This window comes from Kitasatospora cinereorecta (assembly GCF_024172095.1).
In the GTDB taxonomy this organism is placed as follows: Bacteria; Actinomycetota; Actinomycetes; order Streptomycetales; family Streptomycetaceae; genus Kitasatospora; species Kitasatospora cinereorecta.
The window spans coordinates 169,973-226,158 of record NZ_JAMZDX010000009.1; the positions used below are offsets into that span (position 1 = coordinate 169,973).

The window sequence follows — 56,186 nt, forward strand, 5'->3', positions numbered from 1 at the left end:
CGTTGCTCACCGAGCTGTTCCAGATCTGGGCGCTCTGCGCGATGACGTTCTTGAACGTCGGAGCGCTGCTGGCGTCATAGGTGACGACGACGGCCTTCAGGTACGGGTGGGCGGCCTGCTTGGCCAGCGCCGACGTCATCACGGCCTGGTAGAACGCCTGGCTGTCGGCGTCCTCGGCGGCGGAACCGGCGAAGCCCGCGGTGGCGGTGTAGCCCTGGGTGCTCTGCTGGACGGGCGCCGCGGTGGCGGGCACCGCAGCGGCGCCGGCCGCCAGGACCAGTCCGAGGGCAGCGGCGAGCACGGTCATGGAGCGGTTCATGTGGGGGACTCCATTCGCGGGTCCCGGGGGCCGTGGGGAGGCCGGGCCGGGACACGGTGACGGGTTGATGCACCGAGCTTGGGGCAGCCCGGGCGGGCCGCGCAGATGGCAACCGGCGATAGCACCGGCCAATATCCCCTGCTGAACAGCTCTTTGACGTCTCGTTGGGCAGTCTTGACATGCACTTGGCATATGGGGAATGCCCGGTTATGCTCCCGATGTGGAGCTCGACGTACGACACCTCCGGGTGCTGTGCGCGGTCGCGGACACCGGCAGCGTCCGCAAGGCCGCCCGCCGCCTCGGCATGACCCAGCCCTCCCTCACCACCCAACTGCACCGCATCGAACGGACCATCGGCGGCAAGCTGTTCACCCGCGACCGGACCGGCAGCCGCCCCACCGCCCTCGGCCACTCCGTCCTCTCCCGGGCCAGACCCGTCATCGGCGAGATGGACGCCCTCATCGCCGCCGCCCGCGAAGAAGCCGCCACCCGACCCGGCCGGCGACGACTGCGGATCGGCAGCGTCGGCAGCCGCGCCGTCGCCGCCTGGCTGCGCCGCGTCCACGACCGGCTCCCCGACACCGACACCACCATCCACATCGACATCTCCGCCATCGCCCTGCTCCAGCTCGTCGCCGCCGAACAACTCGACATCGCCTTCGTCCACGAGAGCGAGGGCTTCCCCCTGCAAGTGCCGCCCGGCACCGAGCAGCGCGTCCTGATGGCCCGCGAACCCCAGTTCGTCGCCCTCGCCGAGGACCATCCGGCCGCCGCCCGCCCGGTCGTCACCCTCGCCGACCTGGCGCACGACACCTGGATGGTCGACCCCACCGCCGACCACGAGTACGCCGCCCTGCGCCGCGTCTTCGCCGAAGCCGGCCTCGACCCGCGGGTCGTCCAGGTCCGCGACAACGCCACCGCCGCCGAACTCGTCGCCTCCGGCGAAGCCGTCCGCCCCTTCCAGCCCACCTCGCCACCCGGCCCCGGCACCGTGCTCCGCCCCGTCGACGGCGACCCGTTCGCCCACCGGCTCCTGCTCACCTGGCGCCCGACAGCCATCGGCGGCCCCGCCCTCGACGGACTCTGGACCGACCTGCGCCGCGCCTACCTCGACCTCGCCGGCGTCAACCCCGCCTACCGCGCCTGGCTGCGCCGCCACAACCGCTCCCTGCGCACCCTGCTCGCGCCCGCCGGACCGATCGCCGAGCGTTGAGCGGACACGCCGGTGGTGTCGGTACCGGCCCCGCGGTGCCGGTCGGCCGATCATGGGTTCCGCGTGGACGGTGTGCCCCCGCCCGCCGCGCCCGTCCTGGTCGGATCGAAAGGGACCTCTCGATGGTCGTCGCCTCCTGGAAACGTCCCGTCACCCGCCGCGGCCCGGGCGCGTGCCGGCTGTCGGCCGCCGCTGCGCTCGGCCTCGCCCTCGCGGTCACCGGTGCCGTCCCCGCGTACGGCGCGACCGCCGACGACGGACCCTTCCCCGTCCCGGTGGCGGCCGGCCCGGCAACCGAGCAGGTGATCACGGTCAAGGGCGACGGCACCCACGCCACCGTCACCCTGTGGGACCGCCGGGACGGCCGATGGCAGCCGCTCGCCACCACCGCCGACGCGCGGATCGGATCCGGCGGCCTGCACAGCGGCCTCACCCGCGTCCAGGGCACCGGAACCACCCCCACCGGCACCTACACCATCACCCGGTCCTTCGGCCTCGCCCCCGACCCCGGCACCCGCATGCCCTACCACCACGTCACCCCGCACGACTGGTGGGTCCAGGACCCCTCCTCCGCCCACTACAACCAGCTGCGCACCGACACCCAGGGCGGCTTCCACCTCACCGAGGACGGCCCCCTCGGCAGCGAACACCTCGTCAACTACCCCGTCCAGTACGAGAACGTCCTGGTCATCGACTTCAACACCGCCCCCGTCGTCAAGGGCCGCGGCGCCGGCATCTTCCTCCACGACCTCGGCCCGAAGGCCGGCGACACCGGCGGCTGCGTCGCCGTCCCCGCCGCCTTCATGACCCGCACCATGCACTGGATCGACCCCGCCGACCACCCCGTCATCGCGATCGGCCAGTGAGATCCCCGCTCTGCTGCCGGGTGGTTGCGGAGGGCAATCCCTGCGATACGCCGCCGGTGTTCGGGTTGATCGGTTGATGACGCCTGGGCCGGGCGGAAGACTGTCGCGGTGCTGTACCTGTAGGTGACACCGCCGCCCTGGGAGTGATCTCCGTTGCCAGATCTCATGCCAGGGCTGCCGTCCGGATACCGGGCGCGACCGGCCACCGCTGACGACACCGGTGACATCCATCGCCTGGTCGCGACCTGCGAGCGCGCGCTCTTCGGGCGGGTGCAGACCGATCTCGGCCGCATCGCCGCCGACCTCGCACGACCCGGCCTGGTCCCGGAGCCGGACACCCGGTTGATCCATGACCGGGCGGGGTAGTTGGTCGCTCGGGCCTGGGTGAACCGGCGCTGTGCGGTGGACGTCCACCCCGAGCACCGGTGCCGTTACCTGGGCAGTGCGCTCCTGGCCTGCGCCGAGGCCCGGGCGAGGCGAACGGCCGCAGACCTACGTCAGGAAGCACCACCCCAAGCCATCGGAGGCCCGGAACGCCGCCCACCTCGCCCCGACGGACAAGTTCTATGAGATTGTCCGGAGGTACATGAACATCCGTGGGTGGAACGGGAGCGGGAAGAGGAAATGATCTACCGCGCACTCGACTACCAGCTGACCTGCAGCAAGTGCGGTCATGACGTGACGGGCTCGCGGGGCCAGCAGATCGTGATGGAGAAGTTCGGCTGGTTCGACGAATGGCAGTGCGAGAACTGTGGTCTGGTCAGTGACGACTACGGCGACGGGCCCGGGCCGGAGGACGTCAGGGAAGGACTGCTGGCGCAGTTCGGAGGATTCCGGGTCCGGCTCGTGGAAGGCCGGGACGGGACCGTCGCGGCGGCCCGCCACCTGCGGGAGATCCTCGACTACAGCCCGGCCGAGGCGATCGGCAGGCTGAGGGCGGCGAAGGCCGGGGAACCCCTCGGAACCGCTGTCGAAGTCGAAGCCCTCGTGCAGGCACTTCGCCGGGACGGATACGCCTACGAGACGGTCGCCGCCGGATCGGAGGACTGAGCAGCCGGATCCGCCGCGCGGCGCATGTGCTTGTGGCGCTCCGGTCACACGCACCAGCCGTCCCGTGGTGACGGTGCGGGCGGCCGGGCCGGCCCCACCTTCCGCTGGGAGTACTCCGTCGGCTGGGCGGGCCACCGGGCGCGAGCAGTCCGTCATCGAGATCGTGGACCGCCTGGGCCTGTGGCAGCCGGCCACCGGCGAGCACCGCAAGCACGCCCGCGTCGAGCCGAAGATCCGCGACCAGAAGGCCTCGGGCATGGGCCTGCTGCCCTCCCGCGAGATGACCGTGAACACCGCCTGGCCGACGGCCACCGCCATCGCCTCCGACCTGCGAGCCTGGCTCCAACTCCTCGCCCTGGACGGCGAGGAGGCCAAGGCCACCCCCAAGACCCCGCGCCACCGCATCCTCCACGTTCCCGCCCTCCTGGTCCGTGGCCGGCGCAAACGCCGACTCAAGGTTCCCACGAGCACCGAGAGGAGGGCCCCGGAGTCTCCGGGACCGTGGAACCCCGGCGTTGCCCGGCACGACAGCCGACGCGCAGCCCTCACCGGCCCCGTCCATGGACAGGGATCTACGCGACATCACGGACACAAGATCAACCGACCATCGCGATGAATCAGCGAGGCCTGCGCGTAGGGATGGAGGTCCGGCACAGCTCAACGGTCTTTCGAAAGGGTCTGTGAGACGGGGCGTCACTCTGTCGCCTCCATCTCCAAGCATTCGCAAAGGAATAGTAGCGAATTCAGCTTGAAGACCGTTCAACAGAAGAGTCGAGTTCAATACTGTTGATGCCCTGAAGGGGGTGTTGGGGAAAGCTTTCCACGGCCTCCACCTGCGGATACGGCATTCCTGAATGTTTCCTTATGCGGATCCATTGACTGCCTGTCGGCGCCTCTGCTTTGCTTCAGCCCGCAGACGGACGGCCAGCCCCACATGACGAGTCATCAGCTCGCCAGGCCATGCGCGGAATTTCCGGATCGGGTCCCGTTGCGCGGGTGTTGAAGCGCGCGGGATTCCCTTTCCGGCCGTGCCCCCACCGTCGGCTTCTGTCCGGATTCGACCGTCCGACGCCCACCGGCGTGCGGACGGTCGGCATGAGAGAGGCTCCCCCCATCGATGGGTAGTTCCCCCACCACCAGGCGTACCAGGCTGGCGGCGTTCACCGGCGCCGCTTCGCTGGCGCTCGCCGCCGCCGGACTCGCCGTCACCGCGGCTCCGGCGCAGGCCACCACCGCTCCCGAGCAGGCCTCGGCGGCGGTCTCGGGCCAGGCCCACCACAGCGGTCTCGCGGCCGACTCCAGTGGCATCTCCAACGAGTTCAACCCGTTCAGCCCGGCGCTCACGCAGAGCAACATCCCGGGGATGAAGCAGTACGCGGCGCAGAAGCGGGAGCGCATCGCGCACCAGCTCCAGGCGGCGGCCACCGGCCAGCAGACGCTGTCGTACGGCGGCGGTGTCGACGGCATCGGCGTGCAGAGCGGCCACTCCAAGGTGTACCTGGTGTTCTACGGCAACCAGTGGGGCACCCAGACCACCGACGCCAACGGGAACGCCAAGTTCTCCGGCGACTCGGCGGGCGCCGCGCAGGCCACGCAGAACATGTTCAAGGGCATCGGCACCAACGGCGAGACCTGGTCGGCCGACCTGACCCAGTGGTGCGACGGCGCGAGCGTCGCCGCCGGCGCCACCAGCTGCCCGGCCAACGCCAACTTCGTGCCGTACCAGAGCGGCGGCGTGCTGTCCGGTGTCTGGTACGACAACGCGGCAGCCTCCCCGGCGTCCGCGACCGGCCACCAGCTGGGCGTGGAGGCCGTCAACGCGGCCGCCCACTTCGGCAACACCACGGCCGCGTCCAACCGCGACGCGTACTACGTGATCCTGTCGCCGCACGGCACCAACCCGGACAACTACCAGAGCCCGACCCAGGGTTACTGCGCCTGGCACGACTGGAACGGCGACACCACGCTGACCGGTGGCGCGGCCAGCTCGCCGTACGGCGACATCGCGTTCTCCAACCAGCCGTACAACATCGACATGGGCGCGTCCTGCGGTGTCGGCTTCGTCAACTCGCCCGGCACCCTCGATGGTTGGACGATGACCCTCGGCCACGAGTGGCACGAGATGATGTCCGACCAGAACCCGGCCGGCGGCTGGACCAACCACGTGTCGGGCAGCAGCTACAACGGCCAGGAGAACTCGGACGAGTGCGCCTGGATCAAGCCCGGCCAGGCCGGCGGCGCCGCCAACGTCAGCTTCGGCCCGTTCGGCACCTTTGCCGAGCAGGCCAGCTGGTCGAATGACACCAACTCCTGCGCGATCACCCACGCGATCCTCACCCACGGCACCACCAACACCGTGACGGTGACCAACCCGGGCAGCCAGTCCGGCACCGTCGGCACCGCGGCGAGCCTGCAGATCCAGGCCTCCGACTCCGCGTCGGGCCAGACCCTGACCTACGCGGCCACCGGCCTGCCGGCCGGCCTCGCGATCAACTCCGCCACCGGCCTGATCTCCGGCACCCCGACCGCCGCCAGCACCTCCTCGGTGACGGTCACCGCCACCGACACCACGGGCGCCGCCGGCTCCACGAGCTTCACCTGGACCGAGGCCCCCACCGGCGGTGGCACCTGCACCGCGGCGCAGCTGATCGGTAACGCGGGCTTCGAGACCGGCTCCGCGGCCCCGTGGACCGCCTCCTCGGGCGTGGTCGACAACTCCGCCTCCGAGGCCGCCCACGGCGGCTCCTGGAAGGCCTGGATGGACGGCTACGGCTCCGCCCACAGCGACAGCGTCTCGCAGACCGTCTCGATCCCGGCCGGCTGCAAGGCGACGTTCAGCTTCTGGATGCACATCGACACCGCCGAGACCGGCTCGACCGCGTACGACAAGCTGACCGTCCAGGCCGGCTCCACCACGCTGGCGACCTACTCCAACGTGAACGCGGCCACCGGCTACGTCCAGAAGTCCTTCGACCTGTCGGCCTTCGCCGGCCAGAGCGTCACCCTGAAGTTCACCGGCACCGAGGACTCCTCGCTGCAGACCAGCTTCGTGATCGACGACACCGCGCTCAACGTCTCCTGACCGGGACCTGACGCGACACCGGGGCGGGCCGTCTGCGGTCCGCCCCGGTGTCGTCGTGTCCCCGTCGGTGGATCCGATCGGGGTGTCACCGCGTCTCACCCACGCGCAAAGAACCAGCACAGAGAACCCGCACAGCGAACGGAGTCCCCGCCATGAAGACGGTGCCCCTGAAGGCGATCCTCACGCTCGGCCTCGCCGTGCTCGGACCGGTGGCGCTCACCGGGTGCGGGCCGTCCGGCGCGAGCGGCCCCGTCACCGCGGCCGGGGCGGCCCCCGTCGCCCTGGACGAGGGCGCCAACCACACCCGGGTCACGGTCGCCGTCGGCGCGACCGTCCGCACCGACCTGCACAGCACCTACTGGTCGCCGGTCACCAGCTCCGATCCGAACCTGCTCGCCCCCACGGGAACCCCCTCGACCTCCGCCGTGCCGTCCTGCCGTCCCGGCGCCGGCTGCGGGACGGTCACCACCGGGTTCGTCGCCCGTGCCACCGGATCGGTCCGGCTGACCGCCCGGCGCACCAGCTGCGGCGAGGCCAAGCCCTGCCCGCCCGACCAGCAGGACTACACCGTCGACGTGGACGTCACTCCCTGAGTGGGTACGCCACCCAGCGGAACCGTCCCCACGGGATGCCGGGCGCCGGGATCCGTCGCTAGATGGAGAGGGGACCTCGGGCCGACGGAACGAGTCGACGGAACGACGAGAGCAAGGGCTGGGACGTCACATGCAACAACGCACTCTGCGGGATCTCCGGGTGTCCGCCATCGGCCTCGGCTGCATGGGTATGTCCGCCTTCTACGGCACCGCCGACCAGGACGAGGGCGCCGCGACCATCCGGCGCGCCCTGGAACTCGGCATCACCTTCCTCGACACCGCCCAGGTCTACGGTCCGCTCACCAACGAGTCCCTGGTCGGCGAGGCGATCCGGGGACACCGCGACGAGTACGTCATCGCCACCAAGTTCAACCACCGGATGGACCACGCCGTGCCGGGCGACATGTCGACGGTGGGACGGCAGGACGGCTCCGCCGAGCACGTCCGCAGCTCCGTCCACGGCTCGCTCGAACGGCTCGGCACCGACCGCATCGACCTGTACTACCAGCACCGCGTCGACCCGAACGTGCCCATCGAGGAGACCGTCGGCGCCCTCGGCGAACTGGTCGCCGAGGGCAAGGTGCGGCACATCGGGCTGAGCGAGGCGAGCGCCGCGACCATCCGCCGCGCCCACGCCGTCCACCCGGTGACCGCCGTCCAGAGCGAGTACTCGCTGTGGACCCGGGACGTCGAGGCCGAGGTGCTGCCCACCTGCCGCGAACTCGGCATCGGCTTCGTCCCGTACTCCCCGCTCGGCCGCGGCTTCCTCGCCGGCCGCTTCAGCTCCCCGGACGAACTGGAGGAGAACGACTTCCGCCGCGGAAACCCGCGCTTCACCGAGGCCAACCTGCGCGCCAACCTCCGGCTCGCGGAGAAGGTCAAGGAGATCGCCGCGGAGAAGGACGTCACCCCGGCTCAGCTGGCGATCGCCTGGGTCCTGGCCCGGGGCGAGCACCTGGTGCCGATCCCGGGCACCAAGCGCCGCACCTACCTGGAGCAGAACGCGGGCGCCGTGGACGTCGAGCTGACCGCCGACGACCTGGCCCGCATCGACGCCGAACTGCCCGCGGTGGCGGGCGAGCGCTACGACGAGGCGGGCATGCGGGCCGTGAACCGCTGACGGTCCGTCGGAGGTACCGGACGGCGCTGATCGGATGACGATCGGACCGCGGGACGGAGTGTCCGGCGGCTCCCCGCGGATGCCCGGATAGCTTGGCGGGGCGGCCCCAGGTTCGTCCGGGAGGGCGGTCGGCCGCACGGTTCAGGCAGCGGGTGACGGCCGGCGCAATCCGGGTGTCTCCCGCCCGTAGCAGTGAGGGGAACGCCGGTGGGGCTCGACGCCGCGACCGCTGTCTCGTCCACTTCGTCCACCTCATCCACCGACTCGACCCGCCGGACGCTGCTCAAGGGGCTGGCGGCGGCCGGGCTGGGCGCCGGGCTGGGCGTCCGGTCACCGTCCCCGGCGTGGGCGGCGGAACCGGCTGATGGACCGGCCCCGGTGGACCCGACGGACGAGTGGGACGCCTTCGCCGCCCGGGTACGCGAGGAGTTCACCGCGATGGGCCTGGCCGGCGCGGCCGTGGCCGTGGTCAGCGCGGACCGGGTCCTGCTCACCCTCCCACTCGGCGTACGTGACGTGGAGAGCCGTGCGCCGGTCACCTCCTCGACCCGCTTCCTGGTCGCCTCGACCACCAAGTCGATGACCTCGCTGCTCGCCGCCACCCACGTCGACCAGCGACGCCTGGCGTGGGACCAGCCGGCCGTCGACGCCTGGCCCGGCTTCCGGGCACCCACCGACCGGCTGACCCGCTCGCTGCGGGTCCGCGACCTGCTGGGCATGGCCACCGGCATCGACGAGCCGCCCGCCCTCTCCGGCCTGCACGAGGGCGACCCTGCCGCCCCGCAGCTGCTCCGCTCCCTGGTCACCCTGCCGGTGGTGGCGCCGCCGAACACGACGTTCCGCTACAACAACACGGTGTACTCCGCCGGCGGCTACCTGCCGCTGCTCGCCGACGGCGTGTCCGCCGACGCCCTCACCGGCACGTTCGCCGACGAGATGCAGCGCCGGGTGTACGGGCCCACCGGCATGGCCGGCGCCCGGATCGCGGACGACCCCCGCGGACTGGTCACCGACTTCATGCGCGGCTACGCACCCGACCTCACCGGCGCCAACCGACCGCTCGCCTACGGGCCGGTCGGCAGCTACGCCCCGGCCGGCGGCACCCTCGCCTCCCTCGACGACATGGCCGCCTACGTCCGCCTCCAGCTGCGCCACGGCATCTCCGTCGACGGCCACCAAGTGGTGTCGGCGCAGAACCTCGCCGAGTGCTGGAAGCCGCACATCCCGGTCCCCGTCTCGCCCGACTTCGACCCGGACGTCACCGAATCCGGCTACGGGATGGGCTGGATCCGCCACCGGTTCTGCGACGGCACCTCGCTGATCTGGCACAACGGCGGGATCGACGGCTTCACCTCGTACATCGGCTTCCTGCCCGAGCACGACCTCGGGCTGGTCGTGCTCAACGGAACGAACCCGTCCCCGACCGGGCAGCACTTCTACCTCTACGTCCTCAACCTGCTGCTCAGCGAGCGGTTCGGCCTCAACAAGGGTGTCCCCGCCAAGGTCCACACCGCCCACCTGGCCGCCCTGGAGGAGTTGCGCGCCCTCGGACGCCGCACCTTCCCGACCGACCCCGGCGCCACCGCGCCGTACCTGGGCCACTACGAGGGCGGCTACCGCCTCACCCGCAGCGGCCTCGACCTGTTCCTCCGCCTCGGGCCGCGGACCATGCCGCTCGGGGTCATGGACGACGGCAGCTACGTGATGACCGGCGGGCTGCTGGTCGGCAACGCGGTCCACCTCACCCGGGACGTCGACAACACTCCCCGGATCGAGGTGGTCGGCTTCGAGACCGTCCGCCGCACCACCGGGCTGGAGACCCCGGCCGGGTAGCCGCCCGACGTCCGGGTGACAGGTGCGCGAGCGCGTGGAGCCGGACGCCCGCACCGGGTGTCAGGGGCGGCCGAGGAGGGCTGCGCCGGCGACGGCGTCCGTCCGGGCGGTGAAGAAGTCGGCGAACGCGGTGACGAACTCCTCCTCGCTGATCCGGCCGTCGCCGTCGGTGTCCAACTGGCGGAAACCGTCGTTGAGTTCGGCCGGGTGGACCCGTGATCCGCCGAAGAGGACGCGGTACTCGTCCGCGCACAGGTGGCCGCCGCCGTCGGCGTCCGCGGCCCGGAACAGCGCACGAACCGCCGGCACCAGACCGTGCTCCAGGTAGGCCGGGTCCCGGTCGACCCCGGCGAGCATCGCCGAGACGAACTCCTCGCAGTCCACGGTGCCGTCGCCGTCGGCGTCCATGGCCGTGCGGAGCTGCTGCCACCAGGTCTCGAACGCGGCGTAGAGCACGTCCTCCCGCTCGACGGGGAGTTCCAGCTGCCAGCAGACGTTGTGGACCATCGCCTGGAGGTCGGCCGAGTCGACCCGTCCGTCGCCGGTCTGGTCCAGCACCTGGTGGAAGAACGCCTCCAGTCGGGCCCGGCGCGAGTCGACGGTACGCGGCCGGCTCGCCGGACGGGCCGGCGTACGCCGCGGGGCCGGTCGGCCGTCGGCGGTGGGGGAGGGGCGGTGGCGGTAGCGCAGGTGCTCGGGAAGGCGGGTCATGACGTGCCGCACACCGCGGTGCACCGCCCACGACAACGCCGCGGCGGGCCGCGTCCGCCGCGTCCCGAACCGCTCGTGCCACGCCGGCGGCAGGTCGGCCACCGTCAGGCTGCTCAGCGTGCGGGCCGCGGCGACCCGCAGCAGCGGCCACGCGGGCGCCAGCCGTCCGATCCGCCGAGGGGCCGGCGCCTCGCGGAGGATCCCGAACAGCAGATGACGTACCACGTCCCCGTACTCGAGCACTTCGCGGACATGGCGCTCCAGGTAGGGCGGCACGTCCGCCGCCGTCGCCGGCAGCACCTCGTCGGGGATCTCCAGCGCCGCGCAGACGTCCCTGAACTCGTCGTACAGATCGTCGAGTTCGGCCGGTCGCAGGCGCTTGCCGGACAGTTCGTGCATCGCCGTGATCGCCTCGTACAGCGTCACCATCACCCAGGCGCGCACCTCCGGATCCTCGGCGGTGTACGGTCGCCCCGCGTCGTCGGTGCCGTGGATCCGGCGATGGGTACGGGCCAACCGGGCCACCTCCAACCGGCGCTCCTCCGGACCCGCGGAGAACAGCCGCGCCCCGGAGTCCACCGTGTGCTGGATGCGGCGCCATGGGTGTGCGCGGTACGTCGAGTACCGGTCCATGCCGGCCGCGACGGCGGGATGCGCCGCCTGGAGGACGATCAACCGCCAGGCCACCAGCCCGATCCGCCACTCGCCGAGGCTCCGGCGCAGCGCGCTGCGGCTGTCGGGCGGGGACGCGGCCGGCACGGACGACGTGGACGTCATGGGGGCTCCGAGGGGCGAGGAGACGGGCAGGTGACACCACGTACAACGGGCCCGAGGGCCGCGCGGCACGTCGGATCACTCCTGCGTGCCGCGCGGTCGAACTCCGCTGCGGGTCGTTCCTGTCGTCGTGTGCCCCGCCGGAGGGCTCAGCCGGCCGGCGTGAGCGGGTGGCGCACGCCGAACCACTGCTCGGCGCCGAACTCCTCGAACCGCTCCACCTCGGTGAACCCCAGCTTCGCCGCGACGCGCATCGAGGGGTCGTTGGCGGTCTGGGTGGTGAGCACCACCGGCTCGCCGGGAAGCACCTCGGAGAACCAGTCCAGCGCCGCCGCGCACGCCTCGCCGGCGTACCCGCGACCCCACGCCTGCGGCAGGAACATGTAGCCGAGCTCGGTCTCTCCGGCCTCCGGACGGACGTGACCCGGCCGCTCCGCGGCGCGCGGGTCCAGCGTCACGATGCCGATCATCGCCTCGTCGAGAGCGACCACGAGAAGTCCGGGACGCCGCCTCGGCACCTCGGGAACCGCCCGCTCCATCTCCTCGCGCGCCCGGGGACCGCCGATGTAGGTGCCCACCTCCGGCGAGGTGAACAGCTCGATGACCGCCGCTCGGTCCCGGGCCTCGGGCTCGCGCAGCACCAGGCGTTCGGTCCGTATCGGGGCGGGAGGCCAGACGCGTTCGATGTCAGTCATGACCGGCAACCTATCGCACACGATCCGAGCAACCCCTCGCCCGGCCGTCCCGGTGGGCGCTGCGGGGAAGTCGCCCGGGTTCCGGTCGGGTTGGGGGCGGGGCGCGCAACGGCTTCCCGTCGAGGTCCGGTGCGGGTGGTGTGCGCGTGGTGTGGCGGGAGGCGGGTTCCGGTTCGGGTGGTGCGGCGGGCGCCGGGCGTTCGGGTGGCGAGCGGGCGGTATTCAGCGGGAGTACACGCGGTTTCAAGGTGCCGCCGTCAGAGTTCGGCGTCGTGCCTACCACTCACATGCGTGTCGGCGTCGCCTCCGTGAGCGCCGCTGCCTTGACGTTCTCAGGTCTGGTGCTCACCGGGATGGTCGCTGCGCAGCCCGCGGCGGCCGCCGACCCGGCCGGCTACCAGAACGTTCGGATCAACGAGGTCACCTCGTCGAACAACGACACGGTCGAGCTGTACAACAGCGGCTCGACCACCGTGAGCATCAGCGGCTGGAAGATGTCCGACGACAGCTTCTCGCCGCAGTCGTTCAGCCCGTCGTCGAGCTCGATCCCGGCCGGTGGCTTCGTCACCTTCAACTCGCCCAAGGGGCTGGGTGACTCGGACAAGGTGGTGATCTACACGGCCGACGGTACGGTGGTCGACCGGGTCGAGTGGGCCACCAACGGCGCGAAGCCGGCGATGGCGCGCTGCGGCGGCGACGGCACCGGGGCGTGGGTGACCACGACCGCGGCGACCACGTTCGGCGCCGCCAACGCCTCCGGCTGTCCGGCGTCGATCCCGGCGGCGAGCAAGGTGCGGATCAACGAGGTCACCTCGGACGGCGCTGACACCGTGGAGCTGTACAACGGCGGCACGAGCGCGGTCGGCATCGGCTCGTGGAAGTACGTCGACAACGACACCACCCACTCGCCGGTCACCGTCTCGTCGTCCTCGCCGAGCGCGACCAGCATCCCGGCGGGAGGCTACGTCACGTTCACCTCCGGCATCGGTCTTGGCGGAAACGACTCGCTGTTCCTGATCGACGGCAGCGGCAACACCATCGACTCGGTGACCTGGGCGCCCAGTGGTGCCTCGCCGTCGGACGAGCGGTGTGCCGGCGTGTTCCAGACCTCCGCGAGCGCGACGTTCGGCAGCGCGAACTCCTGCTCGGGCAGCGGCGGTGGCGGCGGCGGTCAGACCGGCCATCTGCTGGGCGGTGGCGGCGCGCTGACCAGCGGCTGCACCCCGGAGGCGCCGTCCGGTACGGGCTCCACCCCGGCGGGCACCCTGGCGTGGCCGGGCGGGCTGGACGTGACGATCGCCGACAACGTCTGCGCGTTCACCACGTCCACCGGCCCGGAGGGCCGCGACGTGAGCGGGCTGGCGTTCGACCCGGCGAACCCGTCGGTGCTGTGGGCGGCCAAGAACAAGAACTGGCTGTACAAGCTGGTGAAGAGCAACGGCAAGTGGATCCCGGACGCGTCGTGGAGCGCGACCGGCAAGCAGATCCGCTTCGCGGGCGGCACCGGCCAGCCGGACTCCGAGGGTCTGACGGTCGGCAGCAACGGCCACATCTACGTGACCTCCGAGCGCGACAACGCCAACAACACGGTCCCCAAGGACACGGTCATGGAGTTCGACCCGGCCGCGACCGGTTCGACGCTGACGCCAATTCACCAGTGGGACATGACCGCGCAGTTCCCGCAGCTCAACACGGGCAACAAGGACGACGCCAACCTGGGCTTCGAGGGCGTCGGCTACGTGCCGGACAGCTGGCTGACCGGCAACGGCTGGGTCGACCCGCTGACCGGTGCCGCCTACAACCCGGCGAACTACCCGCTGCACGGCTCGGGCCTGTTCTTCGCCGGCCTGGAGTGGGACGGCACGCTGCACGTCTACGGTCTGAACTCGGACGGCACGTTCACCACGTTCGGCACGATCGCGACCGGCAAGGTCTCGGTGATGGACGTGACGTTCGACGCGGGCACCCAGCGCATCGTCGCGACCTGCGACAACACCTGCGGTGAGACGCACACCCTGATGAAGGTCGACGCCAGTGGCGCGATCGTGCCGGACGTGACGTACACCAACCCGGCCGTCATGCCGGTCGACAACCTGGAGGGCTTCGCGATCGCGCCGACCTCCACCTGCGTAAACGGCTTCCGCGAGGCGGTCTGGTCCGACGACGGCATCTACGGCTTCGGCACCGGGACCTCGTCCAACGGCCACGCCCTGTACAGCGGCACCTTCCCCTGCTGATCCCCCCGACCGGAGGACTCCGGCGCCCGGCTCCGCCGCCGAAAGCGTGGCGGAGCCGGGCGCCGTTGCGTTCCCGCAGGTCAGGGCGTACCAGCGGGGTGGGAGCCGATTCCGGTCCGCGCGAAGGTGTCGGGGATCGGCAGGGTCCTCCAGCTGCCGACCGGCCAGGCGACCACCATCGCACGGCCGATCACCTTGTCGACCGGCACGCTCCCCCCGCCGGGCTCGTCCATGTGGTAGCGGGAGTCCCGGGAGTCGTTGCGGTGGTCGCCCATCACCCAGATCGAGCCGGCGGGCACCGCCAGCGGGCCGAAGTTCCGGTCGCCGCAGGGCGTCGCACCCGGGTAGAGGTACGGCTCGTCCAGGGGCTTGCCGTTGACGTAGACCGGCCCGGTGCCCTGGCAGCTGACGGTGTCTCCGCCCACCGCGATCACGCGCTTGATCAGGTCCTTCTCGTCCGGTGACGGCAACAGGCCGATCCAACCCAGCGCGGACCGGACGCCGCGCACGGCGGGGTTGCCGCTCGGTTTCTGCGCCGGCTCGTCGCCCAGCCAGTCGGACGGGTCGTGGAAGACCACGACCTCGCCCCGGGACGGTCCGGATCCCAGGTGCGGGGTGAGCTTGTCGACCACCACGCGGTTGCCGATCCCGAGGGTGTTCATCATCGACCCGGACGGGATGACGAACGCCTGCACCAGGAACGTCTTGATCAGCAGCGCGAGCGCCAGCGCGACGACGACCAGGACCGGCGCCTCCTGCCAGAACGGCATCCGGCGCTTCGTCTTCGCCTTCCCCGGTGTGGTCGCGGCGGCCGGGTCGGACGCCTCCGCACTCCCGAGGCCCGGTCCGGCTCCTCCGGTCGCCTGGTCCCCCATGTCGCCTCCCCAGCGATGAACGGTCGGGACCATGATGGCGACCTGCGGCTGTGGCGGGCGTAAGCGTCCTGGTCGGCGGCCGGACCCGACTGGAACGTAATGATCACCAGGTGATATTCATAGCGCCCTGTCACTCGCCCCACCCGCCGACCGACCTGTGAGGACCCTCGTGCCGAACGGCTCCCTTCGCGCGCGGCGCAGCGCCCAGCTCTCCGCCGCCTGCCTGCTCGCCGCGAGCGCGCTGGCGCTGAGCGGCTGCGCCAAGCCGGCGGACGACCCCCGCCGGGCCGCCGCCGCGGCGGACGGATCCGGGGCGGCGACCGCGGGCGCACCGGACGCGACGGCCTCGGCGTCCGGGACGGCGTCCCCGTCGGCATCGGCTTCCCCGTCCGCGTCGGCGTCCGCCTCGGGCTCGGCCGCGGCGTCCCGTTCGGCGTCGCCGAACGGGACGGGGAACGCGCCGGCCGGTGCGTCGACGGCGCCCGGCGGCGGGCCCGGTGCCGCGCCCGCCGGTCCGCCGGCCGGAAGCTCCTCGGGCAGCGTGTTCACCGGGCTCGCCTTCGACACCTGCACGGCCCCGCCGCTCGCCACCATGACCGCCTGGCAGGGCACCTCGCCGTACGGTGCGGTCGCGGTGTACGTCGGCGGGAAGAACCGCGGCTGCGCGCAGCCGCAACTGACCGCCTCCTGGGTGCAGTCGGTCTCCGCCGCCGGGTGGAAGCTGATCCCGCTGTACGTCGGTGCGCAGCCGCCGTGCCAGACCGGCAGCAGCCCGGAGAAGATCACCGCCGCCACCGCGGACTCGCTGGGCGCGGCCGACGGCGCCGACGCGGTCTCCAAGGCGTCCGCGCTCGGCATGCGGGCCGGCAGCACCCTCTACCTGGACGTGGAGGCGTACAACAGCGCCGACACCGCCTGCGGGGACGCCGTGCTCGCCTACACGCAGGCCTTCGACCGGGCGGTCGCGTCCCGCTCCTACCGACCCGGGTTCTACGGCTTCTCCTCCTCCTCGGCCGCCGGCATCGCGAACGCCGCCGCCCAGGGCAAGCCCGACCTGCCCGAGGCGCTCTGGTACGCGAAGTACGACGGCGCCGCCGACACCACCGGCAGCTTCCCCTTCGGCGCCGGACTCTTCGCCGGCCACCGCCGCGGCCACCAGTACCAGGTCAACCAGCGCGAGACGTACGGCGGCGTCGCCCTCACCGTCGACCGCAACGCCTGGGACGGTCCGGTCGGCGTGACCGGCTGACGGTCCGTCGGTCCGCCGGTCGTCCTGACGTCCCGGCACTGTTCGGTAGTGGTCGAACAGCTCGACGGCGGACCGGTGCGGCGGTGACCATCGTGCTGCGCGCGCAGCACGATTCCACCGTCCCTCCCCGAAGGCGAGGCAACCGTCATGGCACGGCGAACGTGGCATCGCCTACGGCGCGATCAGGGCCGATCCGGTCGACGGCTGAACCGCGAGGTCGTCCTGCAGCTGTGCATGGCCCTCGAGCAGGACGTGTCCAAGGTGCGTCACCACATGTTCCACCCGGCGGCCCTGCCGCTGTGTGGTGATGGCGCCCGCGGTGCGCAGTGCGGTGGCGTGCGCGCTGGCGGTGGGTGCGGTCAGCCCGAGGCGGCGGGCCAGTTCGGTGGTGCTGCACGGCTCCTGGCCGACGGCCCGCAGGGCCCGGGCGCGCGCCGGGCCGATCAGCTCGGCCAGCCGGTCGGTCGCGGGCCGCTCGCGACCGACCGGCCCGCCGGAGGTCGGGTGGAGCAGCACCGGTGGCCGGCGGCGGACGAGTACGGCGTCGACCCCGTCCTGGACGAAGAAGTTCGGGCGCAGCTCCAGGCCGCGGCCGTCCAGGTCGACGCTCCGGTCCGGTCCGGCCACCGCGCACCGGAGCACGCCGTCCTCCTGCCAGACGGTCCGCGGGTGGAGCCCTGCCAGTACCGCGCCGATCCCGGCCTCGCCGGCGAGGTGGGTGCGGCGGGCGATGTCGGCCTGCAGGTGACGCTGGAGGTCGGGCCAGTCCGGGGCGAGACAGGTCTGGAAGACGGCCCGGGCGCCCTCGGCGAGCCGCCGCAGCCCGCGGGTGTCGCCCTCGCGGAGCTCGACGACGATGCGCGGCAGACCCCGCTCGGCGCCGTGCCCGGGCAGGGCCTGCCGCAGGTCGGCCGGGGTGGCGGCGAGCAGGGCGTCGAGCTCGTCGGCGAGCGTGCGGCGGCTGCTCGGGACATGGGTCACCAGGAAGTCCGGGATGCCGGCGCGGACGGTGTTCACCAGGTCGAACAGCGGGGCGGCGGCGTACGGCACGCGGCCGCGCATCCGGCGCCACCAGCGGTCGCGGCGGGCGCCCGACCAGGGGTGGGAGCCGGCCAGGGCGGTGACGACGTGGTCCATCGGTGAGACGACGAAGCGGGTGCGAGCGAGGTCCGGCACACCGAAGGTGACGGTCAGCATGGTTCCCCCAACAGCCCGGTCGGGCCGGTCCGCGCTGCTCGGCGGGACGGCCGTCGCCGGGCGGGATTCGCGACGGGTCGGGTCCACGCCGCGCGACCGGTCGGTGGCCACCTGGCCGGTGCTGCGGCGTCACCGGTCATCCTGGGCGGCAGCCGTCGCCCGCCCCATGGCGCGGACCTTGCGTTCGCTTGGCGTTCCGATCGTCCGTACGACGGCCTCGCCGCACCGGGGACGGGGTGTACGGCCGGGTCAGGGACGGGGCAGGGGGAGGGGACCCGTGGAGGTGCGAGTACCGTTCCGGTCCGCGGTTCGAGCGCGGTCGGGTCGCCGCGGATCAGCCCGCGGTTCAGCCGGCGTCCGGCTCCAGCAGGGCCAGCCGGGCCGCCGCCGGCTCGGCCTCGGCCGCGCCCAGTCGGCGGTAGAGGTCCACGGCCTGCCGGAGCTCGGCCGCCGCGGCAGCGCGGTCGCCGGTGAGCTCGAGGCAGCGGGCGGCGCCCTCGAGGGCCCTGGCCTCGTTCAGCGGACTGGTGTCGTCGCCGGCGAGCTGCCGGGCCTCCCGGTACAGGGCGAGTCCGGCGAGCGGCCCGTCGGTGTCGACGGCGAGGGCGGCGGTACTGACAACCACCTCGGCCTCGCCGGCCCGGTCGCCGATGTCCCGGTTGAAAGCCCGGGCCTGCTCGAACAGGGCCGCCGCGGCCGCGGTCTCGCCGCCCGCGTGCCGGGCGCGGCCCAGGTGGTGCACCGCATTGAGCTCGCTGTAGCGCAGACCGTCCTCGCGGAAGATCGCCACCGCCCGTTCCAGCAGCTCGGTCGCGGCGGCGATGTCCCCGGTCTCCAAGCGCACCCGGCCCAGGTCCTTGAGGCTGTACGCCTCGCCGTCGCGCTTGCCGAGGTCGAGATAGATCGCGAGGGCCCGTTCCAGGGCGTCGGACGCGGTCGGGTAGGTGGCGGTCGTGATCCGCAGCTGGCCGAGGCTCCACAGGATGTTGGCCGCGCCGTGCCGGTTGCCCAGCTCCTCCATGATCGCCAGGGCGTGTTCCAGCAGCTCGCCCGCAGCTGCGAGGTCGCCGGTCGCGTGCCGGACCCGGCTCAGGTCCCAGCAGGCGTTGGCCTCGCCGAGGCGCTTGCCCACGGCCACGAAGGCCGCCAGGGCCCGTTCCAGCGCGTCGGACGCGGCCGGGTACTCCCCGCAGGCGTTGTGGGCGCGGCCGATGCCCCAGAGCGCGCTGGCCTCGCCCAGGCGGTCGCCGAGCTCCTGGTGGATCGCCAGCGCCCGTTCGTGCAGGCCGAGCGCGGTCCGGAACTCGCCGATCATGTAGCGGCACCGGCCCACCTCCTCCAGGGCGCCCGCCTCGCCGTGCCGGTCGCCGAGCTCCTGGTGGATCGCCAGCGCCCGCTCGTGCAGCTCGCCCGCGTCGGTGATCTCCCCGAGCGCGTGCCGGACCCGGCCCAGGTCCGTCAGCGCGCCCGCCTCGCCGTGCCGGTCGCCCGCCTCGCGCGCCGCAGCGGCCGCGGCGCCGTGCAGTTCGATCGCCTGCTGCCACGGACCCTCCTGGAGCAGGAACGGAGCCAGCGCCGCGCTCAGGGCGATCGCCCGGCCGGGGACCGGCGTTCGGGCGGCGGCCGCCTGCAGATTGCCCCGCTCGGCCCGCATCCAGGCCAGCGCCCGGGCCCGGTCGGACATCCGGGGCGCCACCGCCGGCGCCGGGACGGTGCGCGCCGCGCCGGGACGGCTGTGCTGCACCAGGTGGAGGTACGCCTCGCGCGCGGTGTGCTCGAAGTAGTCGAGCAGCCGCTCCGACGCGGCCTCCCGCTCGGGGTCCCGGTCCCCGGCCCCGGCGCGCGTCCTGGCGTAGAGGCCGACGAGGTCGTGGAAGTGGTAGCGGCCGGCCGTGTGCTGCTGGACCAGGTGGTGGTCGAGCAGGGACTCCAACAGGTGCTCCGCCGTGCGCAGATCGCCCCCGATGAGGTTGGCGGCCGCGTACGCGTCGAAGTCCGGTCCGGGCACCAGGCCGAGCCGTTCGAACAGGTGCTGCTCGGCCTCCGGCAGGGCGGTGAAGGACGTCTCGAAGACCGCGGCCAGATCGCGGTCCTCGTCACTCAGCCGGTCGAGGCGGTCGTGCTCGTCCCGCAGCTGCTCGACCAGGTCCTCGATCCGCAGGGCGCGGCGGTGCCGCAGCCGGGCGGCGGCGATCCGGACGGCCAGCGGCAGATGGCCGCAGAGCGCGATCAGTTCGCCGATCGCCGGATCCTCCGCCGGGATGCGGCCGGGACCGGCGACCTTGTGCAGCAGCGCGGCCGCCTCGGCCGGGCCGAGGGTGTCGAGCGCGAGGGTGTGGGCGTCGTCCAGCCCGGTCAGCCGTCGCCGGCTGGTGACGACGACCAGACAGCCCGGCGTCCCCGGCAGCAGCGGCCGCACCTGCGCGGTGCTGACCGCGTTGTCGAGGACGATCAGGGTCCGGGAGTCGGCCAGCCGCTCACGGTAGAAGGCGGCGCGGGCGCCGAGATCCTGCGGGATCGACTGCGGAGGCACGCCGAGCGAGTGCAGCAACCGCTCCAGCGCGTCGTCGGCGGTCACCGGTGCGAGACCGGCGGTGTGGCCGTGCAGATCGATGAACAGCTGCCCGTCGGGGAAGCTCCCGCGCATCCGGTGGGCCGCGTGCACCGCGAGCGCCGACTTGCCGACACCGCCCATCCCGTCGATCGCCGAGATCACCACCATCCCGGCGTCGCTCCCGCCGGGCGCCGCCTCGGCCAGCGCCAGGAGCCGGTCCAGCTCCGCCGTACGGCCGGTGAACAGCCGGGTGTCGGAGGGGAGTTGGCACAGCAGGTCGGCGGAGGCCGGGGAGGCGGGCCGGCTCTTGGCGGTTGCCGCGCCCGGGGTGGTTGCCGCGCCGGTACCGGTGCCCGTGCCTGCGGCCGCGGCGGGGGAGCGGCGGGTGGCGGCCGCGAGCAGTTCCTCCCGGTCGGCCGCGTCCAGTCCGAGGGCGGTGGCCAGCCAGGCGACCGACGACAGGCGCGGCTGCCGCCGTCCGGTCTCGAGCACACTGATCGCGTGCGGCGAGACGCCGGAGCGCTCCGCCAGCTCCTCCTGCGTCCACCCGGCGCGAAGCCGGTGCTCGCGCAGCAGCGCCCCGAAACTACCAGCCACGCTCATCCCCCGACGGTGGTCCGACCCCATGACGCAGTGCGGTGCCGATTCGCCATGCCCCCACCAAGCCGCCCACGACCCTAGGTGATCGCCCCCTCGCGGCGCCACCCCCGGCTCGTCCGGTGCGACGAACCGTCAGGTGGCGGTGTTCTTCGATCGGTGGCGCTCTGCGGCTGTCCAAACGATTTGGCGTGCGGCGACAACAGGCAAGGCAGGCAAGCCGATCGGCAGAAGTGGATCAGGGCAGCCGCAGCCTGCCGCAACCGCTGGACGACCCGGCTGGCGATCTTGAATAATCCAGGCCATGCCTACTCTTGTCCACTCAACGGTTCCGGTGGGCTCCGTCGCCGCACAACCCCAACCAACCTTGCCGGCCGGCGACGGCGTGCTGTTGCGACCCTGGACTCTCGGCGATGCCCAGGCTGTGATGGACACCTACCAGGACGCGGAGATCCAGCGCTGGCATGTGCAGCGCGCGGACTCCGTCGCCGAGGCGCAGGAGTGGATCGCAGGCTGGCAGGGCGGCTGGCCATCCGAGACCGGCGCGCACTGGGCCGTGGTCGACTCCGAGACCGACGTCCTGCTGGCTCGCGCAGCATTGAAGGGACTGAAGTTCGCGGACGGCACCGCCGATGTCGCCTACTGGACCGTCCCGGCGGCTCGGGGAAGGGGCGTCTGTTCGCGGGCCGTCGAAGCGATGGCATCGTGGGCCTTCGACGTGGCCGGCTTGCACCGTCTTGATCTGGAACACGCCATGGGCAATACGGCGTCCTGCCGCGTTGCCGAGAAGACCGGCTTCGCAGTCGAGGGCGTGCGCCGCAGTGCATGGCTCCAGGCGGACGGCCGGCACGACGTGCACGTCCATGCGCGTCTGCGCTCCGAGGGATGAGGGGAACGCGATGAGAGAGCCGCTCACGGTGGCTGCCGTCCAACCCGTGTGGGCCGGCGTGGACGTCCCGGCGAACGTCAGGGAACACGCGCGGGCCATTGAACAGGCAGACGTGAGACTGGTGGTCTTCCCCGAATTCTCCCTCACCGGATACGACCTCGACGCGTCGCCGCTGGCTGCGGACGACCACCGCCTCCGGCCCTTGGTGGAAGCTTGCCGTGTCGCCGGCTCGGTGGCACTGGTCGGCGCGCCGATCCGCCACGAGGACGGCCGCGAATACATCGCCACTCTGGCCGTCACCGGTGACGGCGTGACGGTGGCGTACCGGAAGATGTGGCTGCACGGGGCCGAGTTCGACCGGTTCAGCCCCGGCGACAAGCCAGCGGTGGTCACCGTCGACGGATGGAGGCTCGGCCTGGCCATCTGCTACGACGCTGCCGTGCCCCAGCACGCCGCCGACTCGGCAGCACTCGGCATCGATGCCTACGTGGCCAGTACCCTCTACGGTCCTGGCGCCGACTCTGCGGCCCGCCGCGATGCCCACATGCGAGAGCGCGCCGCTGCCCATGGCATCTGGGTCGTGCTCGCCACTGCGGCCGGACCCAGCGGCTCCTTCGCGCAGACCTCCGGCGGCTCCGGCATCTGGGGGCGGAACGGAGAACCGGTCGCCCAGGCCGGCTGCAACCCGGGCGAGATGACGGCGACTCTGCTCAGCTGACGAGCGGACGAGCTCCACCTCACTGTCTCCGCCGAAGCTCCCGCCGACGCCGGGGTCAACCCCCGAAGGACTTCGAGCGCCGACCACTCAGCAGGCGGCCGGGAGCGGGTACGCGGGGAGGGCGATGTCGCCGGCCTTGGCGAACTGGGCGGCCATGAGCTGCCGCATCGGCCAGCGGTTCATCGACCGCATCGACATGGCGCGGAGGCGGATCGCCAGGGCGCTGTTGGGCGCGAAGCCGCCGGCCCCGCCGGGCGGCAGCTCCTGTGCCTTGGTGACGTACGGCCGCATCACCCGGTCGTAGCGGCGGAAGGCGGCGGCGAGGTCGCCTCCGGCGGCGGCCGCCTCGCCGGCGAGAACGTAGGCGCCGACGAGAGCGAGGCTGGTGCCGAGTCCGGTCAGTGGCGAGGGGCAGTAGCCGGCGTCGCCGAGCAGGGCGACCCGGCCGCGGGACCAGCCGTCGAGGTGGACCTGGCCGAGCGAGTCCAGGTGGAAGTCGGTGGAGCGGCGCATCGCGTCCAGCAGCCTCGGCGCCTCCCAGCCGACTCCGGCGAACCGTCGGGCGACGGCGTCCTGCTGGGCGGCAGTGTCTCTCCGGTCGAGGTCGAGCGGCCCCGAGCGGAACCCGAAACCGGCCTTGACCTCGCCGGGCAGCCGGCCGGGGCGGGCCGAGGCGACCAGTCCGCCGGGGGCGTTGTGCATCAGGTACCAGCCGTCGAGGTCGAGGTCGGTCTCGGCGGTGAACCAGGCGAGATACAGGTCGAGCGGGCGGACGCAGTCCGACTCCGGTCCGAAGGCCAGCCCGCGGACCACCGAGTGCAGCCCGTCGGCGCCGATGACGGCGGCGAACCGCCTGGTCCCGGCCCGTTCGAAGTCGACGGTGACACCGTCGGCGTCCTGGGCGAGGGCGGTCACGGTGTCGTCGAACAGGTACTCGGTGTACGGCGCGGTGTCCTCGTACAGCAGGCCGGCGAGGTCGCCGCGGAGGATCTCGATCTCGGAGACGATGCCCTCGCCGCCGAAGGCGTCGGCGGGCAGCCGGGAGGTGATCCGGCCGGCGGAGTCGACGGTGGCGAGGCCCTTCTGGTCGAGGCTCAGCTCGCGGGCGCGGTCCATCAGGCCCATGCGTGTGATCACGGTGCGTCCGGCGCCGCGCAGGTCGACGGTCTGGCCGCCCGGGCGCGGGGCCGGGGCGCGCTCCACGACGGTGACCGTGAAGCCGGCCGCGTGCAGCCAGTGGGCGAGTGCCGGGCCGGCGATGCCGCCGCCCGAGATCAGGATGTCGGTGTTCCCCATGCCGTTGAATGTACGCTGTACGCATCTGCCTCGCAAGCCGTAAATCCGGTCATGGCCAGGGCATTTGCCGATGGTGCACTAGTGCTCTCGGTGAGTGGTGCACTGCCCTCGGACGGTCCGGGCGCGGGGATGGCTAGGCTGACCGGCAGAGCAAGGTGCACTAGTGCGGAGGACTGTCGTGGACCGGACCGACGGAGCGCGGTACCGCAGGATCGTCGACGACCTGCGGGCCAGGATCGAGCAGGGCGAGCTGGCACCGGGCGACCGGGTGCCCTCCACCCGCGAGATCACCCGGCAGTGGGGCGTGGCCATGGCGACCGCGACCAAGGCCCTCACCGAACTCCGCCGGGCCGGACTGGTCCGCGCCGTCCCGGGCGTCGGCACCGTGGTGGCCGCCCCGCTGGCGCCCTCGCCGCCGCCCTCGTCCGCGCCGTCGCGCAAGGCCGTTTCCCCGACCCCGCCGGCCGCGCCCGCGCCCGCGCCCGCACCTGAGCCCCGGAGCGGCCCGGACGCGGCCCTCACCGCCGAGCGGATCGTCGCTGCCGCGACCGCGATCGCCGACACCGAAGGACTGCCCGCACTCTCCATGCGCCGCGTCGCCGCCGAACTCGGCGTCGCCACCATGTCCCTCTACCGGCACGTCGCCGACAAGGACGACCTGCTGCTGCGCATGATGGACGCCGCCTTCGCCCGCTGGACCTTCCCCGCCGAACGGCCCGACGGCTGGCGCGAGCCGCTCGCCCTGGCCGCCCGGATGCTCTGGGCCGGCTTCCGCCGCCACCCCTGGCTGGCGTCGGCACTCTCCATGACGCGGCCCCAGATCATCCCCACCGCCCTGCCCTTCACCGAATGGGTGCTCGGTTCACTCGAAGGCCGCGGCCTCGACGCCTGGACCGCCTTCACCACCCACCTCACGCTCTTCAACTACGTACGCGGCACCGCCGTCAACGTCGAGTCGGAGAGCACGGCGATGGCCGACAGCGGCCTGGACGCCGAGGAGTGGATGACCACCCAGGAACCGGCCCTGCAGGCCCTGATCGCCACCGGCCGCTTCCCCGCGCTGCAACGGCACACCGCCGAGGGCTACGACTTCGACCTCGACCGGCTCTTCGAGTTCGGCCTGCAACGACTCCTCGACGGCATCGCCACCCTGATCGACGGCACCAGCCCCTGACTCATGACCCGCGGCTGCTCGCGACACGCGGGCGGGTGGCGTCCGGCCCGGAAATCGGGAAGGCTCGTCCGCATGTTCTCGGTACTGCAGAACGTCGCCATCGACTGTACGAACGCCTACGAGCTGGCCCGGTTCTGGAGCGGCGTCACCGGCCGTCCGCTCCACCCGGACGACAAGCCGGGCGACCCGGAGGTCCAGGTGATGCTCGCGGAAGGACCGGTCCTGTACTTCAACCAGGTGCCCGAGCCCAAGACCGTCAAGAACCGCCTCCACCTCTGCCTGCGCCCGGACGACTCCCGCGACCAGGAGGTGGAACGGCTGCTCGGCCTCGGCGCCACCCTCGTCGCCGACCGCCGCAACCCCGACGGCACCGGCTGGGCGGTCCTTGCCGACCCCGAGGGCAACGAGTTCTGCGTCCTGCGCAGCGAGTCCGACCGGGCCGCCACGACGCCCTGATCCCGCACGCCGCGGCCGCCCGCTGACCGGCCGCCCCTACCGTGGGAGCAGCGAGAGCGCCTCGTTCGCGTTGTGGTCGGCGATCCCTGCCATGAACTCCCGGTCGGGGAAGTCCCCGTCGAGCAGCCGCAGCGGGCCGGCCACGAGCGACAGCCGCATCGCGAGCGCGTAAAGATCGAGCCGGTGCGCGTCGAGCCCGGGCCGGGCCAGTCGGCCGTAGTGCTCGCCGAAGCGGAGCTGCAGGAAGACGTGCTCCCACTCGACGTCGAAGAACATCAGGCCCTCGATGTCGATCAGGACGGGACTGCCGTTCGCGTCGATCAGGACGTGGTCCGGGCCGAGCTCACCGTGGATCAGCCCGTGCGACGTGCGCGGGGCGACCCTTTCGGCGAGCTCCCGCAGCCGGTCGTCCAGCGCACCGGCCGCCGACCCGATCCGGCCGTCGCGCGCCGCCGCCTCGCCCAGATCCACCAGGGCGCGGTCGAGGACCACCTGCTCGCACGAAGAACCTACCGCCGTCCCACCGCGCTCGAGCACGTCCACCCGGCCGTACTGCGCGCCGAGCTGCCGGTGCATCACCGCCAGCATGTCGGCGAGTTCGCCGAGCGCGGCCTTCCCGCGCGCCGGATCCGTCCCGAGCAGGGCTTCGAGCGTGCCACCGTGAACGTCCTCGACGACAGCGACATCCGCGTCCTGGCGCGTACGGCTGCCATCGACCGCGAGGACCCGCGGCACCCGCACCCCCAGACCGTCCAGCCGCCGCTGAGCCGCCAGGAACGGTGTCAGCCCGGAAGCGGGAGCGAATGGGTCGGTGGCCTCCGGACTGCCCACGTCAGGCCAGAAGTTCTCGGCCTCGGCCCATCTGTACACGATCACGCTCGCCGCGCGCGGACCGTCGGCGCGGACCCGGTAGACCCCCTTCTTGCTGCCCCCGCGCAGGCGATCGACCCCCACGACCCGGAACCGCGCCCCCAGAACGTCACGTACCAGCGCTGACAGATCCTCGATCTCCGCGAATTGACGCATCGGAAGACCCTACCCGCGCCGCGCGGAAGGCACCGGAACAGAGGCGTGTCTCTATGATGGGCCGAGTAGTTGATCTGACGTATCTGTCCTGCTGGTGGTCAGTGGTGCGAGGGCTCGGACTCGTTCAGGACCGCGCAAGAGGTTGCTGTGGTGGGCGGTCCGTTGACACGCTCAGCGGCATACTGAGGTGATGAACTTCTGGGGTGGGGTCTGGCGGGAGCAACTGGGGTCGCGGGGTACTGCGGGAGCTGCTGAGGCAGACGGCGGAGGGGATCGGGGTCGTCCTGCACGAGTCGGACGATGAGTGGGGGTCCCTCGCGAAGTATGTCGATGCAGGGCTCGGCCGGCGGGTGGCGGTGTATCCGCCCGACGAGCAGCGCCGGGCCTTCCGGGTGGTCCTCGCAAGTGACCTTCCGAGTAACTTCCCGCGCCTGGCCGGCGGGTGGACCGCCGATCCGGCCGAGGTGGTCAGGGCGGTGGTGGCCTGGACCGGCGGAGCGGGGCTCGAGGAGGCCAAGGCGCAGGCCCCGTGCATCGAATTCCGGCCCTGGGCCCTCGCGCACGAGCGGGAGCCGTTCGGCGGGGTCGAGTTGGAGTGGCACCTTCAGTTGGACCGCATCCACTTTCCGCCGGGCGACCGGGACCTACGCACGCATGCGTTGCTGGCTGCGGCGTACGCCCAGCCGGTGCTCCGCCGGCTGACACCTGCGCTCAGCATGATGAACGTCTGGTTCTCCACCAGTGTCAGGGCGAACTGGAAGACACATGTCGGGCACATCCTGTGGGTGCACGAAAAGGGGGTCTACGGGGTACACAACGGGCGCGAGGTGATCGCGCGCTTCGAGACGCCGGAGGAGGCCGTCGCCCTGGTGGTGGCCACCCTGCCGGAGGGGCTCGGGCCAGCACGTTAAGGATGGTCGGTCACAGGCCAGAACACGCTCCAGGCGGGGCAGACCCCAGGTCATCTGCGGAGCCACATGAGGATGGCTGCGAGGTGGAGTGCGGCCTGGTAGGCGATGGCGAGTCTGTCGGTGCGCATGGCCAGACCGCGCCACTGCTTCAGACGGTTGATGCACCGCTCGACCGTGTTGCGCTTCTTGTAGGCCTCGCGGTCGCCGTCGCGGTCGCGTTCCTGGCCGGGGAGGTCCGGAGCCGGATGGCGGGACCGGTCGACCGGCCGTGCTCGGTGATGCGAACCGGAGCTGTCAGCGGACAGGAACGCCACAGGCCGCGAGGACGAGATGCAGCCTCTTCTCGGCGACATCCGTCAACGGCGGAACGAGCAGCGTGGTGACTCCGGCTTCGACGGCCGCACCGTCGTGGCCGGACCGGTCGCCGACCATCAGCGCCTCGGAGGGTTGGACCCCGAGCCGGTCGAGGGCCGTACGGAAGATGGCTGGGTCGGGTTTGCACGTGCCGTGCTCGAACGACAGGACGTAGTCGTCGACGTAGGTGTCCAGGCCGGCCTTCAGGAAGGCGGGGCGGATGTCGACGTGAATGTCGCTGACGACCGCCACCTTGAGCCCGGCTGCTTTGAGCGCCATCAGGGTGGGTGCCACATCGGCAGCGAACAGGTTGTCAGCTGCGTCGGACAGAGTTTCGTACATCGCGTCGGCCAGGACGGAGTCCACTCCGGCGGCCCCGACCCAGCGGAGGTAGCTCTCGCGATGGGCTGCGGCGGTCAGATCCGCTTCGGCCCAGCCCTGCTCGACGTCGGGGCGATCATCAGCTTGGTGAGCACGGGCAGGCTGTCACCCGGCTACCGACGCGTCAATCCTCGCGCAGGCGCCTGCGGGCCCTGATCCGCTACCTCGGTCGCGATGGTGGGAGGATCATGCCGACACGTGCACGGATGTGCGAGGAGGCATGGTGGAGGACGGCACGAGGCATGACCACTCCGCGTGGGAGGCGGTCGTGCTCGCGGCGCGTGAGCGCGCCCGCGCGCGGCAGGCGCTCATGGTGGAACGCTACAGCCTGTCCGGTGACGTGCAGTACGCGTGGTCGATGGACGACGCGAGGATGACGTGGTCGCGGGGCGGGCAGGTGTTCCTGACCGGCCGGATCACGATGATCGGCAGCGTGAGCCTGGACCGCGGGACGTGGCTGTGGGCGTGGGCCAATGACTCGCTGCCGCGGGCGGTGGTCGGCGACATCGAGGAGGTGCGCCGATTCGGCGAGGCAGGCGGGTTCCCCGTCCTGCCGTGGCAGGGCTTCGACTACCACCCCGAACTCGTCGCCGAGGCGCGGATGGTCGCGGCATCGGTGCTCGACGCCGACGGGCTGTGGGCCGAGTCGACGGACGGGATGCAGTTCCACTTCCTGCTGCACGACCTGACGCGCGTCGGCGGAGGCGCGTAGCTCGAACGCGTTCGGTACGAACATGTCCGGTCGTAGGATCGCGGCATGCCAACCCCGCAGAGCCGCCGCGAGCGTCCCGCCAAGCCCGCCCTCACCCGTGAGGGGATCGTCGACACCGCCGTTGCGCTGATGGAGCGGGAGGGGCTGCAGCGCGTCACGATGCGGCGGCTCGCCCAGGCGCTGGACACCGGGCCGGCGTCGCTGTACGTGTACGTCGCGAACACGGCCGAGTTGCACGCGGCGATCCTGGAGCGGCTGCTGGGGCGGGTGGACCTGGCCGCGGCCGGTTCGGCCGGTTCGGGGGAGGGGAACGGGGACTGGCGGGAGCGGCTGGATGCGGTGCTGGCGAGCTACGAGGAGGTGCTGTTCGCCCACCCGGCGCTCGCGCACGCGGCGCTGACCGCTCGGCCGGCGGGTGACAACTACCTCGCGCTGCTGGAGGTGCTGCTCGGGCTTCTCGCCGAGGGCGGTGTGCCCGATCTGCAGGCCGCGTGGGGCGTCGACATCCTGCTGCAGAGTGCCACCGCGTCGGCGGCGGAGCACTCGGCCCGCCGGGAGGACTCGCACGCGGAGGCGGACTGGGACCGGCTGCGGACGGCGCTGGCCGGTGCCTCTCCGGAGGTGCATCCGCATGTGCGGGCGCAGGCCGACAACCTGGTGTCCGGTACGCCGGTCGAGCGTCGGCGCTGGAGTGTGGACATGCTGCTGAACGGCATCCTCGCCACTCGTCCCACTCGGTGAAATTCATAGCGAACTTGTTCGTCACGAACATGTTCGTTACGTTGGAGGCATGACTCCCCACTACTCCACAGCCATCGTCGGCGGCGGCCTGGGCGGGCTGATGCTGGCGCGCGTCCTGCACGTCAACGGCATCGACGTCCCCGTGTTCGACCTCGACGCCGCTGCCGGCGCCCGCGGACAGGGCGGGATGCTCGACATCCACGACGACACCGGGCAGGAGGCCCTCCGCCGGGCCCACCTCCACGCGGAGTTCCTGGCCCGGGTCCACCCGGGCGGCCAGGCGCTGCGCGTCCTGGACAAGCAGGGTGCCGTCGTCCACGAGGAGGCCGACGACGCCGACGGCACGCGGCCCGAGATCGACCGCGGCGACCTGCGGAAGCTCCTGCTCGGCTCGCTGCCAGACGGCGCCGTCCGCTGGGGCGCCAAGGTCACCGGAGCCCACCCACGGGGCGACGGCCGGTACGAGGTCACGCTCGCCGACGGGAGCGCGTTCACCACCGACCTGCTGATCGGCGCCGACGGCGCCTGGTCGAGGATCCGGCCCCTGCTCACCGACGCCCGCCCCGCCTACAGCGGCATCTCCTTCGTCGAACTCGACCTCGAGGACGCGGACCGCCGCCACCCCGAGGCGGCCGCCCTCGTCGGCGGCGGCATGTTCTTCGCGCTCGGCGACGACAAGGGCTTCCTCGCCCACCGCGAGACCGACGGCAGCATCCACCTGTACGTCGCGCTGCGCGCCGAGGAGGCGTGGCTGGGCACCGTCGACTTCGCCGACGCCGACGCCGACGCCGCGAAGCGGGCCGTACTGGAGCACTTCGCCGACTGGGACGGCGCGCTGCGGCGGATGGTCGCGGATGCGGACGGTCCGCTGACCCCGCGCCACATCCACGCGCTGCCTGCCGGGCTGACCTGGGAGGGCCGCCCCGGCGTCACGCTGCTCGGCGACGCGGCCCACCTGATGTCCCCGTTCGCGGGGGAGGGGGCCAATCTCGCCCTGTACGACGGCGCCGAGTTCGCCCGCCACCTGCTCGCCCACCCCGGGGACGCCTTCGCCGCTGTGCGCGCCTACGAGCAGGAGATGTTCGCCCGGGCCGCCGGGACGGCCGCCGAATCGGCCCGGGCCCTCGATCTGATCTTCCACCCGCAGGCCCCGGCGCCGCTCGTCGACATGTTCCGCGGCCGGTAGGGAGGCAGGAGAGCGGCGAGGTGCCCGCTCTCGCCGCCCGGCCGCGGCCCCCGACTTGGCGGGCTCCGCGCGTCCGGCCTTACGCTGGAGGGGAATCCCAGTGCCCGCCGATGCTCCTCCCCGAGCAGTTCGACCGCAGCGGCCCGACGGTGGTTCGGTGGGCGGTCCGTCCCGCGGCGGTCGTCGTGAGGGAGACCGGTTCCCATGGACCTCAACACCATCACCGAGGTCGTCCGGCGTCCGGCCGACCGGCCCGGTCCGGACTGGCGCGAGGGCGACGCCTGGCTCGCCGGCGGAACGTACCTGTTCTCGACCGAGCAGCCGGACCTGCGCCGCCTGATCGATCTGACCTCTTTGGGCTGGGCCCCGCTGGTCGCGGACTCGAGCGGCCTGGAGATCGGTGCGACCTGCACCGTCCGTGACCTGTACGCGTTCGAGCCGCCGCGGGAGTGGACCGCGGGCCCGCTGCTCGCCACGAGCTGCGAGGCGTTCCTGTCCTCGTTCAAGGTGTGGAACGCGGCGACCGTCGGCGGCAACATCTGTCTCTCGCTGCCCGCCGGACCGATGATCACACTCACGGTCGCGCTGGAGGCCGGGTACGAGCTGTGGGCGCCCGACGGTTCGACCCGGGTCGTGGACGCCCTCGAGTTCGTCACCGGCAACAACCGCAACATCCTCGCACCCGGCGAACTCCTGCGCCGGATCCGGATTCCGACCGGTGCGCTGCGCAAACGCGCCGTGCACCGCCGCTTCGAGCTGACCCGCCTCGGCCGTTCGACGGTGTTCCTGATCGGCACCCAGACGCCCGGCCGCAACGACCTGTTGCTGACCGTCACCGCCGGGACCACCCGGCCGATCCGGATCGCCTTCGACTCCATGCCCGACGCGCCGACGCTCCAGCACAGCATCGACGTGATCCCCGCCGACGTCTGGTTCGCCGATCCCAACGGGACGCCCGAGCACCGGCGCCACCTCACCAAGCACTTCACCGAAGAGATCCGTCACGAACTCATGGCTGGGAGCCCGGCATGACCTTCACCGTGAACGGCCGGGGCTTCGACGAGGAGCCGCGGCCCGGCCAGTGCCTGCGCACCTTCCTCCGCTCGCTCGGCCACTTCGGCGTCAAGAAGGGGTGCGACGCGGGCGACTGCGGCGCGTGCACGGTGTGGCTGGACGGTCAGCCGGTGCACAGCTGCATCACCCCCGCGTTCCGCGCGGACGGCCGCGAGGTGACGACCGTCGAGGGACTCGGATCACCGGGCGACCTGCACCCGGTGCAGCGGCAGTTCCGGGACGCCCCGGGATTCCAGTGCGGCTTCTGCACCGCCGGGATGATCATGACGTCCGCGACGCTCACCGAGGCCCAGAAGGACGACCTGCCGAGGGCGTTGAAGGGCAACCTCTGCCGCTGCACCGGCTACCGGGCGATCGAGGACGCCGTGCGCGGCCGTACCGGCGTCGAGTCGGCGGCTCCCGGGAAGGCCATGGGGACGAGCGTCGGCGCACCGGCGGCCGAGGACGTGGTGACCGGCCGCGCCGAGTTCACCATGGACACCCGGATGGAGGGCATGCTGCACCTCAAGGTGCTGCACTCGCCGCACGCGCACGCCCGGATCGTCTCGATCGACAAGAGCGCCGCGCTCGCCGTGCCCGGCGTGCGCCGCGTCTACACCTGGCAGGACGTGCCGCGCCGGCGGTTCAACACGGCGATCCACACCGACCATCTCGTCGACCCGGACGACACCTTCATCCTCGACAACACGGTCCGCTTCGTCGGGCAGCGCGTCGTCGCCGTCCTGGCCGACACGGTCGCGGCGGCGGAGGAGGGCTGCCGCAAGGTCGTGGTCGAGTACGAGCTGCTGCCGGCCGTGTTCGACCCCGAGGAGGCGATGGCCGACGGCGCGCCGCAACTGCACGGCACCGACGACCCCTTCGTCCGGGACCCGGTCCACAACATCCTGCTGGAGATCCACTCGCACATCGGCGACGTCGACGCCGGCTTCGCCGAGGCCGACGTGGTCCACGAGGGCACGTACACCTCCCCGCGCGTGCAGCACGCCCACCTGGAGACGCACGGCTCGATCGCCTGGACGGCGGACGGCCGCCTCAACGTGCGCACCAGCTCGCAGTCGCCGTCGATCGCCAAGGTCAAACTCGCCTACCTGTTCGCCCTGCGGCCGGACCAGTTACGGGTGTTCTGCAAGCGCGTCGGCGGCGGCTTCGGCGGCAAACAGGAAGTGATCTCCGAGGACCTGGTCGCCCTCGCCGCGCTCGACACCGGCCGGCCGGTCTGCCTCGAGTACACCCGCGAGGAGGAGTTCACCACCGCCTCGCCCCGCCACCCGATGGCCCTCACCGTCAAGCTCGGCGCCAAGGCGGACGGGACCCTCACCGCCCTGCAGATCCGCAACGTCTCCAACACCGGCGCCTACGGCAACCACGGCGGCGAAACGCTGTACGCGGGCGGCGCGGCCGTCATGATCTACCGGTGCCCCAACAAGAAGTACGACGCCTTCGCCGTCTACACCAACACCGTCCCCAGCGGCGCGCTGCGCGGATACGGCATGACCCAGCCCGCCTTCGCCGTCGAATCGGCCATGGACGAACTGGCCCGCGCCCTCCACCTCGACCCGCTCGAACTGCGCCGCCGCAACATCGTCCGCCCCGGCGACCCGCTCGTCGCCCTGCACGACGGACCCGACGACGTGCACTTCACCGAGGACGGACTCGGCCGGTGCATCGACCTGGTGGACGCCGCGATGGCCCGTACCGCGCACCAGCCGGCCCCCGGACCCGACTGGCTGGTCGGCTCCGGCGTGGCCTCCTCCCTGCACGAGACCGCGCCCCCCACCGACCACATCTCGGAGGCCTGGGTCACCCTCGGCGACGACCTCGTCTACGAACTGGCCGTCGGCACCGTCGAGTTCGGCGAGGGCACGTCGACCGCGCACGTCCAGATCGCCGCCACCCAACTCGGCACCACCCCGGGGCGGATCCGCCTCGTCCAGTCCGACACCGACCGCACCGGCTTCGACACCGGCGCCTTCGCCAGCGCCGGACTCTTCGTCGCCGGCAACGCCGTCCTCCGCGCGGCCAACGCCGTACGCGACCGGATCCTGGAGTTCGCCGCCGCCCACACCGGCGTCCACGTCGTGATGTGCTCGATGGACGACGACGGCGTCCGCTGCGGCGAACAGCGCGTCCCGCTCGCGGACCTCGTCGCCCTCGCCCGGGCCCGCGGCATCCGCTTCACCGCCGCCCGCAAGGCGTACGGCTCACCGCGCAGCGTCACCTCCAACACCCAGGGATTTCGGATCGCCGTCCACCGCGTCACCGGCGAGATCCGCATCCTGCACAGCGTGCAGGCCACCGACGCCGGCGACGTCATCAACCCCGCCCAGGTCCGCGGGCAGGTCGAGGGCGGCGTCGCCCAGGGCATCGGCTTCGCCCTCACCGAGAACCACCTGATCGACGCGGACGGCGCCATGGTCAACCCCAACCTCCGCAACTACCGCATCCCCACGTATGCCGACATCCCCCGCACCGAGGTGCTCCTGGTGCCCACCTCCGACTCCGTCGGGCCGATGCGCTCCAAAGGCATGGCCGAGTGCTGCATCAACCCGGTGTCCGCCGCGCTCGCCAACGCCCTCCACGACGCCACCGGCGTCCGCTACCGCGCCCTGCCACTCACGCCGGAACGGATCTTCGGCCGGCTGAACGCCATCGCGCCGGTCACCTCGAGGACGGCCGGACCGCAATGAACACCACGCAGCCCCTGGAAGCGGACGCCGCCACGGCCATCCTCGGACTCAAGGTACGCCCGGGTCTGGAGCAGGAGTACCGGGCCTGGCAGAAGGCCGTCAACGCCGCCGCCGCCGACTACGCCGGCTACCTCGGCGCCGAGGTCTCCCCGCCGACCCCCCTGCAACCCGACTGGCTCGTCATCTACCGCTTCGACTCCATCGCCCACCTCCAGGCCTGGATCAACAGCGCGACCCGGCAGAACCTGCTCGACATCGGCGACCGCTACTTCGACGGCCCCGGCACCCAACAGGTCGTCCGGGGCGGACGGCAGGCCCCCGACCCGCTCGTCACCGTCGTCGTCGCCCACCGCGTTCACCCCGACCACGTCGACGACTTCCTCGACTGGCAGCAGCGGATGAGCCAGGAGGAGCGGACCTTCGCGGGCTTCCGCGGCACCGAACTTTTCCGTCCGATCGAGGGCCTCCAGGACGAATGGACCACGCTCTACCGCTTCGACAGCGCCGAGCACCTCGACGCCTGGCTGACCTCCGGCACCCGGCGCCGGATCCTCGAAGAGGGCGAGAAGTTCAACGAGTTCAAACTCCGCACGATCGACAACTCCTTCGGCAGCTGGTTCGCCTTCGAGGAGAACGGCAGGGAGGCCCCGCCGCCACCGGCGACCAAGACCGCCATCGCCGTGTGGGTCGGCCTCTACCCGACCGTCGTCCTGCTCACCCTCGCCCTGTCACCCCTGAAGATGCCGCTCTGGATCGGCCTGCTGGTCGGCAACCTGCTGTCCAGCTTCATCATGAGCTTCCTGACCATGCCCTACTACGTGAACCCCCTCCTGCGACGCTGGCTCCGCCCCACCCCCGGCGAACCGGCTGCCCGCACCAACCGCATCGGCCTCGGCATCGTCGCCGGCGTCACTGTCCTCTGGGCCGCGGCCTTCTACCTGATCACCAGACAGTTCTGGCACCTGCCCTGACCAACCGTCACCATGGCCGCCCGGAGCAACGTTTGTCTTAAAAGTTGAGTCGACGTGTTCCGTTCAGGCTCTGATTACCCGACCATGACAGCGTACCGCTGCGCCTACGCGCGTAGCGCGCACCCTCTGTTACCCCACTTGCACGAGGAGTGCTGTCACGTGATCAGATCCATCAACACCGCCCGCCCGCTGGCGCTCGCCGCCGCCGCGCTGGTGGTCCTCGCCGGTGCGGGCGCCGCACCCCACCGGGCCGCAGCGGCCGAGGCCGCCCCCACAGCCGCGGCCGCGGCGAGCACCCCCAAGCGGATCCTGTTCGACAACACCAAGGCCGAGACCGCCGGCAACGCCGACTGGATCATCTCCACCAGCCAGCCCGACCCGCTCGGTCAGAACGCCAACCCCACCACCGAGACCTCCTGGACCGGCGCCATCTCCGCCTGGGGTGTGGCCCTGCAGAAGACCGGCCAGTACAGCCTGAAGACCCTCCCCTCCGGGTCCACCATCACCTACGGCACCGGCGGCGCGCTCGACCTCGCCAACTTCGACGAGTTCGTGCTGCCCGAGCCCAACATCCGGCTCAGCGACGCCGAGAAGACCGCCGTGATGAAGTTCGTCCAGAACGGCGGCGGACTGTTCCTCATCTCCGACCACACCCAGAGCGACCGCAACAACGACGGTTGGGACTCCCCGGCGATCATCAACGATCTGATGACCACCAACAGTGTCGACAGCACCGACCCGTTCGGCCTCTCCGTCGACCTGCTGAACATCGCCAACGAGAACCCGCGCGCCATCGCCGACACCACCGACCCGGTGCTCAACGGCTCCTTCGGCAAGGTCACCGGCTCCATCATCCGCAACGGCACCACCTTCACCCTCAAGCCCGGCGACAACCCGGCGGTCAAGGGCCTGGTCTACCGCAGCGGCTACAGCGGCAACACCGGCGCCAACTTCGCGACCTCCACCTTCGGCAACGGCCGCGTCGCGATCTGGGGCGACAGCTCGCCGATCGACGACGGCACCGGCCAGAGCGGCAACACCCTCTACAACGGCTGGGACGACCCGGCCGGCACCGACGCCGCCCTCGCCCTCAACGCCACCGCCTGGCTCGCCCAGGGCAGCGGCGGCGGCACCGGTACGGGCACCGTCACCCTCACCAACCCGGGCACCCGCACCGCCACCGCCGGCACCGCCACCAGCCTCCAGCTCTCCGCCACCGACACCGCCGGCGGCACCCTGAGCTACGCCGCCACCGGCCTGCCGGCCGGGCTGTCCGTCAACGCCGCCACCGGCCTGATCAGCGGCACCCCGACCGTCGCCGGCACGTCCACCGTGACCGCCACCGCGACCGACTCCACCGGCCCGTCCTCCTCGGCGACCTTCACCTGGACCGTCAACCCCGCCGGCGGCTCCGGCTGCACGGCCGCCCAGCTGATCGCCAACCCGGGCTTCGAGACCGGCTCCACCTCGTCCTGGACCGAGACCAACAGCGGCGGCACCTCCACCATCAACAACAGCTCCAGCGAGCCCCCGCACTCGGGCAGCTACGACGCCTGGCTCGACGGCTACGGCACCACCAACACCGACACCCTCGCCCAGACGGTGACCCTGCCGACCGGCTGCACGAACTACACCCTCAGCTTCTGGCTGCACATCGACAGCGCGTCCTCGACGACCACCGCCTTCGACAAGCTGACGGTCACCGCCAACGGCACCACCCTCGCCACCTACTCCAACCTCAACGCCGCCACCGGCTACCAGCAGCGGACCTTCAACCTCGCCGCCTACGCCGGCCGGAGCGTCACCCTCACCTTCACCGGCGCCGAGGACTACACCAAGCAGACCTCGTTCGTCCTCGACGACATCACCCTCAACGTCTCCTGACGCCCCTTCGGTTGCCCGTCCCGCGCCGCATCCGGCCGGGGCGGGCAACCGGCGTTCCGCCCGGACCGCCTCAGGTGCCGTGGACGGCGGGTGCGGGCGGAATCGGGGGTACCACGAGGGTGGCCTGCGCGATCACGCGTTCGGCCACCGGGAAGTCCGTCCCGCAGTCGGTGCAGGACGCACCACCGAACAGGTACGACAGCCTGCGGGCGACCACCGGCTGTCCGTCGGCGAGCGCCCGCTCGTGCAGCCGCGCCGCCGGTCCCGCCGCCTCGGCCGGATCCATCGGCCGAAGTGGCGCCCTCACGACCTCGCCCAGCGCGTAGTCGTCGCTGCACGAGAAGGACTCGTCCTCGCCGATCACGATGAACAGGTCGACGCCGCAGTAGGGGCAGTCGACCTCGAACTCGCCCTGTGCCAGGTTGTCCAGGCACGTGTCCCAGACCTCGACGCCCTCGAACGCCAGAGCCATCCCGAGCAGCCCGAGGTAGTCATCCGGTTCCAGCGGCAGACGGAGGCAGTCGTCGGCGAGCCGTGCCAGCTCCGCGATCTCCGTGGCGTGGAGCTGCAACGCGGCGACGCCCTCGGCCGAGCGGCGCGCGGACGACACGATCGGGCCTGCCGCGAACAGGGTCCAGTGCCGCTCCGCAGGTTCCCGGGCGGCCGCGATCCCGGCCAGCCGGGGCAGGGCCGCGACGCCGGCCGAGAACGCGGTGTCGAGCTGCGGGCAGAGCCGATCCATCAGCTCCGACCAGACGCCCGGCGGGTCGGCCTCGAACCGGTCCAGCAGGTCCGGGACACCGTCCGCGGAGCCGTACGCGTCGCTGAGCTTCGACCAGTCCGTCATGCCCGGATCCAAGCAGACCGCCCCTGCCCGCCGACGGTGGGGTGTCAGCGGGTTTCGATGACGACCTTCTCGATGACCACGTCGTTCACCGGGCGGTCGTTGCGGGGGTTGGTCTCGGTGGTGCCGATGGCGTCGACGACCTTCTTGCCGGCATCGGTGGTGACCTCGCCGAAGATGGTGTGCTTGCCGGTGAGCCAGGTGGTCGGCCCGAGAGTGATGAAGAACTGGGAGCCGTTGGTGCCCGGTCCGGCGTTGGCCATGGCGAGCAGGTAGGGCTTGGTGAAGGCGAGGTCGGGGTGGAACTCGTCCGCGAACTTGTAGCCGGGGCCGCCGGTGCCGTTGCCCAGGGGGTCACCGCCCTGGATCATGAAGCCCTCGATGACCCGGTGGAAGACCGTGCCGTCGTACAGCGGGGCCGTGCTCTTCTGGCCGGTGTTCGGGTCGATCCACTCGCGCTCGCCGGTGGCGAGTTCCACGAAGTTCTTCACCGTCCTGGGGGCGTGGTTCGGCAGCAGCCGGATCTCGATGTCGCCCTGGTTGGTCTTCAGCGTCGCGTACAGCTCTTCCGCCATCACGTTCCTCCGGTCGTTGTCGTCGTGGCGGGGCCAGTCTTCCGGGCCGGGCGGGCCGGTCCGGGGCAGTGACACGGCATCTCACCCGCACGAGTGGCTGCCGGTGCGGGACGGGACGGGGATACGGATTCGCCTGGTGGGGCTGTTGTGGCGTAGAGTTTGGTTCACCGACGCGGGGTGGAGCAGCTCGGTAGCTCGCTGGGCTCATAACCCAGAGGTCGCAGGTTCAAATCCTGTCCCCGCTACCAACGGTCCGGGCCCGGTGCGATTCGTCGCACCGGGCCCGGCCACGTTCATGACTGTGCCGGTCAGGCGCCGTCCGGGAAGCCGGTCGCACGGCCGACCTTCTCCCACGCCTCGAGCTCGTCCAGGCTGTTCTGCAGCGCCGTGCGCACGGCGTCGACCGCGTCGCCGCCGAGGGCGAGGCGCAGCGGGGTGCGGTCGGCCTCCAGGGCGGTGAGGATCGCGGCGGCGGCCTTGACCGGGTCGCCCGCCTGCTTGCCGTCGGAGTCGGGCAGGCCGTCGCGGACCGGGCCGACGAGGGGCGTGTAGGCCGCGATCGGGGCGGAGTGGGCCAGTGCGCCCGGGCCGGCGAAGCCGGTGCGGAACGAGCCCGGCTCGACGACCAGCACCTTGATCCCGAAGCCGGCGACCTCCTGGGCGAGCGCCTCGGACAGCCCCTCCAGCGCGAACTTGGTGGCCGAGTACGCGCCGACGCCGGGGAAGGACATGCGGCCGCCCATGCTGCTCAGCTGCACGACGGCGCCCGTACCCTGCTCCCGCATGTGGGGCAGGACGGCGCGGGTGAGCGCGGCGGGACCGAAGAAGTGCAGTTCCATCAGGTCGCGCAGCTCGTCGTCGGTGGTCTCCTCGACCGCGCCGATCAGGCCGCGCCCGGCGTTGTTCACCAGGACGTCGATCCGCCCGTACCGGGCGATGGTGTCCGCGACCACGGCGGGGATCTGCTCCGCGTCGGTGACGTCCAGCCGGACCGGCACCAGCCGGCCGGGGTGTTCGGCGGCCTGCTGGGCCAGTGTCTCGGGTCGGCGGGCGGCGGCGACGACCGTGTCGCCGGCGTCCAGGGCGGCCTGGGCGATGGCCCGGCCGAAGCCGGAGTTGGCGCCGGTGATCAGCCAGATGCGGCCGGCGTCGCCGCGCTCGGAAGTGATGTCCATACGGTGATCCTCTCCCACCGGTCGGCGTGCCGGTAGCGAAAATTGACGATCAGTCACCGACGATGCCGACCCGGCTTCACCCAGGGCTGAACGCCGCTCCCTTCCCCCGGCGCCCCGGATCCCTAGGCTGGAGGGGTGAGCACTCATGCACAGAACGAAGGCCGCGTCATCCCCCTGCGTCCCCATGCCTCGTCGCCCGGTCCCGGTGCGGCGACCCGCGTCCCGACCGCTCCCGCGCCGAAGGAGCCGCTGTTCCGTGACCTGGTGGGCGACGTGCTGCGGCGCGAGCGGCTCGCCCAGGAGCGCACGCTGAAGGACGTCGCGGACGCGGCCCGGATCTCGATGCCGTACCTGTCGGAGGTGGAGCGCGGACGCAAGGAGGCCTCCTCGGAGGTGCTGGCGGCAGCCGCCAGGGCACTCGGGCTCGGCCTCGGCGACCTGCTCTCGCTCGCCCAGGACGAGCTGGCCCGGTACGCGCAGAGCCGGTACGCGCCGAGCCGGGCGGTCCGGGGCCGGACGGCGCCCACGGCGCGGCACGACGGCCTCTGCCTGGCCGCCTGACCACGACCGGCTGCCCCGACGGCCGGTACGGCGGGCGGCCAACCACCGCCGTACCGGCCGTTCGGGCACCGCGCGAGGTCAGGCGAACGCGAGCCGCCGGCTCAGCACCTCGTCGGCGAGCCCGTACGAGACGGCCTCCTCGGCGGTGAGCACCATGTCCCGGTCCATGTCCGCGCGCAGCTTGGCCGCGTCGTGGTGGGTGTGCCGGGACAGCACCTCCTCCACCTGCGAGCGGACGCGGACCATCTCCTTGGCCGCCAGGCTGAGGTCGGACACCGTCCCCTGCCGCCCGCCGCTGGCCGGCTGCCCGAGCAGCACCCGTGCGTGCTGGAGCACGAACCGCCGCCCGGGATCCCCGCCGGCCAGCAGCACCGCCGCCGTCGACGCCGCCTGGCCGACGCAGAACGTGGAGATCGGCGCCTGTACGAAGGTCATCGTGTCGTAGATCGCCATCAGCGAAGTGAACGATCCGCCGGGGGAGTTGAGGTAGATCGAGATCTCGCTCTCCGGGCTCGCCGACTCCAGGTGCAGCAGCTGCGCGATGACCACGTTGGCCACCCCGTCGTCGATCTCGGTGCCGAGGAAGATGATCCGCTCGTTCAGCAGCCGGCTGAAGACGTCGTAGGACCGCTCGCCCTGCGCCGTCCGCTCGATGACGTACGGAACCGTGTAGGAGCCCATGTCACAACCCCATCCGCTGGCGGGACGCGGCCGGGCGGATGTCGGCGACCGACTCCACCACCCGGTCCACGATCCCGTACTCCCTGGCCTGCTCCGCCGTGAACCAGCGGTCCCGGTCGCCGTCCCGGGCGATCGTCTCCTCGCTCTGCCCGGTGTGCTCGGCGGTGATCCGCTCGATGGCCCGCTTGGTGAACAGCAGGTTCTCCGCCTGGATCTCGATGTCCGCGGCGGTGCCACCGATGCCCGCCGAGGGCTGGTGCATCATGATCCGCGCGTTCGGCAGCGCGTACCGCTTGCCGGGCGCGCCGACGCTGAGCAGGAACTGGCCCATGCTGGCGGCGAACCCCATCGCCAGCGTCGAGACGTCGTTGGGAATGAGCCGCATGGTGTCGTAGATGGCGAGACCCGCGGTCACCGACCCGCCGGGGCTGTTGATGTACAGGCTGATGTCGGTCCGCGGGTCCTCCGCCGACAGCAGCAGCAACTGCGCGCACACCCGGTTCGCCGACACGTCGTCGACCTGCGTGCCGAGCAGGACGATCCGCTGTCCGAGCAACTGGGCGGCGAGGTGGTCGTCGAAGCGGCTGGGCGGGGTGTCGTGCTCCTCCGCGCGGGGCGGGGGCGGGGCGAGGGGAGTCATCCGGATCTCCTTGTCGAGGTGTCGAGTTGTCGAGGCTCGGGACGGGGATGCCGTCGACTCCACTCTTGACCTCGGGAGACCCCCGGATGCCGTTTCTCTGCCCGCCGCAGATTCGCCACGGGCAGAGCCGCCGGTCCGGTCAGATTTTTTGCCCGGTCCGTCAGGACCCGTTGCCGGCGGGCGGTTTCAGGCCCAGTGCCGTCGCGGCCTCGCGCAGCGCCGTGACCACGGCGTCCGTCAGCGGGTCGGGGCCGGAGCCCGAGGCGCGCCGGAGCGCGGCGATGCGGCGGTGGCCGGCGACGGGCAGGGCCGGGAGCGTGACGAAGTCGGTGCCCGTGCCGCTCAGGGCGAGGGTGGGGACGATCGCCGCGCCGAGGCCGGCCGCGACCAGGGCCAGGACGGTCGGGAACTCCAGGGCGGTGTGCGCGTGGCGCGGGGTGAAGCCGTACTCGGCGGAGATCCGTTCCAGCGCCCGACCGCAGGCCGTCCCGGGCGGCGAGGCCACCCATGGGCGGTCCGCCAGGTCCCGGACGGAGCCCGGCGCGGGCGACCAGTCGGCGGGCAGGACGACGCGGTACTCGTCGTCGGCGACCGGCGCCGCCGTGAGACCGGTCGGGTCGGCGGCGGCGCCCTGGCCGCCCACGTCGTACTCGGCGACCACCAGGTCGAGCCCGCCGGTCCGCAGTTCGCGCAGCGCCTCGGGGCCCTCCAGCTCCACCACCCTGGGCTTCAGGTCCGGCTGGGCCTCGGCGAGTCGACGCAGCGCCGGGACCAGCAGGTGGCAGATGGCCGAGGAGAACCCGGCGATCGCCACCGGGCCGCTCGCGCGTCCGCTGACGCGGAGCAGTTCCTGACGAGCCTCGGCCAGCTCCTGCTCGATGCGCGCGGCGCGGGCGGCGAGGAGCCGCCCGGCCGGGGTGAGACCGACCCTTCGCCGGGACCGGTCCACCAGCGGCTGGCCGACCTCCCGCTCCAGCTGGGTGAGCTGCTGCGACACCGCCGAGGGTGTCAGGTGCAGCAGCCGCGCCGCGTCCATCACGCCGCCCCGCACGGCCACCGCGTGGAGCACCCGCAGACGTCTGGGGTCGAGTTCCATAAGGCGGACTGTAGCGTCACTTCAGAAGTTCTCGATTGTTCTCCAGCGCGGCTTCAGTGATCATCGGAGGCATGGAGACGCAGAACACGGACCAGGGCCCCGACCGGACCGACGAGCAGCAGTGGCGGGTGCAGTTCGACGCCGACGTGGTGTTCGCCAACGGCGGCGGCCTGCAGACCCAGGACTTCCGGCTGGACGTGCCCGGCCCGGACCTCGGCGACGACGAACTCGCCGAGCTCCTCGTACGCCACCTCGGCCTGCTCATGGTCGACACGGTGCGCATCAGCGGCCGGCGTACGCTGCGCGAGCCGCACAAGGGCGGCCGCGCCACCGGCGGGGCGGTCCCGCGGACGGCGGCACGCCGCACGGTCGACCTCAGCCACCGCATCCGGCACGGCATGGTCACCTACCCGGGCCTGCCCGCCCCCGAGATCGGCGACCACCTCACCCGGGCGGCGTCCCGCGACCACTACGCGCCCGGCACCGAGTTCCACATCGGGCGGATCTCGATGGTCGCCAACACCGGCACCTACCTCGACAGCCCCTTCCACCGCTTCGGCGACGGGCCGGACCTCGCCGGACTGCCGCTCGCGGGACTCGTCGACCTGGACGGCGTGGTGGTCCGGGTCGTCGGTGCGCCCGGCCGCGCCGTCGACCGGAACGCCCTGCTGCCGTACCCGGTCACCGGCCGGGCGGTCCTGATCCACACCGGCTGGGACCGGCACTGGGGCACCGACGCCTACGGCGCGGGCGGCCACCCGTTCCTCACCGCGCAGGGCGCCGCTTGGCTCGCCGAGCAGCGGCCCGCACTCGTCGGCATCGACTCGCTCAACATCGACGACACCGACGACGGGGCCCGTCCCGCCCACACCACCCTGCTGGCCGCGGGCATCCCCGTGGTGGAACACCTGCGCGGCCTGGAGCAGCTGCCCGTGGACGGCTTCCGCTTCCACGCCGCGCCGCCCGCCGTCGAGGGCATGGGGACCTTCCCGGTCCGTGCCTACGCGGTGCTGCCCGGCGAGGAGGAGTAGCCGCCATGGGGACCGCGGTCACCGCCGCCGGATGGATCGGGGCCGGGCTGCTGCTCGCCGCCTACGCCCTCGCGTCGGCCGGGCGCATTCGCCCGGCCGGCTCCGCGTTCCAGCTCCTCAACCTGTTCGGCTCCGCCGCACTGACGGTCAACTCCGGCTACCATCACGCCTGGCCGTCCGCCGTGCTCAACACCGCCTGGATCGCGGTCGGCGCCGTCGCACTCGGACGTCGCAGCGCCTCGCTCGGCGCGGTGTGACGCCGGTCCTCGCGTTCCTTCCGGTGCGGCTCCCGGTGGCTGCGGGGGTCAGGCGTCGTTCAGGGAGAGTTGGATGAAGAAGCCGACCGGTGTGATGGCGGCGGTGTCGGCCAGTTCGTCCAGGCGGGGGTCGAGTCCTCCCTGGGCGTCGACCGTCCCGAGGATGAGGAGCTGCTGGTAGTTGTCGCCCGCCGGTTCGAGCAGTGAGACGCTCGTGACCATGCCGCCCCGGGTCGGGCCCTTGTGCAGGTAGGGGACGAGGTGTGAGTCGACGGCGGCCACGAGGCCGTCGAAGCCCTTTCCGCGGAGGGGCTGCACCTCGGCGACGGAGAACTGGCGGCCCAGGTCGAACTCGCGGGCCTCGGGGTCGTCGGAATTCACCGCGAGGTCCGCTTCGGTCACCGACGGCAGCGCGACGGTCCCGTACGCGCCCATGGCCTGGACGGCGAACTGCGGTGCCAGCTGATCGATCCGCCCGTCGGGCGACATCGGCATGTCGGCCGACACCAGCAGCAGGTGCCGCTCCTCCTGGCCGTCGTACAGCAGGCGGAAGCGGGTGAAGTTGCCGGTGCGGTGCGGCTGTCCCTCCGTCAGGCCGTCCGCGAGACGGCGGACGGCCGCCGTGACCTCGCCCTGCGAGAGTGCGGTCTTGGGGCGGAGCGTGTAGATGGCCAGGTGCCGGCCGAATCGGGTGTCGTCCATGGAAGTCCCACTCTCGCTCGGTGATCGGTCCCACCCCCGTCGCGCTGCCGACCGTACCCGGCCGCCCGCCGGGCACACGGCGCCACGCCTCGACTCGTCGGTACACCTCCTCCGCGTGGAGCAGAGGGAGGATCAGCAGGTCGAGTGACCACCGAGGTCGAACAACAGGCTCAGACGTGGAGCTCCGGCGGGAAGCCGGTCCAGCGGAGCTCGGCGGGGAGGTGGCCGGTGTCGTTGAACATCAGGACAGCCGGGGGACGGTCGGGCGAATAGCGGATGACGGTCAGGGCCGCATTGGCGTGGTTGATGCCAAGCCACCGCCACCCCGGCGCCTCGAAGGCGGCTCGAAGGAGCCAGCCGACCAGGAAGTTGTGGGTGACGACGAGCTCGTGACGCGGCTCGTCCCCGGGGACCGGGCCGGTGAACTCCGCGAGCGCCGCCGCCGCGAGCCCGGGGCCCTGCTCGCGCTCCTCGGCGGTGAACCGATCCAGGAACGTCCCCCAGGCGTCGGCCGCCTCCGCCGGCAGTTCCTCGCGGGCCGGCAGGTACGGGAGGAAGTCGCCCGCCGCCTCCGAGCGGCGAAGCGGGACGCCGTCGAGCTGCTCACCGATCAGCCGGGCGGTCTGCTCGGCGCGGGCGAGCGACCCGTGGTGGATCGCCGCCAGCGGGACCCCGCGCAGCCGCTGCCCGAGCAGCGCGGCCTGGCGGCGCCCCGCGTCCGTCAGCCCGCTCTCGTCCGGCAAGGCCTCGCCGTGGCGGGTGAGGTAGAGGTAGCGGGCGGCGGTACCGGTCATGGGCGTGTCCTCCAGCGCAGTCGATCTTGCAAGACGCACGGAGGGACGCCGGCCACCCGTCCACCGGTTCCGGCTGCGGTGGGGTCGGTCCCGTGCGCAGCATGCGTCCCCAGGTCCGCCGCCGGATGGCCGAATTCGTCAGTAGGCCGTCGTTGCGGCCATGACCGGGCGGCCGGAGACTTTGATGGTGTCTCATCAACGAGTCGTCGTAGTGACCTACTCCGGTGCGCAGGCGCTGGACATCACCGGCCCGGTCGAGGTGTTCGACACGGCCAACAGACTCCGCGCCGGCCTGGACGGCTACCGGATCGAGTTCGTCTCGGCCGACGGGCCGCGGGTGCGGACCAGCGCCGGTCTGGTGATGGAGGCGGAGGCACTCGCCACGGGGGAGGGGCCGATCGACACCCTCCTCGTGCCGGGAGGCTGGGGCCTGTACGAGACCCTGGCCGACCGTGAGCTGGTCGACTGGATCGCGCGGGCCGCCGGGCGCTCGCGCCGGGTGGTGTCCGTCTGCGGCGGTGCCTTCCTGCTCGCCGAGGCCGGGGTACTGGACGGCCGACGTGCCACCACCCACTGGGCGTACTGCGACGAACTGGCGCGCCGCTACCCGGGGGTGGCGGTCGACCGCGGGCCGATCTTCGTGTGGGACGGCAACGTCGCGACCTCGGCCGGGGTGTCGACCGGGATCGACCTGGCCCTCGCGCTCGTCGAGGCCGACCACGGCGCGTCGTTCGCGCTGGAGGTCGCCCGCTTCCTGGTGCTGTTCCTCAAACGCAACGGCGGGCAGTCGCAGTTCAGCGCGGTGCTGGACGCCCAGCTCGCGGACCGTCCGCCGATCCGCGCCGCCCAGGAGTGGATCCAGGAGAACCTGGCCGCACCGCTCCCCGTACCGGAGGTCGCGCGGCGCGCCAACATGAGCGTCCGCAACTTCGCCCGGGTGTTCCGGCGCGAAGTCGGGGTCTCGCCCGGCCAGTACATCGAACGGCTGCGCATCGCCCAGGCCCGCCACCTGCTGGAATCCACCGAGTTGACGGTCGGACAGGTCGCGCGGCGCTGCGGATTCGCCTCCGCCGAGACCTTCCTGCGCTCCTTCGGCCGACTGGTCGATCTCACGCCCCAGGAGTACCGCCGCCGCTTCCAGACCGTCGAACCGGCCGGACTGGTGGTCGCCGCCGGCCCGGCGGAACGGAGCACGACCCCGTGATCACCGACCTCCGCACGTTACCCCCGGCCGCCGAGCCCGCCCACCCGCGCCGGGTCGCCGACCAGGTGGCCCGCTTCCTCGCCGAGGCCGGCGTCCGCCATGTCTTCGGCGTCGGCGGGGCCAACATCGAGGACCTGTACGACGCCCTGAACGAGCCCGGCACCGGCATCAGGACCGTGGTCGCCAAGCACGAGTTCTCGGCGGTGACGATGGCGGACGGCTCCGCCCGGACCGGCGCGCGGCTCGGCGTGGTCGCGGCCACCTCCGGCGGCGGCGCGATGAACCTCGTCCCCGGCCTGGCGGAGGCGTACGCCTCCCGGGTCCCGGTGCTCGCCCTGGTCGGGCAGCCGCCCACCGCGCTGGAGGGCCGCGGCGCCTTCCAGGACTCCAGCGGACTCGCGGGCTCCCTCGACGCCCTGGCCCTGTTCGGGCCGGTGAGCCGCTTCTGCGCCCGGGTGGAGAGCCCCGACGCCGTCGGGCCGTTGCTGGCCGAGGCCGTGCGACGGGCCTGCTCGCACCCCCGGGGGCCGGCCGTCCTGCTGCTGCCGAAGGACGTCCAGCAGGCCGCGGCCGGAGCGCTCCACACGGCCCCGCCGCTCGCCGCAGACGGCCCGGACTCCCCGCCCGTGGTGGTGGAACGGGCAGCGCGGCTGATCCGGTCCGCCGGACGGCTGCTGGTGATCGCCGGGGAGGGGGTGGCCGCGGTAGGGGCGAAGGAGGACCTGGCCGAGCTCGTCCGGCGGACGGGCGCGTGGGTCGCGGTCACCCCGGACGCCAAGGACGTGTTCGACAACACCGACCGGCGGTTCGCCGGCGTGGCGGGCGTGATGGGACACCCCAACGTCCGGGACTGCCTCCGCCGGGCGGACCTCTGCCTGCTCGTCGGCACCCGACTGCCCGTCATGGCCCGGGCCGGGCTGGAGCCCGAGCTGGCCTCGACACCGCTCGTGAGCGCCGATCCCGAGCCCCCGCACCCTCCTTCCACCACCGACCTCCACCTGAGCGGCGACCTGCGCCGGACCCTGCGCCGACTGGCCGACCGCCTCGCGCCCCGCAGTCTCCCCGCGCCCGTCCACGCCGGGCCCGTCCCGCTGGCGACGCCGCCCGGCGACGGCACCGGCCTCTCCCACGCGGAGGCCGCCGCCGCGGTGGCGGACGCGCTGCCGCCCGACGCCCACGTCTTCGTGGACGCCGGGAACGCCGGCGCCGGCATGATCCACCGCCTGCCGGCCCCGAGCCGCGGACGGTTCGTGGTGGCGGTCGGCATGGGCGGCATGGGCTACACCTTCGGCGCCGGCATCGGTGCGGCGCTCGCCACCGGCCGGCGCACCTACGTGCTCGCCGGGGACGGCTCCTTCCTCATGCACGGCATGGAGGTGCACACGGCGCTGGAGTACGGCGCACCCGTCACCTTCGTGATCCTCAACAACAACGCCCACGCCATGTGCGCCACCCGGGACGTGATCTTCCGGGGAACCCCGCACCCCGGAAACCTCTTCCGGCCCGCGAACCCGGCCGCGGGCGTGGCGGCCCTCTTCCCCGGCCTCGACGTCACCGCGGCCACCGGCGCGGCCCAGCTGCGGCGGGCCCTGCACCGGACCAACGCGCCGTCCCGAGGGCCCGCCCTGGTGGCGGTGGACCTCGACCCGGCCGAGATCCCGCCGTTCCTGCCCTTCCTCACCTCCGCCGGCCCCCGGCCGACCGACCACCAGGAGAACACCCATGAGCACGCAACCGTCCACGTCGGCTGACCCGTCCGCGCTCGCCGGGGTGCCGGTCCCCGGACTGACCACGGTCGAGAACACCGACCCCGCCGCGCTCGCCGCCCGCTGCGCCGAGCTCACCCGCCCGGCCTACCCGCACCAGGAGGTCTACGGCCAGTACTGCACGATCCACGAGTACATCGACTGCCCGCCCGACCAGGTCTTCGACTACCTGCGGCAGGGCCACCACCTGGAGGAATGGACCTTCAGCCTGCGCAACTTCGCGCCGTCGGGCACGCCCGGCACCTGGGTCGGCGACGACCTGCTGGAGGCCCGCACCAGGATTTTCTGCCGCGTCGAGGCGAACGCCGACGCCCGCACGGTGGACTTCCACTGCGCCTGGGACCAGGGCGAGCAGCTGTGGATGATCTACCTGATGCGGGTCCTGCCCGCCGAATCGGTCCTGGACCGGCCCGGGTCCGTCGTCACCTGGACCAACTGCCGCCACCCGCACTACGACGCCAACCCCCGCCCCGACCTCGCCCCGGACCCCGACCGGACGTGGGTGGGCGCCTACTGGGACCTCTTCTACGCGGGGCACACGGTGGAGATGGCCAACCTCAAGGCCATCCTGGAGCACCGCCACCGCAACGGCCTGCCCCTGAACGTCCAGCCCCGCGCGGCGGTGGCCCGGTGAGGACCTTGAGCCCGGTGGGCACGGTGAGGACGGTCAGCCTCACCGACGTCTCAGGGTTCCTGCCCGGCGAGCCGGTGCCCGCGGCGTACTACACCGAGTACCCCGGTGCGGAGGACCGGCTCCGGGACAACCCGATGTTCCGGATCCCGCCGCAGCGCCACCACGTCGCCGCGGAGAGCAACGTGGACCTGATCGAGCAGGCCGTCGCGCCCCTGGTCGAACGGCACGGCCGGGACGCGATCCGGTCGGTGGACGTACTGCTGGTGCACAGCCAGCTGCCGGACAGCCCGTTCGTCGGGGCCGGGACCGAGGTCGCCCGCCGCCTCGGGCTCCGTCCCACCTGGCTGATCGACGTGGCCAACGCGGGCTGCGCGTCCTTCGTCCACATGCTGGGGCTGGCCCGGCAGATCCTCCTCACCACCGACGCCAGGACGGCGCTGATCTGCAACGCGCAGACCGCCGCCGGCCAGCTCTTCACCCAGTCCGAGGTCCGGCGGCTCGCGCAGGCCGCGATACCCGGCGACGGCTGCGGCGTCGGCTACCTCACCACCTCGGCGGCGTCCCCGGTGCTCGCGGTGACCAGCCGCCACTTCGGCGCGTACGGCGGCGACATGACCTGCGTCCTCGACGACGGGCGACGGTACTGGGAACCGGGGGAGTCCCAGCTGCGGATCGGCTTCACCGAGGAATCCGTCCGCACCGTCCTGGAACGCGGCAACCGGCTGGTGCCCGAGGTGGTCGCGGACGTCTGCGAGCAGATCTCCGTCCCCAGCGAGCGGATCGACCTGCTGATCACCAACCAGCCCAACCGCACGTTCCTGGAGAACTGGCGTACCTCGCTCGGGGTGCCGCCCGACCGGCACCCCGACACCTTCGACGACTGCGGAAACCTCTTCGGCGCCGCCATTCCCGTCACGCTCGACCGCGCCGTGCGGTCCGGGCGCCTCGCCGCGGGCGACCTGGTGGTGCTGGGCGGCTTCGCCCACGCGGGCGACTACGCGGGCGCGGCGGCGATCCGCTGGGGCGCGGCCTGAGCGGGCGCGAGGGGGAATCAAGTCTGCCGGGAGATGGTGCAGTCCATGCCCTGGAGTTCGAGGTACTCGGGGTCGGCGTCCGCCCGGGCGGCGGACTGCTGGGGCAGTGGACCGGCGGTGAGGGGACAGTTGTCGGCCGGCGGGTTGGCGCGGTCGGGGTCGAGGCCGAACCGGATCGGGCCCGCGGTGCGGTAGAGCGTGCGGCCGGTGGGTGAGCCGTCGGGGTTCACGCCCGGTGGGGGCGGCGGGTAGGCGGGCATCGTCCCGGTCCAGGCCGCGGGCGCCGAGCTGACGAACCGGAACGGGCCGAACTCCCGCCCGCACCGCTCGAAGGTGATCCGCAGCGGCTGGCCCCACTGGTCGAGTACGCCGCCGTCGGCCTGCGGCCGGAGGGTGCCGGTGCCGGGCTCCCCGTCCGGGGCGCGGAGCGTGATCAGCCCGAACTGGGGGTGCCTGGCGTCGAGCGCGAGGTCGACCGTGCGGTACGTGCACCCGTCGGAGCCGGTCGCGGTGATCTCGACGCTCCAGGAGCCGGTGAAGGTGAGGACCGGCAGTGGCGGGGGGAGGTCCACGAGCAGGGTGGTGGCGGTGGTGGTGACGCCGAAGGCGAGGGTCTGTCCGACGGCGGGAAGGTCGACGGCGGGCTGGTCGGCGGCGTGGGCCGCCGGGGCGGGGCCGAACAGGCCGGCACCGGCGGCCGCGGCAGCGGCACCGAGGAGCCGGCGCCGGCTCAGGGAGGAGGTCATGGCCGCATTGTGGGCCGCCGGGAGCCCCGCCCGGCGGACCGGCGGCTGCCCTTACGCCGTACGTGGGACCCCACGGCCGCCCGTCGGGGCGGTGTCCCGACCTGCTACGCTGCGGCTTTCCGCCAGCCGTTGAGAGCGCTCACAGGGACACGAGAGGCCGTAGCACGGGCATGATCGCCGATGAGGCCTCCGTGGAGTTCCACGCGTTCTTCGAGCGCCACCACGCCGAGCTGGCCCGCCTCGCGCACCTGCTGACCGGGGAGACCGACGCCGCCGACGACCTCGCGGCGGACGCCATGGTCGCCCTCTGGCACCGCTGGGACCGCTTCCGCGCGGCCGACCACCAACTCGCCTACGCCCGCGGTGTGGTGGCCAACCTCGTCCGCGCCCGGATCCGCAGCGCCGTCCGCGAACGCCGCCGGGTGCTGCTGTTCTGGTCCCACCGTTCCGAACGCGTCGACGGGCCGGACCTGGCCGCCGTGCTGGACGTCCGCGCCGCCCTCGGCCGGCTGCCGTTCCGCAAACGGGCCTGCGTGGTGCTGCGGCACGCCTTCGACCTCTCCGAACAGGAGACGGCCCGGGTGCTCGGCGTCTCGGTCGGTACCGTGAAGAGCCAGACCTCCAAGGGGATGGCGGAACTGCAGAGGCTGCTCGGCACCCGGGCCGCCGAGGAACTGGTCGGGAGGAGGAGCTGATGGACGACGTACGCAACCGGCTGCGCGAGGCGGCCGACGCCCACGAACCCGACCGCGCCCGGATGCTCGCCCGAGTCGAACGCGGCCTGGCCGGCCACCCAGCTGACCAATCGGCCCGTCGGCGTCCGCGCCGCACCGGGCCGCTGCCCTGGCCCCGGGTCGTGCTCGCCACCCTGGCGACCGCCGGGGTGATGGCGCTCGGCGGCCTCGCCGCGGCCTCGCTCGTCCGGACGCCCAGCCCCGCGCCGGCCGCACCGGCGTCCTCCACGACCCCGACGCCGGTACCGACCGACTCTCCTGCTCCCGCGTCACCGTCCCCGAGCCGCACGCCCGAGCGGACCGATACCGCCACCGCCACATCACCCTCCGCCGCTGCCACCGCGTCACGGCCGTCCTCGGCACCCCCGGCCGGTCGGCACCCCGAGGACGGCCCGCTCTGGTCGGACGGCTCCGTCGACCCGCACAGCACCTCCTACTGGGCGCAGAGCAACGTCACGCTGAAGACGACCCAGCCGCTGACCGCGCTCACCGTCGAGCTGCGGATCGCCCTGACGGCCGGGGTCCAGGACACCGGCCACTGGCAGACCCAGCCCGCCGACGCGTTCGACGTGACGGTCCGCCAGGAGGGTGGATTCCTGGTCTACCGCTGGACCCTCAAGCCCGGCGGCACCGTCCCCGTCGGCCAGCACGTCTTCGCCGGGCAGTACAACCACGCGGCAGGCGGCCGCGATGCGAAGGACGACACCTACGGGGCCGACACCGACACCAGCTCCGTCTGGGGCGACTTCGCCCGCACCACCCGCTGACCGTGCCGCCCGGACCCGGTGCGGCGGTGGACCGCACCGGGCACAGCAGAAACCCTACGGGCGGTACGTGACGTCGGTCGGGGTGTAGCGGCAGGTCCGGCCGTCGGGTCCGTCGCCGGCCTCCTTGGGCTCGCCGCTGGTGACGCCGGTGTAGCGCTGGCAGACCGTGATTCGGTGGGCGGAGTCGCCGGTGATGGTGAGGTGGGTGATGGTGGCGGTGTCGCCGAGGTTCGCGTTGATGCCCACGATCTTCTTCCCGGGGGCGGTGGTGACGACGTTGTCGATCACGACGTGCCGCTGGTACTGGGTCTTGCAGTTGCCGCACGAGCGGTAGAGCTTGCCGAAGTCCTCGACCCGGAAGTTCTTGATCACGAAGGTGCCGGGCCCGTTGTGCTGGAACACCTTGTCGGCGGCGCCGCGCGCGCCGCCGCCGTCGACGGTCATCACCTGGTCGGCGGAAGTGCCCTTGAAGGTGGCGGCGTCCTCGCCGACGTTCTCCCACCAGACATTGCGCAGCGTGCAGCTGCCCGCGCAGTGCACGCCGTCGGCAGCCGGGTCGCCCAGGATGACGTTCTGCAGGACGGCGCCGTCGGCGAGTTCGAACATCGCGGGCTGGTTCTCCGACTGGTCACCCGTGCCGAGCGGCCCCTTGCCGACGAAGCGCCGGCCACCGCCGTCGAAGAGGGTGGCGACCTTCTGCGTGGCGGTCACCGGGACGTCCGCCCCCTTCGGCGCCGGCCACGACGGGATCGCACCGGTCGGATCGGCGGACGAGGCGGACGGCTTCGGTCGGGGATCGGCAGACGCGGTGGGCGTCGCCCCGACTGCCGTGAACGTCCAGCGCTTCGCCGGGGCGGAGTCGCAGGAGTTCTGCTGCACGGGCGCACCGGCGGCGGTGGAGCCGTCCTTGACGGCGAGACACTTGCCGCTCGCCGCGTTGACGACCCGGTAGCCGCCGTCGACCGCCTTCACCGTCCAGGTCTGCGCCGCCGCCGCATCCGTGCACGCCTCCCGCTGGACCGCCGCGCCCGCACCGGTCCGCCCGTCCCGGACTCCGGCGCAGCTGCCGTCCCACGCGGCCACCAGCCGGAAGCCGCCGCCCGTCGCGGTGAGCCGCCAGCTCCGCGCGCCGCTCCGATCACAGGCCTCCTGGGTCAACTGCGTGCCCTCGCCCGTGCTCACGCCGTCGGCCGCAGGTGCGTCCAGGCACAGACCGCTCGCCGCGTTGGCCAGGGTGTAGTCGCCCGGTGCCACGGCCGGTCCGGCCGCATCGGCACCGGCCCACAGGCCGCCGACCGCGGCGGCGGCCAGCAGGGCCACGACACCGCCCAGGGCCGCGATCCTGGCACGCCTGGGGCGTATCGCTCGCTTGCTCACGTCTCAACTGTCCTTACCGGTACGGGTTCAGGGATCCCGGCGGACCTCCTCGGGTCCGCCGCGCGAACGCCCCGAGTCTTCGTCCTGTCCGCGGCGTTCGCCTCCTGGTTGCCGCCGCCCGCGGAAAGGTTGCCGCACCGTCGGAAGTAATTTCGCGCCCCCGGTCGCCGCCCACCGGACCTGGACCGTCCGCCAGTAGGCGACGCTGTCACCCAGCGGGGCTCCTCAGTGCGGTGAGGGTCTCCCGGACGAGTGCCCGAGCCCGGGTCACCGTTGCTGCCAGCGCCTCGGGAGTCCCGCCCGGGCAGCCCAGCAGGTGGTGGACGCGCGGGCCGAAGTCGGGCGGTGCCGTCGGCAGCGTCTCGGCGACAGCCATCGCGCCCTTCTCATTGAGGCACCAGCGCCGGTCCGCGGCATACAGTGCCTGCACCAGTACGCCGACCGCTCGGGACAGGCACAGGGAGACGTACAGGACGTCGGCCCGTGCAACACCCTTCGCCGCGGCAGCGACCAGGAACTCCGCCTCCCAGGCTCCCGCCGTCAACGCAGCCCGCAGCGGCTCCGGATACGTCGCGGTCCGCAGCCGAAGATCGGTCAGCTCTCCGGTGGGGTCGCTCAGCACCTGCCCGAGGGCCACCTCGCCCGCATAGCAGGGCGACCAGAATCCGAGAGGATGACCCGCCTGCACCCCCACCTCGTACCGGCCCTCGCGGCAGTCCGCCCACACCTGATCGACCCGGTCCAGGTCCCGCAGGATCCAGTCCACCGCGACCCCGTCGACCCGCAGCCACGCGCCGCCGTTCACCCAGGGCCCCCAGTCGCCCGGAGCGGCCACCTCCACGTCCGGCCCGGCCAGTGCGCGCAACGCGGCAAGGTCGAGTCCGCCACGGTAGTAGACGCCGAGATCCCAGTCCGATTCGGGCCGATGCTCCCCGCGCGCCCGGCTGCCGCCGAGCAGCACCCCGACCACGCCTGGCACCCGTGCCAAGCGGCGAGCCATGTCCTCGATGATCATCCGCATGCCGGGAGTCTGGCAGCTGCCGACGCGTCGGCCCAGCCGGTACTGCGGCGCGCGCCCGCCGCACAGCGGCTACCGCATCCGGGGGCGCGCCTGTCCTGCCTCCACCCACAGGCACCATCCGGCGGGTGTACTTACCGGCGGGCCTACTGACCGGCAGACGTTCTTACTTGGCGGGCACGATGACCACGGTGTCCTCCTCGACGCCGGCGGTAATCTCGGTGAGGGCGTCGCCCACCATGCCCAAGGTGACGGTACGGGAGTTCCCCTCGCGGCAGCGCCGCCCTTCCGTGTCGCAGCGGCCCGTCACCACGTACGGCTCGCCGCTCTTGCGGTGCCGCACCGCGGCGTTGGGCACGGCGAGGACCCCGCCGTGCTGCTGGGTCGTGACCGTCACCGTGACGGCCGTGCCGGGCGCCGCCTGCGTCCCTCCGGGCAGGGGGAGGAGCCACGGCCGCAGGCCGCAGGGCGTGGCGACGTTCACCTGTCGCCCCTGGGGCGCGGGCGGACAGGGCGACGGCACCGCCGACAGCGCGGTCGCCGCGACCGAGGTACCGCCGGACGCCGACACCGTGGCGGGCTGGCCGGCCTGCAGGTCGGCGGAGTCCTCCGGCGCCGCGAACGCCTCGACCTGCACCGTGTCCGACCGCAGTACGACCACCGGGAAACGGCACGACGGAGTGGCGCCCACCGGTGTGCCCACCTGCTCGACGATGCCGTCCACCGGTGCCTTCACGGCAGCGTTGGCGATGGTGGCGGCGAGCGCGTTGACCCGGTTCTGAGCGGTCGCCACCCGCTGCTCGTCGGTGGCGATCTGGGCCGTGGCCGCCAGGCGCTCGGCAGCCCGGCTGCCCGGCGTGGGCGTCGCGACCGGCGAGGGAGAGGAGGCGGCCGGCGCGGTGGGCGTTGCCGCGCGCGTCGCGGCGGGGGCGAGCGGAGGGGGAGGGGCCGGAGCCTCGGCGTCGAGGAGGGCGACGAGCTTCCGGTCCCGGGCCAGCGCGCTCTGCGCGGCCGTCAGCTCGGCCGCGGCCAGATCGGCCTGCTGCTGCGCCGCCGCCGTGTCCGCCTCCGCCAGGACGGCCCCGGCCGTGACGTGCGTCCCCACCGCGACCGCGACCGAGGTGA

Annotated in this window: 54 protein-coding genes, 1 tRNA gene and 2 pseudogenes (2 of these 57 running past the window's edge); 34 read left to right on the forward strand and 23 right to left on the reverse strand. The window is 72.5% G+C overall.

The features are described from left to right. A protein-coding gene (gene snpA / locus FHR36_RS38035) for a snapalysin (protein ID WP_253804788.1) crosses the window boundary here: on the reverse strand, window positions 1–319 show its beginning. The gene continues 320 nt to the left of window position 1, outside the view; 319 of the gene's 639 nt are visible here — the first part of the coding sequence; it begins with the start codon at window positions 317–319; its stop codon lies beyond the left edge, outside the window. Between the two features lie 199 nt (window positions 320–518). On the opposite strand from snpA, the gene FHR36_RS38040 reads away from it, so the two are divergent. From FHR36_RS38040 to FHR36_RS38080, 10 genes and pseudogenes are all read left to right on the forward strand, one after another. Then, complete coding sequence (locus tag FHR36_RS38040; protein WP_253804790.1) at window positions 519–1,532, forward strand: LysR family transcriptional regulator; 1,014 nt, start codon at window positions 519–521, stop codon at window positions 1,530–1,532. Between the two features lie 122 nt (window positions 1,533–1,654). After that, the gene (locus tag FHR36_RS38045; protein ID WP_253804791.1) at window positions 1,655–2,398 is read left to right on the forward strand and encodes a L,D-transpeptidase family protein; all 744 of its coding nucleotides are present in this window, start codon (window positions 1,655–1,657) and stop codon (window positions 2,396–2,398) included. 153 nt (window positions 2,399–2,551) lie between these two features. Next, entirely contained in the window at window positions 2,552–2,764 is a 213-nt protein-coding gene (locus FHR36_RS38050) for a hypothetical protein (RefSeq protein WP_253804792.1), read from the forward strand. Window positions 2,765–2,998: 234 nt separating this feature from the next. Continuing rightward, entirely contained in the window at window positions 2,999–3,448 is a 450-nt protein-coding gene (locus tag FHR36_RS38055) for a helix-turn-helix domain-containing protein (protein WP_253804793.1), read from the forward strand. 163 nt (window positions 3,449–3,611) lie between these two features. Beyond that, a complete protein-coding gene (locus FHR36_RS38060; protein WP_253804794.1) occupies window positions 3,612–4,064 on the forward strand; it encodes a transposase in 453 nt (150 codons plus the stop codon). A 501-nt stretch (window positions 4,065–4,565) separates the two neighbouring features. Then, complete coding sequence (locus FHR36_RS38065; protein WP_253804796.1) at window positions 4,566–6,530, forward strand: putative Ig domain-containing protein; 1,965 nt, start codon at window positions 4,566–4,568, stop codon at window positions 6,528–6,530. Between the two features lie 152 nt (window positions 6,531–6,682). Further along, window positions 6,683–7,123 (forward strand): hypothetical protein, encoded by a 441-nt coding sequence (locus FHR36_RS38070; protein WP_253804797.1) that lies wholly within the window; start codon window positions 6,683–6,685, stop codon window positions 7,121–7,123. Between the two features lie 130 nt (window positions 7,124–7,253). Beyond that, window positions 7,254–8,243 carry an aldo/keto reductase gene (locus FHR36_RS38075; protein ID WP_253804798.1) on the forward strand — a complete coding sequence of 330 codons (990 nt, stop codon included), beginning with the start codon at window positions 7,254–7,256 and terminating at the stop codon, window positions 8,241–8,243. A gap of 207 nt (window positions 8,244–8,450) precedes the next feature. Then, window positions 8,451–8,582: pseudogene (locus FHR36_RS40460) on the forward strand (twin-arginine translocation signal domain-containing protein); the annotation flags it as partial. A gap of 39 nt (window positions 8,583–8,621) precedes the next feature. Next, complete coding sequence (locus FHR36_RS38080; protein ID WP_253804800.1) at window positions 8,622–10,076, forward strand: serine hydrolase domain-containing protein; 1,455 nt, start codon at window positions 8,622–8,624, stop codon at window positions 10,074–10,076. Between the two features lie 60 nt (window positions 10,077–10,136). Here the strand turns inward: FHR36_RS38080 and FHR36_RS38085 are convergent, their stop codons facing one another. After that, window positions 10,137–11,564 (reverse strand): oxygenase MpaB family protein, encoded by a 1,428-nt coding sequence (locus tag FHR36_RS38085; RefSeq protein WP_253804801.1) that lies wholly within the window; start codon window positions 11,562–11,564, stop codon window positions 10,137–10,139. A 146-nt stretch (window positions 11,565–11,710) separates the two neighbouring features. Next, entirely contained in the window at window positions 11,711–12,256 is a 546-nt protein-coding gene (locus FHR36_RS38090) for a GNAT family N-acetyltransferase (protein WP_253804802.1), read from the reverse strand. Window positions 12,257–12,579: 323 nt separating this feature from the next. On the opposite strand from FHR36_RS38090, the gene FHR36_RS38095 reads away from it, so the two are divergent. Further along, a complete protein-coding gene (locus FHR36_RS38095) occupies window positions 12,580–14,493 on the forward strand; it encodes a lamin tail domain-containing protein (protein ID WP_253804804.1) in 1,914 nt (637 codons plus the stop codon). A gap of 80 nt (window positions 14,494–14,573) precedes the next feature. Here the strand turns inward: FHR36_RS38095 and lepB are convergent, their stop codons facing one another. Beyond that, window positions 14,574–15,368 carry a signal peptidase I gene (gene lepB, locus FHR36_RS38100; protein WP_407660894.1) on the reverse strand — a complete coding sequence of 265 codons (795 nt, stop codon included), beginning with the start codon at window positions 15,366–15,368 and terminating at the stop codon, window positions 14,574–14,576. A gap of 117 nt (window positions 15,369–15,485) precedes the next feature. Further along, complete coding sequence (locus FHR36_RS38105; protein ID WP_253804806.1) at window positions 15,486–15,917, reverse strand: hypothetical protein; 432 nt, start codon at window positions 15,915–15,917, stop codon at window positions 15,486–15,488. On the opposite strand from FHR36_RS38105, the gene FHR36_RS38110 reads away from it, so the two are divergent. After that, window positions 15,910–16,617 carry a glycoside hydrolase domain-containing protein gene (locus tag FHR36_RS38110; RefSeq protein ID WP_344586200.1) on the forward strand — a complete coding sequence of 236 codons (708 nt, stop codon included), beginning with the start codon at window positions 15,910–15,912 and terminating at the stop codon, window positions 16,615–16,617. The two genes, FHR36_RS38105 and FHR36_RS38110, sit on opposite strands and share 8 nt — an antisense overlap. A 171-nt stretch (window positions 16,618–16,788) precedes the next feature. Here the strand turns inward: FHR36_RS38110 and FHR36_RS38115 are convergent, their stop codons facing one another. Both FHR36_RS38115 and FHR36_RS38120 read right to left on the reverse strand, forming a co-directional pair. After that, window positions 16,789–17,814 carry an ArsR/SmtB family transcription factor gene (locus FHR36_RS38115; protein ID WP_253804811.1) on the reverse strand — a complete coding sequence of 342 codons (1,026 nt, stop codon included), beginning with the start codon at window positions 17,812–17,814 and terminating at the stop codon, window positions 16,789–16,791. A gap of 346 nt (window positions 17,815–18,160) precedes the next feature. Continuing rightward, window positions 18,161–20,971 carry an ATP-binding protein gene (locus FHR36_RS38120; RefSeq protein ID WP_253804813.1) on the reverse strand — a complete coding sequence of 937 codons (2,811 nt, stop codon included), beginning with the start codon at window positions 20,969–20,971 and terminating at the stop codon, window positions 18,161–18,163. A 298-nt stretch (window positions 20,972–21,269) separates the two neighbouring features. On the opposite strand from FHR36_RS38120, the gene FHR36_RS38125 reads away from it, so the two are divergent. Next, on the forward strand, window positions 21,270–21,854 hold the full coding sequence (locus FHR36_RS38125) for a GNAT family N-acetyltransferase (RefSeq protein ID WP_253804814.1): 585 nt from the start codon (window positions 21,270–21,272) through the stop codon (window positions 21,852–21,854). A 10-nt stretch (window positions 21,855–21,864) separates the two neighbouring features. After that, the gene (locus FHR36_RS38130) at window positions 21,865–22,572 is read left to right on the forward strand and encodes a carbon-nitrogen hydrolase family protein (RefSeq protein WP_253804816.1); all 708 of its coding nucleotides are present in this window, start codon (window positions 21,865–21,867) and stop codon (window positions 22,570–22,572) included. An 87-nt stretch (window positions 22,573–22,659) separates the two neighbouring features. Here the strand turns inward: FHR36_RS38130 and FHR36_RS38135 are convergent, their stop codons facing one another. Beyond that, window positions 22,660–23,868, reverse strand: a complete 1,209-nt coding sequence (locus FHR36_RS38135; RefSeq protein WP_253804817.1) for an FAD-dependent monooxygenase — start codon at window positions 23,866–23,868, stop codon at window positions 22,660–22,662. 178 nt (window positions 23,869–24,046) lie between these two features. Here FHR36_RS38135 and FHR36_RS38140 point away from each other — a divergent pair, with 178 nt between their 5' ends. Next, on the forward strand, window positions 24,047–25,042 hold the full coding sequence (locus FHR36_RS38140; protein ID WP_253804819.1) for a TetR/AcrR family transcriptional regulator C-terminal domain-containing protein: 996 nt from the start codon (window positions 24,047–24,049) through the stop codon (window positions 25,040–25,042). Window positions 25,043–25,114: 72 nt separating this feature from the next. Then, window positions 25,115–25,498 carry a VOC family protein gene (locus tag FHR36_RS38145; RefSeq protein WP_253804821.1) on the forward strand — a complete coding sequence of 128 codons (384 nt, stop codon included), beginning with the start codon at window positions 25,115–25,117 and terminating at the stop codon, window positions 25,496–25,498. A gap of 36 nt (window positions 25,499–25,534) precedes the next feature. On the opposite strand, the gene FHR36_RS38150 is transcribed toward FHR36_RS38145, so the two are convergent. Next, the gene (locus FHR36_RS38150) at window positions 25,535–26,524 is read right to left on the reverse strand and encodes a phosphotransferase family protein (RefSeq protein WP_253804822.1); all 990 of its coding nucleotides are present in this window, start codon (window positions 26,522–26,524) and stop codon (window positions 25,535–25,537) included. Between the two features lie 356 nt (window positions 26,525–26,880). Between FHR36_RS38150 and FHR36_RS40200 the strand changes: the two genes are divergently transcribed. Then, on the forward strand, window positions 26,881–27,435 hold the full coding sequence (locus FHR36_RS40200) for a DUF6193 family natural product biosynthesis protein (RefSeq protein ID WP_253804824.1): 555 nt from the start codon (window positions 26,881–26,883) through the stop codon (window positions 27,433–27,435). 50 nt (window positions 27,436–27,485) lie between these two features. Here FHR36_RS40200 and FHR36_RS38160 read toward each other — a convergent pair. Together FHR36_RS38160 and FHR36_RS38165 are read right to left on the reverse strand one after the other, a co-directional pair. Continuing rightward, window positions 27,486–27,638 (reverse strand): annotated as a pseudogene (locus FHR36_RS38160) (IS5/IS1182 family transposase); the annotation flags it as partial. A 91-nt stretch (window positions 27,639–27,729) separates the two neighbouring features. Continuing rightward, a complete protein-coding gene (locus FHR36_RS38165; RefSeq protein WP_301331269.1) occupies window positions 27,730–28,209 on the reverse strand; it encodes an HAD family hydrolase in 480 nt (159 codons plus the stop codon). A gap of 181 nt (window positions 28,210–28,390) precedes the next feature. On the opposite strand from FHR36_RS38165, the gene FHR36_RS38170 reads away from it, so the two are divergent. The 7 genes from FHR36_RS38170 (at window position 28,391) to FHR36_RS38200 (ending at window position 37,425) form a co-directional block, all read left to right on the forward strand. Then, the gene (locus tag FHR36_RS38170; protein ID WP_253804828.1) at window positions 28,391–28,882 is read left to right on the forward strand and encodes a DUF6882 domain-containing protein; all 492 of its coding nucleotides are present in this window, start codon (window positions 28,391–28,393) and stop codon (window positions 28,880–28,882) included. A gap of 45 nt (window positions 28,883–28,927) precedes the next feature. After that, window positions 28,928–29,623 (forward strand): TetR/AcrR family transcriptional regulator, encoded by a 696-nt coding sequence (locus FHR36_RS38175; protein WP_253804829.1) that lies wholly within the window; start codon window positions 28,928–28,930, stop codon window positions 29,621–29,623. A gap of 49 nt (window positions 29,624–29,672) precedes the next feature. Beyond that, complete coding sequence (locus FHR36_RS38180; protein WP_253804830.1) at window positions 29,673–30,809, forward strand: FAD-dependent oxidoreductase; 1,137 nt, start codon at window positions 29,673–29,675, stop codon at window positions 30,807–30,809. 204 nt (window positions 30,810–31,013) lie between these two features. Then, entirely contained in the window at window positions 31,014–31,841 is an 828-nt protein-coding gene (locus FHR36_RS38185) for an FAD binding domain-containing protein (protein ID WP_253804831.1), read from the forward strand. Beyond that, window positions 31,838–34,570 carry a molybdopterin-dependent oxidoreductase gene (locus FHR36_RS38190; RefSeq protein WP_253804833.1) on the forward strand — a complete coding sequence of 911 codons (2,733 nt, stop codon included), beginning with the start codon at window positions 31,838–31,840 and terminating at the stop codon, window positions 34,568–34,570. Before FHR36_RS38185 ends, FHR36_RS38190 begins: the two co-directional genes overlap by 4 nt. Continuing rightward, a complete protein-coding gene (locus FHR36_RS38195; RefSeq protein ID WP_253804835.1) occupies window positions 34,567–35,541 on the forward strand; it encodes an antibiotic biosynthesis monooxygenase in 975 nt (324 codons plus the stop codon). The genes FHR36_RS38190 and FHR36_RS38195 overlap by 4 nt, the downstream gene beginning before the upstream one ends. Before the next feature lie 159 nt (window positions 35,542–35,700). Beyond that, complete coding sequence (locus tag FHR36_RS38200) at window positions 35,701–37,425, forward strand: putative Ig domain-containing protein (RefSeq protein ID WP_253804836.1); 1,725 nt, start codon at window positions 35,701–35,703, stop codon at window positions 37,423–37,425. Window positions 37,426–37,495: 70 nt separating this feature from the next. On the opposite strand, the gene FHR36_RS38205 is transcribed toward FHR36_RS38200, so the two are convergent. Further along, complete coding sequence (locus FHR36_RS38205) at window positions 37,496–38,272, reverse strand: hypothetical protein (protein WP_253804838.1); 777 nt, start codon at window positions 38,270–38,272, stop codon at window positions 37,496–37,498. A gap of 44 nt (window positions 38,273–38,316) precedes the next feature. Next, window positions 38,317–38,844, reverse strand: coding sequence for a peptidylprolyl isomerase (locus FHR36_RS38210; RefSeq protein ID WP_253804840.1), 528 nt, complete (start codon window positions 38,842–38,844; stop codon window positions 38,317–38,319). Between the two features lie 171 nt (window positions 38,845–39,015). Here FHR36_RS38210 and FHR36_RS38215 point away from each other — a divergent pair. Next, window positions 39,016–39,092: transfer RNA gene (locus FHR36_RS38215), tRNA-Met, on the forward strand. Window positions 39,093–39,152: 60 nt separating this feature from the next. On the opposite strand, the gene FHR36_RS38220 is transcribed toward FHR36_RS38215, so the two are convergent. Beyond that, window positions 39,153–40,019, reverse strand: coding sequence for an oxidoreductase (locus FHR36_RS38220; protein WP_253804842.1), 867 nt, complete (start codon window positions 40,017–40,019; stop codon window positions 39,153–39,155). A 135-nt stretch (window positions 40,020–40,154) separates the two neighbouring features. On the opposite strand from FHR36_RS38220, the gene FHR36_RS38225 reads away from it, so the two are divergent. After that, the gene (locus FHR36_RS38225) at window positions 40,155–40,580 is read left to right on the forward strand and encodes a helix-turn-helix domain-containing protein (RefSeq protein WP_308199735.1); all 426 of its coding nucleotides are present in this window, start codon (window positions 40,155–40,157) and stop codon (window positions 40,578–40,580) included. Window positions 40,581–40,658: 78 nt separating this feature from the next. On the opposite strand, the gene FHR36_RS38230 is transcribed toward FHR36_RS38225, so the two are convergent. The 3 genes from FHR36_RS38230 to FHR36_RS38240 all read right to left on the reverse strand — a co-directional run bounded on the left by FHR36_RS38230 (window position 40,659) and on the right by FHR36_RS38240 (window position 42,997). Next, window positions 40,659–41,261 (reverse strand): ClpP family protease, encoded by a 603-nt coding sequence (locus FHR36_RS38230; protein WP_253804844.1) that lies wholly within the window; start codon window positions 41,259–41,261, stop codon window positions 40,659–40,661. 1 nt (window position 41,262) lies between these two features. Then, window positions 41,263–41,901: an ATP-dependent Clp protease proteolytic subunit gene (locus FHR36_RS38235; protein WP_253804845.1), complete on the reverse strand. Its 639-nt coding sequence runs from the start codon at window positions 41,899–41,901 to the stop codon at window positions 41,263–41,265. 160 nt (window positions 41,902–42,061) lie between these two features. Further along, window positions 42,062–42,997, reverse strand: a complete 936-nt coding sequence (locus FHR36_RS38240; protein WP_253804847.1) for a LysR family transcriptional regulator — start codon at window positions 42,995–42,997, stop codon at window positions 42,062–42,064. Window positions 42,998–43,068: 71 nt separating this feature from the next. Here FHR36_RS38240 and FHR36_RS38245 point away from each other — a divergent pair, with 71 nt between their 5' ends. Together FHR36_RS38245 and FHR36_RS38250 are read left to right on the forward strand one after the other, a co-directional pair. Beyond that, window positions 43,069–44,028 carry a cyclase family protein gene (locus tag FHR36_RS38245; RefSeq protein ID WP_253804848.1) on the forward strand — a complete coding sequence of 320 codons (960 nt, stop codon included), beginning with the start codon at window positions 43,069–43,071 and terminating at the stop codon, window positions 44,026–44,028. A gap of 5 nt (window positions 44,029–44,033) precedes the next feature. Further along, the gene (locus FHR36_RS38250) at window positions 44,034–44,285 is read left to right on the forward strand and encodes a CBU_0592 family membrane protein (protein WP_253804850.1); all 252 of its coding nucleotides are present in this window, start codon (window positions 44,034–44,036) and stop codon (window positions 44,283–44,285) included. A 48-nt stretch (window positions 44,286–44,333) separates the two neighbouring features. Here the strand turns inward: FHR36_RS38250 and FHR36_RS38255 are convergent, their stop codons facing one another. After that, complete coding sequence (locus FHR36_RS38255) at window positions 44,334–44,987, reverse strand: hypothetical protein (protein WP_253804852.1); 654 nt, start codon at window positions 44,985–44,987, stop codon at window positions 44,334–44,336. A gap of 170 nt (window positions 44,988–45,157) precedes the next feature. Continuing rightward, window positions 45,158–45,781, reverse strand: coding sequence for a histidine phosphatase family protein (locus tag FHR36_RS38260; RefSeq protein WP_253804854.1), 624 nt, complete (start codon window positions 45,779–45,781; stop codon window positions 45,158–45,160). A 187-nt stretch (window positions 45,782–45,968) separates the two neighbouring features. On the opposite strand from FHR36_RS38260, the gene FHR36_RS38265 reads away from it, so the two are divergent. Genes FHR36_RS38265 through FHR36_RS38280 form a run of 4 tightly spaced genes read left to right on the forward strand, consistent with a single transcriptional unit; the run spans window position 45,969 to window position 50,419 of the window. Continuing rightward, on the forward strand, window positions 45,969–46,985 hold the full coding sequence (locus FHR36_RS38265) for a GlxA family transcriptional regulator (protein WP_407660895.1): 1,017 nt from the start codon (window positions 45,969–45,971) through the stop codon (window positions 46,983–46,985). Then, window positions 46,982–48,736: a thiamine pyrophosphate-binding protein gene (locus FHR36_RS40205; RefSeq protein WP_253804858.1), complete on the forward strand. Its 1,755-nt coding sequence runs from the start codon at window positions 46,982–46,984 to the stop codon at window positions 48,734–48,736. The genes FHR36_RS38265 and FHR36_RS40205 overlap by 4 nt, the downstream gene beginning before the upstream one ends. Continuing rightward, entirely contained in the window at window positions 48,708–49,385 is a 678-nt protein-coding gene (locus FHR36_RS38275; protein WP_253804860.1) for an SRPBCC family protein, read from the forward strand. Before FHR36_RS40205 ends, FHR36_RS38275 begins: the two co-directional genes overlap by 29 nt. A gap of 14 nt (window positions 49,386–49,399) precedes the next feature. Further along, window positions 49,400–50,419, forward strand: coding sequence for a 3-oxoacyl-ACP synthase III family protein (locus tag FHR36_RS38280; protein WP_253804862.1), 1,020 nt, complete (start codon window positions 49,400–49,402; stop codon window positions 50,417–50,419). Between the two features lie 17 nt (window positions 50,420–50,436). Here the strand turns inward: FHR36_RS38280 and FHR36_RS38285 are convergent, their stop codons facing one another. Beyond that, entirely contained in the window at window positions 50,437–51,165 is a 729-nt protein-coding gene (locus FHR36_RS38285) for a twin-arginine translocation signal domain-containing protein (RefSeq protein ID WP_253804864.1), read from the reverse strand. A gap of 170 nt (window positions 51,166–51,335) precedes the next feature. Here FHR36_RS38285 and FHR36_RS38290 point away from each other — a divergent pair, with 170 nt between their 5' ends. Both FHR36_RS38290 and FHR36_RS38295 read left to right on the forward strand, forming a co-directional pair. Next, window positions 51,336–51,860, forward strand: coding sequence for a SigE family RNA polymerase sigma factor (locus tag FHR36_RS38290; RefSeq protein ID WP_253804866.1), 525 nt, complete (start codon window positions 51,336–51,338; stop codon window positions 51,858–51,860). Then, window positions 51,860–52,666, forward strand: a complete 807-nt coding sequence (locus tag FHR36_RS38295) for a hypothetical protein (RefSeq protein WP_253804868.1) — start codon at window positions 51,860–51,862, stop codon at window positions 52,664–52,666. The genes FHR36_RS38290 and FHR36_RS38295 overlap by 1 nt, the downstream gene beginning before the upstream one ends. Window positions 52,667–52,720: 54 nt before the next feature. Here the strand turns inward: FHR36_RS38295 and FHR36_RS38305 are convergent, their stop codons facing one another. The 3 genes from FHR36_RS38305 to FHR36_RS38315 all read right to left on the reverse strand — a co-directional run. After that, window positions 52,721–54,043: a pectate lyase gene (locus FHR36_RS38305; RefSeq protein ID WP_308199738.1), complete on the reverse strand. Its 1,323-nt coding sequence runs from the start codon at window positions 54,041–54,043 to the stop codon at window positions 52,721–52,723. Between the two features lie 208 nt (window positions 54,044–54,251). After that, window positions 54,252–55,064: a nucleotidyltransferase domain-containing protein gene (locus FHR36_RS38310; protein ID WP_253804870.1), complete on the reverse strand. Its 813-nt coding sequence runs from the start codon at window positions 55,062–55,064 to the stop codon at window positions 54,252–54,254. A 163-nt stretch (window positions 55,065–55,227) separates the two neighbouring features. Further along, window positions 55,228–56,186: the 3' portion of an efflux RND transporter periplasmic adaptor subunit gene (locus FHR36_RS38315; RefSeq protein ID WP_253804872.1), read on the reverse strand. Its footprint extends 262 nt past the window's final position; 959 of the gene's 1,221 nt are visible here — the last part of the coding sequence; its start codon lies beyond the right edge, outside the window; its stop codon occupies window positions 55,228–55,230.

Bases quoted from the DNA above. Each gene is read 5' to 3' on its own strand.
- FHR36_RS38040 (WP_253804790.1), top strand. From the start codon at position 519: ATGCCCGGTTATGCTCCCGATGTGGAGCTCGACGTACGACACCTCCGG.
- FHR36_RS38045 (WP_253804791.1), top strand. From the start codon at position 1,655: ATGGTCGTCGCCTCCTGGAAACGTCCCGTCACCCGCCGCGGCCCGGGC.
- FHR36_RS38065 (WP_253804796.1), top strand. From the start codon at position 4,566: ATGGGTAGTTCCCCCACCACCAGGCGTACCAGGCTGGCGGCGTTCACC.
- FHR36_RS38070 (WP_253804797.1), top strand. From the start codon at position 6,683: ATGAAGACGGTGCCCCTGAAGGCGATCCTCACGCTCGGCCTCGCCGTG.
- FHR36_RS38075 (WP_253804798.1), top strand. From the start codon at position 7,254: ATGCAACAACGCACTCTGCGGGATCTCCGGGTGTCCGCCATCGGCCTC.
- FHR36_RS38085 (WP_253804801.1), bottom strand. From the start codon at position 11,564: ATGACGTCCACGTCGTCCGTGCCGGCCGCGTCCCCGCCCGACAGCCGC.
- FHR36_RS38090 (WP_253804802.1), bottom strand. From the start codon at position 12,256: ATGACTGACATCGAACGCGTCTGGCCTCCCGCCCCGATACGGACCGAA.
- lepB (WP_407660894.1), bottom strand. From the start codon at position 15,368: ATGGGGGACCAGGCGACCGGAGGAGCCGGACCGGGCCTCGGGAGTGCG.
- FHR36_RS38115 (WP_253804811.1), bottom strand. From the start codon at position 17,814: ATGCTGACCGTCACCTTCGGTGTGCCGGACCTCGCTCGCACCCGCTTC.
- FHR36_RS38120 (WP_253804813.1), bottom strand. From the start codon at position 20,971: ATGAGCGTGGCTGGTAGTTTCGGGGCGCTGCTGCGCGAGCACCGGCTT.
- FHR36_RS38125 (WP_253804814.1), top strand. From the start codon at position 21,270: ATGCCTACTCTTGTCCACTCAACGGTTCCGGTGGGCTCCGTCGCCGCA.
- FHR36_RS38130 (WP_253804816.1), top strand. From the start codon at position 21,865: ATGAGAGAGCCGCTCACGGTGGCTGCCGTCCAACCCGTGTGGGCCGGC.
- FHR36_RS38135 (WP_253804817.1), bottom strand. From the start codon at position 23,868: ATGGGGAACACCGACATCCTGATCTCGGGCGGCGGCATCGCCGGCCCG.
- FHR36_RS38145 (WP_253804821.1), top strand. From the start codon at position 25,115: ATGTTCTCGGTACTGCAGAACGTCGCCATCGACTGTACGAACGCCTAC.
- FHR36_RS38150 (WP_253804822.1), bottom strand. From the start codon at position 26,524: ATGCGTCAATTCGCGGAGATCGAGGATCTGTCAGCGCTGGTACGTGAC.
- FHR36_RS38170 (WP_253804828.1), top strand. From the start codon at position 28,391: ATGGTGGAGGACGGCACGAGGCATGACCACTCCGCGTGGGAGGCGGTC.
- FHR36_RS38175 (WP_253804829.1), top strand. From the start codon at position 28,928: ATGCCAACCCCGCAGAGCCGCCGCGAGCGTCCCGCCAAGCCCGCCCTC.
- FHR36_RS38180 (WP_253804830.1), top strand. From the start codon at position 29,673: ATGACTCCCCACTACTCCACAGCCATCGTCGGCGGCGGCCTGGGCGGG.
- FHR36_RS38185 (WP_253804831.1), top strand. From the start codon at position 31,014: ATGGACCTCAACACCATCACCGAGGTCGTCCGGCGTCCGGCCGACCGG.
- FHR36_RS38190 (WP_253804833.1), top strand. From the start codon at position 31,838: ATGACCTTCACCGTGAACGGCCGGGGCTTCGACGAGGAGCCGCGGCCC.
- FHR36_RS38195 (WP_253804835.1), top strand. From the start codon at position 34,567: ATGAACACCACGCAGCCCCTGGAAGCGGACGCCGCCACGGCCATCCTC.
- FHR36_RS38205 (WP_253804838.1), bottom strand. From the start codon at position 38,272: ATGACGGACTGGTCGAAGCTCAGCGACGCGTACGGCTCCGCGGACGGT.
- FHR36_RS38210 (WP_253804840.1), bottom strand. From the start codon at position 38,844: ATGGCGGAAGAGCTGTACGCGACGCTGAAGACCAACCAGGGCGACATC.
- FHR36_RS38220 (WP_253804842.1), bottom strand. From the start codon at position 40,019: ATGGACATCACTTCCGAGCGCGGCGACGCCGGCCGCATCTGGCTGATC.
- FHR36_RS38230 (WP_253804844.1), bottom strand. From the start codon at position 41,261: ATGGGCTCCTACACGGTTCCGTACGTCATCGAGCGGACGGCGCAGGGC.
- FHR36_RS38235 (WP_253804845.1), bottom strand. From the start codon at position 41,901: ATGACTCCCCTCGCCCCGCCCCCGCCCCGCGCGGAGGAGCACGACACC.
- FHR36_RS38240 (WP_253804847.1), bottom strand. From the start codon at position 42,997: ATGGAACTCGACCCCAGACGTCTGCGGGTGCTCCACGCGGTGGCCGTG.
- FHR36_RS38245 (WP_253804848.1), top strand. From the start codon at position 43,069: ATGGAGACGCAGAACACGGACCAGGGCCCCGACCGGACCGACGAGCAG.
- FHR36_RS38250 (WP_253804850.1), top strand. From the start codon at position 44,034: ATGGGGACCGCGGTCACCGCCGCCGGATGGATCGGGGCCGGGCTGCTG.
- FHR36_RS38255 (WP_253804852.1), bottom strand. From the start codon at position 44,987: ATGGACGACACCCGATTCGGCCGGCACCTGGCCATCTACACGCTCCGC.
- FHR36_RS38260 (WP_253804854.1), bottom strand. From the start codon at position 45,781: ATGACCGGTACCGCCGCCCGCTACCTCTACCTCACCCGCCACGGCGAG.
- FHR36_RS38275 (WP_253804860.1), top strand. From the start codon at position 48,708: ATGAGCACGCAACCGTCCACGTCGGCTGACCCGTCCGCGCTCGCCGGG.
- FHR36_RS38285 (WP_253804864.1), bottom strand. From the start codon at position 51,165: ATGACCTCCTCCCTGAGCCGGCGCCGGCTCCTCGGTGCCGCTGCCGCG.
- FHR36_RS38290 (WP_253804866.1), top strand. From the start codon at position 51,336: ATGATCGCCGATGAGGCCTCCGTGGAGTTCCACGCGTTCTTCGAGCGC.
- FHR36_RS38295 (WP_253804868.1), top strand. From the start codon at position 51,860: ATGGACGACGTACGCAACCGGCTGCGCGAGGCGGCCGACGCCCACGAA.
- FHR36_RS38310 (WP_253804870.1), bottom strand. From the start codon at position 55,064: ATGCGGATGATCATCGAGGACATGGCTCGCCGCTTGGCACGGGTGCCA.